This is a genomic window from Cupriavidus sp. GW821-FHT07C08, from assembly GCF_059419025.1.
Genome location: NZ_JBWKQZ010000036.1, coordinates 55,740 through 101,331 on the forward strand (window position 1 = coordinate 55,740; position 45,592 = coordinate 101,331).

At 59.0% G+C, this 45,592-nt stretch carries 35 protein-coding genes and 4 pseudogenes (1 of these 39 running past the window's edge); 28 read left to right on the forward strand and 11 right to left on the reverse strand.

Going from position 1 to position 45,592, the window contains the following annotated elements:
* Together AC07UK_RS33035 and AC07UK_RS33040 are read left to right on the forward strand one after the other, a co-directional pair.
* Positions 1 to 302, forward strand: partial view of an ATP-dependent helicase gene (locus tag AC07UK_RS33035; RefSeq protein WP_494687683.1) — the end only. 1,405 nt of this gene lie to the left of the window's left edge; the window shows 302 of its 1,707 coding nt (coding positions 1,406-1,707); its start codon lies beyond the left edge, outside the window; its stop codon occupies positions 300 to 302.
* Between the two features lie 431 nt (positions 303 to 733).
* Positions 734 to 1,975 (forward strand): helix-turn-helix domain-containing protein, encoded by a 1,242-nt coding sequence (locus AC07UK_RS33040; protein WP_494687684.1) that lies wholly within the window; start codon positions 734 to 736, stop codon positions 1,973 to 1,975.
* A 98-nt stretch (positions 1,976 to 2,073) separates the two neighbouring features.
* Here the strand turns inward: AC07UK_RS33040 and AC07UK_RS33045 are convergent, their stop codons facing one another.
* On the reverse strand, positions 2,074 to 3,441 hold the full coding sequence (locus AC07UK_RS33045) for a replication initiation protein (protein ID WP_494687685.1): 1,368 nt from the start codon (positions 3,439 to 3,441) through the stop codon (positions 2,074 to 2,076).
* 1,351 nt (positions 3,442 to 4,792) lie between these two features.
* Here AC07UK_RS33045 and AC07UK_RS33050 point away from each other — a divergent pair.
* Together AC07UK_RS33050 and AC07UK_RS33055 are read left to right on the forward strand one after the other, a co-directional pair.
* Positions 4,793 to 5,989: a ParA family protein gene (locus AC07UK_RS33050; protein WP_011154286.1), complete on the forward strand. Its 1,197-nt coding sequence runs from the start codon at positions 4,793 to 4,795 to the stop codon at positions 5,987 to 5,989.
* On the forward strand, positions 5,990 to 6,976 hold the full coding sequence (locus tag AC07UK_RS33055) for a ParB/RepB/Spo0J family partition protein (protein WP_494687686.1): 987 nt from the start codon (positions 5,990 to 5,992) through the stop codon (positions 6,974 to 6,976). It begins immediately after the preceding gene.
* A gap of 2,641 nt (positions 6,977 to 9,617) precedes the next feature.
* Here the strand turns inward: AC07UK_RS33055 and AC07UK_RS33060 are convergent.
* The 5 genes from AC07UK_RS33060 to AC07UK_RS33080 all read right to left on the reverse strand — a co-directional run bounded on the left by AC07UK_RS33060 (position 9,618) and on the right by AC07UK_RS33080 (position 17,865).
* The gene (locus AC07UK_RS33060; protein WP_494687687.1) at positions 9,618 to 11,171 is read right to left on the reverse strand and encodes a phage integrase family protein; all 1,554 of its coding nucleotides are present in this window, start codon (positions 11,169 to 11,171) and stop codon (positions 9,618 to 9,620) included.
* Positions 11,172 to 12,037: 866 nt separating this feature from the next.
* Positions 12,038 to 12,514, reverse strand: a complete 477-nt coding sequence (locus AC07UK_RS33065) for an ISL3 family transposase (RefSeq protein WP_494687688.1) — start codon at positions 12,512 to 12,514, stop codon at positions 12,038 to 12,040.
* Positions 12,515 to 13,229: 715 nt separating this feature from the next.
* On the reverse strand, positions 13,230 to 14,408 hold the full coding sequence (locus AC07UK_RS33070) for a hypothetical protein (RefSeq protein WP_494687689.1): 1,179 nt from the start codon (positions 14,406 to 14,408) through the stop codon (positions 13,230 to 13,232).
* A gap of 830 nt (positions 14,409 to 15,238) precedes the next feature.
* Entirely contained in the window at positions 15,239 to 15,892 is a 654-nt protein-coding gene (locus AC07UK_RS33075) for an ATP-binding protein (RefSeq protein WP_494687690.1), read from the reverse strand.
* A 41-nt stretch (positions 15,893 to 15,933) separates the two neighbouring features.
* Positions 15,934 to 17,865, reverse strand: coding sequence for a hypothetical protein (locus tag AC07UK_RS33080; protein ID WP_494687691.1), 1,932 nt, complete (start codon positions 17,863 to 17,865; stop codon positions 15,934 to 15,936).
* 738 nt (positions 17,866 to 18,603) lie between these two features.
* Between AC07UK_RS33080 and AC07UK_RS33085 the strand changes: the two genes are divergently transcribed.
* From AC07UK_RS33085 to AC07UK_RS33100, 4 genes and pseudogenes are all read left to right on the forward strand, one after another.
* Positions 18,604 to 19,764 (forward strand): transposase, encoded by a 1,161-nt coding sequence (locus AC07UK_RS33085; protein WP_494687692.1) that lies wholly within the window; start codon positions 18,604 to 18,606, stop codon positions 19,762 to 19,764.
* 5 nt (positions 19,765 to 19,769) lie between these two features.
* A complete protein-coding gene (locus tag AC07UK_RS33090) occupies positions 19,770 to 20,639 on the forward strand; it encodes a TniB family NTP-binding protein (RefSeq protein WP_494687693.1) in 870 nt (289 codons plus the stop codon).
* A complete protein-coding gene (locus tag AC07UK_RS33095; protein ID WP_494687694.1) occupies positions 20,614 to 21,120 on the forward strand; it encodes a TniQ family protein in 507 nt (168 codons plus the stop codon). Before AC07UK_RS33090 ends, AC07UK_RS33095 begins: the two co-directional genes overlap by 26 nt.
* A gap of 73 nt (positions 21,121 to 21,193) precedes the next feature.
* Positions 21,194 to 22,060, forward strand: a pseudogene (locus tag AC07UK_RS33100) (IS5 family transposase); the annotation flags it as partial.
* 337 nt (positions 22,061 to 22,397) lie between these two features.
* Here AC07UK_RS33100 and AC07UK_RS33105 read toward each other — a convergent pair.
* A complete protein-coding gene (locus AC07UK_RS33105) occupies positions 22,398 to 23,348 on the reverse strand; it encodes a LysR substrate-binding domain-containing protein (RefSeq protein ID WP_494688235.1) in 951 nt (316 codons plus the stop codon).
* Between the two features lie 115 nt (positions 23,349 to 23,463).
* Between AC07UK_RS33105 and AC07UK_RS33110 the strand changes: the two genes are divergently transcribed.
* The 5 genes and pseudogenes from AC07UK_RS33110 to AC07UK_RS33130 all read left to right on the forward strand — a co-directional run.
* Positions 23,464 to 24,639, forward strand: coding sequence for a M20 aminoacylase family protein (locus AC07UK_RS33110; RefSeq protein ID WP_494688236.1), 1,176 nt, complete (start codon positions 23,464 to 23,466; stop codon positions 24,637 to 24,639).
* Positions 24,640 to 24,769: 130 nt separating this feature from the next.
* Positions 24,770 to 26,107 (forward strand): MFS transporter, encoded by a 1,338-nt coding sequence (locus AC07UK_RS33115; RefSeq protein ID WP_494688237.1) that lies wholly within the window; start codon positions 24,770 to 24,772, stop codon positions 26,105 to 26,107.
* Positions 26,104 to 27,171 (forward strand): tripartite tricarboxylate transporter substrate-binding protein, encoded by a 1,068-nt coding sequence (locus AC07UK_RS33120; RefSeq protein WP_494688238.1) that lies wholly within the window; start codon positions 26,104 to 26,106, stop codon positions 27,169 to 27,171. Before AC07UK_RS33115 ends, AC07UK_RS33120 begins: the two co-directional genes overlap by 4 nt.
* Before the next feature lie 163 nt (positions 27,172 to 27,334).
* Entirely contained in the window at positions 27,335 to 27,967 is a 633-nt protein-coding gene (locus AC07UK_RS33125) for a gluconokinase (RefSeq protein WP_494688239.1), read from the forward strand.
* A gap of 27 nt (positions 27,968 to 27,994) precedes the next feature.
* A pseudogene (locus tag AC07UK_RS33130) lies at positions 27,995 to 28,135 on the forward strand (IS630 family transposase); the annotation flags it as partial.
* Between the two features lie 96 nt (positions 28,136 to 28,231).
* Here AC07UK_RS33130 and AC07UK_RS33135 read toward each other — a convergent pair.
* The 3 genes and pseudogenes from AC07UK_RS33135 to AC07UK_RS33145 form a co-directional block, all read right to left on the reverse strand.
* Positions 28,232 to 28,968: pseudogene (locus AC07UK_RS33135) on the reverse strand (Tn3 family transposase); the annotation flags it as partial.
* Between the two features lie 183 nt (positions 28,969 to 29,151).
* On the reverse strand, positions 29,152 to 30,156 hold the full coding sequence (locus tag AC07UK_RS33140) for a porin (protein ID WP_494688240.1): 1,005 nt from the start codon (positions 30,154 to 30,156) through the stop codon (positions 29,152 to 29,154).
* Between the two features lie 258 nt (positions 30,157 to 30,414).
* Positions 30,415 to 30,639 (reverse strand): annotated as a pseudogene (locus AC07UK_RS33145) (transposase); the annotation flags it as partial.
* Between the two features lie 356 nt (positions 30,640 to 30,995).
* Here AC07UK_RS33145 and AC07UK_RS33150 point away from each other — a divergent pair.
* The 8 genes from AC07UK_RS33150 to AC07UK_RS33185 all read left to right on the forward strand — a co-directional run bounded on the left by AC07UK_RS33150 (position 30,996) and on the right by AC07UK_RS33185 (position 37,193).
* A complete protein-coding gene (locus AC07UK_RS33150) occupies positions 30,996 to 32,249 on the forward strand; it encodes an ABC transporter substrate-binding protein (protein ID WP_494688241.1) in 1,254 nt (417 codons plus the stop codon).
* Positions 32,250 to 32,379: 130 nt separating this feature from the next.
* Entirely contained in the window at positions 32,380 to 33,261 is an 882-nt protein-coding gene (locus AC07UK_RS33155; RefSeq protein ID WP_492316778.1) for a branched-chain amino acid ABC transporter permease, read from the forward strand.
* Positions 33,258 to 34,274: a branched-chain amino acid ABC transporter permease gene (locus AC07UK_RS33160; RefSeq protein ID WP_284494967.1), complete on the forward strand. Its 1,017-nt coding sequence runs from the start codon at positions 33,258 to 33,260 to the stop codon at positions 34,272 to 34,274. The genes AC07UK_RS33155 and AC07UK_RS33160 overlap by 4 nt, the downstream gene beginning before the upstream one ends.
* Positions 34,271 to 35,065: an ABC transporter ATP-binding protein gene (locus AC07UK_RS33165; RefSeq protein ID WP_494688242.1), complete on the forward strand. Its 795-nt coding sequence runs from the start codon at positions 34,271 to 34,273 to the stop codon at positions 35,063 to 35,065. The genes AC07UK_RS33160 and AC07UK_RS33165 overlap by 4 nt, the downstream gene beginning before the upstream one ends.
* Entirely contained in the window at positions 35,059 to 35,772 is a 714-nt protein-coding gene (locus AC07UK_RS33170) for an ABC transporter ATP-binding protein (RefSeq protein WP_276286955.1), read from the forward strand. The genes AC07UK_RS33165 and AC07UK_RS33170 overlap by 7 nt, the downstream gene beginning before the upstream one ends.
* A 24-nt stretch (positions 35,773 to 35,796) precedes the next feature.
* On the forward strand, positions 35,797 to 36,093 hold the full coding sequence (locus tag AC07UK_RS33175) for a DUF6166 domain-containing protein (protein ID WP_284494964.1): 297 nt from the start codon (positions 35,797 to 35,799) through the stop codon (positions 36,091 to 36,093).
* Positions 36,094 to 36,166: 73 nt separating this feature from the next.
* Positions 36,167 to 36,967, forward strand: a complete 801-nt coding sequence (locus AC07UK_RS33180) for a sterol desaturase family protein (protein ID WP_492316777.1) — start codon at positions 36,167 to 36,169, stop codon at positions 36,965 to 36,967.
* Positions 36,968 to 36,995: 28 nt separating this feature from the next.
* Entirely contained in the window at positions 36,996 to 37,193 is a 198-nt protein-coding gene (locus AC07UK_RS33185) for a hypothetical protein (protein ID WP_017511339.1), read from the forward strand.
* A 101-nt stretch (positions 37,194 to 37,294) separates the two neighbouring features.
* Here the strand turns inward: AC07UK_RS33185 and AC07UK_RS33190 are convergent, their stop codons facing one another.
* Positions 37,295 to 37,948, reverse strand: a complete 654-nt coding sequence (locus tag AC07UK_RS33190) for a GntR family transcriptional regulator (protein WP_038314971.1) — start codon at positions 37,946 to 37,948, stop codon at positions 37,295 to 37,297.
* 350 nt (positions 37,949 to 38,298) lie between these two features.
* Here AC07UK_RS33190 and AC07UK_RS33195 point away from each other — a divergent pair, with 350 nt between their 5' ends.
* From AC07UK_RS33195 to AC07UK_RS33225, 7 genes are all read left to right on the forward strand, one after another.
* Complete coding sequence (locus tag AC07UK_RS33195; protein ID WP_492316775.1) at positions 38,299 to 39,054, forward strand: SDR family NAD(P)-dependent oxidoreductase; 756 nt, start codon at positions 38,299 to 38,301, stop codon at positions 39,052 to 39,054.
* A gap of 8 nt (positions 39,055 to 39,062) precedes the next feature.
* Positions 39,063 to 39,791: an alpha/beta fold hydrolase gene (locus tag AC07UK_RS33200; RefSeq protein ID WP_494688243.1), complete on the forward strand. Its 729-nt coding sequence runs from the start codon at positions 39,063 to 39,065 to the stop codon at positions 39,789 to 39,791.
* Between the two features lie 108 nt (positions 39,792 to 39,899).
* Positions 39,900 to 41,534 (forward strand): 3-(methylthio)propionyl-CoA ligase, encoded by a 1,635-nt coding sequence (locus AC07UK_RS33205; RefSeq protein ID WP_494688246.1) that lies wholly within the window; start codon positions 39,900 to 39,902, stop codon positions 41,532 to 41,534.
* 447 nt (positions 41,535 to 41,981) lie between these two features.
* Positions 41,982 to 43,553, forward strand: coding sequence for an IS4 family transposase (locus tag AC07UK_RS33210; protein ID WP_494688244.1), 1,572 nt, complete (start codon positions 41,982 to 41,984; stop codon positions 43,551 to 43,553).
* Positions 43,472 to 44,431: an IS5 family transposase gene (locus tag AC07UK_RS33215; RefSeq protein WP_494688245.1), complete on the forward strand. Its 960-nt coding sequence runs from the start codon at positions 43,472 to 43,474 to the stop codon at positions 44,429 to 44,431. Before AC07UK_RS33210 ends, AC07UK_RS33215 begins: the two co-directional genes overlap by 82 nt.
* A 145-nt stretch (positions 44,432 to 44,576) precedes the next feature.
* Positions 44,577 to 44,975 (forward strand): GMC family oxidoreductase, encoded by a 399-nt coding sequence (locus AC07UK_RS33220; protein WP_492316772.1) that lies wholly within the window; start codon positions 44,577 to 44,579, stop codon positions 44,973 to 44,975.
* 198 nt (positions 44,976 to 45,173) lie between these two features.
* Positions 45,174 to 45,581 (forward strand): GMC oxidoreductase, encoded by a 408-nt coding sequence (locus AC07UK_RS33225; RefSeq protein ID WP_494688247.1) that lies wholly within the window; start codon positions 45,174 to 45,176, stop codon positions 45,579 to 45,581.
* Positions 45,582 to 45,592: the final 11 nt, after the last annotated feature.

The window sequence follows — 45,592 nt, forward strand, 5'->3', positions numbered from 1 at the left end:
ACGTGCTGTCGCGGTTGAACGGTCCCTTCTCCGATCGCTTGGAATTCCTGCGGCGAGACAACAACAAGCCGGCGCCTGATGCGCTGGTGCTGACGACGATGCATAGCTCGAAAGGCCTCGAATGGGACCGCGTCTGGATTATCAGGGCGGAGGAGACGGTGGTCCCCGACGAGAAGAGCACCGAGGCTGAGGAGCGCCGCCTCTTCTACGTAGCAGTGACGCGTGCCCGGCAGGATCTACGGGTATCCATGACCAAGAAGAACCCGACTTCCAGGTTCATCCTTGAAGCCGAGCTTGGGTGACTTGGTACGTGTCTTGCGGTTGAGTAGAGACTGCTCGACGAGATGAGCAATTGCAGCCGCCGATGTCGAAAACAAGAAGGTACTGCACGCTACCCCGCATTACGCCGCCGGCGAATGTTGGCGCACGGCGAATGGAGCCCGCCGATCGAGTCGCCGATGCCTGCGGCGCCATGCAGGCGTCCAATATTATTCGCGCGGACCCTTCTGGAGCTAGCGCGACCAATTGCATTCTTAAGGAGTTGTCGTTGAGCCCGTAGGCACGCCCCAACAAAAAAAAGCCTGGAGTTGGCGCTCCAGGCTTTTCATCCGCATAGACCAAAGGGTGGCAGGCTTCTCAACCCACTTGACCCGACCTCTAACACAGTTCGAGTCTACGAAGCCTCGCCCTTCGCTGTCAATGCTCCCTCCACAAATTAGCATGTTGATCGAAGATGAATTTTGGCTTCGAGGGGCTTCCTATTGCCCAAAGAACAACAGCACGCGACGGTGCGTCGCATGCTGCAGCCTCGATTGTTATCGATGGCCGGCAATCCAAGTCAGCCAGGTGCGATGCAGGGCGGCTGCCTGCTCGGATACTCAGAGCGATCGCATTGGTCTACGAGTCCGATGGGCTCCGGGCTTTGCACATCACTAGTCGCCAAGTTCTCGCCACGCTCATCCGCTTCGCACTGAACCAAAAAAATCCTAACGCGCTAGCCTTCATCAAGAAGTCAACGATTGCGCAGCACCTTGCGATTAGCGAGGCCACTGTCTATCGGGCGCTCGGAGCACTCGAAGATGCCGGGCTTATTGAGCGTGAACGGCAGCGCACCAGAGCGCAACTCGAGGTCGTTGGTCGGATCCGGTTCACCGCAAAGTTGCTCCATTGCATTGGAATTACTGGCGTGCAACTTGGGGCCGCTGAACCTCCGACCGGCCACGATGAGCCCCAGTCCGGCGCTGCATCTCTCGCACAGGTGAGTGGCGTAAACAATCACCAGCAGTCTTCTACGAAGAAACATCCCGGGCGGGGAGCTTTCGTGCAAATTAACGATCGGGCAGTCCCCATTGATCTGGCGCCTCTCGTCCGCGATCAAGAGCTGAAGACGTCAGCCCTCTTCATGCTTATGCGTCTTGCGAGAGAAGCTGGCCACCGACTTTCGGACGTCGTCTCGGCGTCCGGCCATGCTCTCGGGGCGCTCCGGGGGCGGGAACTGTTCGCCTACCTCAAGTCGCTCATCGGAAAGCCTATTGATTTTGGCCATGTCGTCCGAACTCAGAAGGTCCAAGAAGATGAGAGACACGCAGCCGACGCTCGTGCCGATCAGGACCGGCAGGAAGTTTTCCAACTCGTTGAGCGGTACCGCGGTAGACGGGTGCCAGCACCCGACGGGCGCATCTATGAGGTGGACTCGGCCTCGATCGTAATAACCGAGGCCAGCGGCCGCCGAAGTTCATTAGGCCATGGCCAGGCGCGCGCCTGGCTTATCGAGATGGACAAAGCAGCGCGTGGGCTCACGCGTGCCCTCGTCGAGCCCCCTTCAGCGGCAAGGTCATCGCCGGCAGTGGCACAAGCAGCTATTGGGCAACTTCGCAGCATCCTCGATGGGAGACCTGCCTCCAACACGGTCGGTGTTGTCTCGGTGGCGGATTATGAGTCCGCTGCCTGCACCCTGCACGGCGTCCTGTCCTGAGTATTGCGCCCCTGCACCACAAGGTGCGGCGATTGTAAGCATGCCGCCGCGCGGGGCGGTAGCAGGCGTTGAGTTGTGGTGAAGTAGCGCTGGTGTGCTCAAATCAGACTTGCTGAGGCCGGTCCACCTACTCGCTTGGCGGCCTTCGCCGCCTTGTGCACACGACTGGCGACGAAGCCTCCAAACATGCTTCGAACATTAGGGTCATTGATGTGCTCATTGACGTTCAGGGTCGCCACGTTAAGTCTTCGCGCGAGAAGCCTGGCAGCCTGAGACTGACAAAATTCGGAGATCATGTCCGATTGCTGCTCAGTGGACAGCTTGTTGTAAGCTTCCCAACCGAAATCAGCTTCTCGTTGGTCGCGCTCCGCGCCAGCGGCCTTCACGCGAGCCTCGCGCTCAGCCATCTCCTGGTCAGCGGCCTTACGTGTTGATTCCGCAATGGCCGACTGATGATGAATCTGCCGGTCGAGTTCCCCAAGCAAGTAGCCCTCGCGAAGGGCCTTCATGAAATAACCACCTGCTCGCACCTTCACCTTGCCAACTTTCACGTTGTGCCGGGTGTACTCCATGGCCTGGTGGATTCGCTCATCGTTGTACAGGTCGCGGTTGGTAATAATCTCGTTGAACTCGGACTGGTTGAGTGCGAACTCTTTGCGCAACGTCTCATAGACGTTGCGAAGCACGATGAACGCGGTCTTTTGCTCGTTGGGCTGCTCGGTAGCGTTCAATCGGAATCGGACTTGGCCGATTTTCTTTGAACCGGGCACATTAAGTGTAAGCATCTCAATGTGGAGTCCGGTCACTTGGCGAATTTCCGAGATGGCTACCTCAAGGACTTTACTTCGGAAGTGCTTGAAGAGGTCGTAGGTTTTCTTCTCACACTCTAACCAAGCTCGTAGGGCTTGAACTTCGAACCAAGGCGTGATTCCCTCAACCATGAATTGTTGTAGTCGGTCGTAGAGGACCTTAGAGTGCACCGACTTGAATACGTAGCGCAGGCTAAGAAAGTGGGAAGATTTTGGGTTCTTGATGGCGCGCTGTAGCCGTTCAGGAAGCTCGAAGATGAACTCCCCTTTTTCGATGAATGCTGAGCCCATTAGGGGCACTGCACCCCAGCGATCTTTGGAAGGGTCTTCGACGTCGATCTCGTTAAGCTCGATGGCTGCTTTCTGGGCTTCGCGAACAAGCTTGCTAAGGTGGCGTCGGTTGTTGCTGGTTGTGGCCAGAAGCCACTTGAACAATCCGACGTCGACCCGGTATTCGCGCTGGACTTCTTGGTCTTCAGCTACAAGAAAGTAGGCAACATCGATGAGACGGCGGCCTGCCAGACTGAGGTCGATGATTTTGACGAAGGCATTGCTGCGACGGAACCCCAAATCCTTGGGTGCTTCCGTGACGCTCTGGCCTCGAGGAGCGAAGTCCTCGAACAATGCCAAGGCTAATTGTTGCGATGCGCTTTCCATACCACTTCCCTCCTTCGAGCAGGAGGTTGCAGGTGAAAGGTCGAAAAGTCAAAACATTTCTTGTGACTTTGCCTTCCTGTCGTCTGGTTTGCGTCATAGCGATGGTGTGGGCGAGTTTGGTCAGCAAGAGGAATTTGTCTGCGTCGCGGTTCGGGACAATTGTGGTGAGGTTTCCTGGGCTCGGTTACTTGGTCCTGCCGTGGGGTTGTTCGACGTGTCGCGCTTTGCGAGGTGTCTATAGGAGCGTGGGGTGGGTAGTTTGTTTTTTTTATTAAACAGAACACCACTTACTAGAGGCAGCAGGCTTCCCCATAAAATCAACGACTTAGTTTGGAAAGGTCACTTTTCTTGTTCCAAAGGTCGACGATTTTGTTTGGCAAGGTTACTAGATGTGGTCGAAAGGACACCGGATTTGGCCGGGCCTCTCAGGTCGATGGACTCTTGGCTCTGACAAGGTCACCGAAATTGTCCTTAAGGTCACAAGAATTGTTCGAGTCGGGCCTAAGCCAAGCCCAACAAGGATGTGCGAGCGGTTTGCACGACGCACGGTCACAGGAATTGTATTTCTGCGGGCAAGGGCTTGATACGGAACCGCTGACGGAGCAAGGTCACCAAGATTGTCCATAATTGCAGCAACAACAGGCCGCGAGACCGCTGGATTGACCCTTGTACGGGCAACAAGGTCATCAGAATTGTCTGTCCGGTTACCGGTGTGGGAGCCAAGGTCACAAGATTTGTACGACCTGAGCCTCTAACTGTCGGGCAAGGTCACCAGAATTGTACGAGTTTCCCACTGGTTACTGGCTGATGGAACATTGCGCCGCAGTCACCTAGGGAGTTGTCAACAGGTGCCGGCCTTTTTTTGCCAGTTGCCGATGATAAGTAGTCCCGTAGTGTCCGATGTCGCCGGTCTTCATCAGTTGTTCTAAGGGAGAGCAACGCCCGGAGGAGCATGGTGACCTTTACCGCACGGCGATGCGTACAATTTTGGTGACTTTGCCGGGTAGGAAAGAACCCCGCTGTCGGCCCGACACCAATCTGCAGAACCACAAAACAGTTAATTCGTACAATTGATGGTGACTTTGCCTATTAGCCATCGATTTACCGGCCGTGGTGCGCCGTTCGATCTCTCCCGCGTGCCGGTCTTTATGGAGGGGACGGCTTAAGGCAATATTTTCGTCCAACGCGAATTACGCTCTGGGTGGGCCAGGCCTCATCAGATACAGCGAACCGCGCACATAGAGCCCCTCCAGGCGTCACTTTTTCGCCAAAAGTGCGTACAAATACGTGAAGTTTCCCCGTTGGTCGAGTATTCTACGTTTCATCCTGAATTTCACATGGAACGTTGAATATGGTGGTGAAGAGCGAATTAACCGAGATTGACCGGACTGTCACGATTGGTTCAATGAGTGACTTTTCGAAGAAGCTTCAAAAACTTACTGAGGAACTTCGCGAACATATCCTGGCACCTCGCCCTCGGAAGAGTCCGCCCACGTTCACCTCCACCCAGGTGGCCGAAATGTGCGGCATCGACCGTGCGCGGCTTCATTATCTGGCAACGAAAGACGGGAGCACACTTCCGGCGGGTGAGCTTCATGGGCGCGTACGCCAATTTACGCTTGGTGAGACTCGGAAGTGGGTTCAACAAGCTTCACAGGTGAAGCCGTCCCCGCTACTAAGAAAAGGCGAAGCGGATGGCCGCGTTCTGATTTCTGCCAATTTCAAGGGTGGTAGCTGCAAGACGACTTCGAGTATGTGCCTGGCGCAGGGATTGAGTTTGCGCGGCCGCAAGGTGCTGCTGGTTGACTTGGACCCTCAGGCATCGCTGACTGAATTGTGCGGCCTGTATGCCGAGAAGATGATTGTCGAGGAAAGCACCGTTCTGCCGTACATCTACAGCCCTGAAGACTTTACACTTGAGAGCGTCATTCAGGAGACGTATTGGGATGGGGTTGATGTCATCCCTGCGCATCCATCTTTGTTCTCCGCCGAGTTTCATATCCCGGCGATGGCAAGCAAGTCGGCGAATTATCGCTTCTGGACGCTTTTACGTAAGGGCTTGGAGCCGCTTCGAAAAAAATACGACTATATCGTGTTGGATTCGGCGCCTTCGCTATCCTACCTGACTATCAACGGCCTGATGGCTGCTGACGCCATGGTGATGCCTTTGGTGCCGGAGAGTCTCGACTTCATTAGCTCGGTATCGTTCTGGAGTCTGTTCTCCGACATGGCGGACAGCTTCAAGAACATCGAAGGAAACAAGACCTACGACTTTGTGAGCATTCTGCTTTCGAAGGTTGACTATGGCGTAGCGTCTTCGGCTCCGATAGTTCGCTCCTGGGTACAACGGGCCTATGGCGATTGGATGAGCCCAATTGAAGTGCCGGCGAGCTCCGTGATGAGTAACGGGGCTCTCGCACTTGCGACGGTCTTCGACATTAGTAAGTTCGAGGGCAGCAACAAGACATTCCAGCGTGTGCGGATTCCGTTCGACGAATATTGCCGTTGGGTGGATGAGTTTTACGCCGGAAAGTGGGAGGACGCTTAAATGAATATGCGCAAGCGCATGCTGGAGCAAACCGCAAATTTGACTCCTGCTAATGAAATCAAAGTGGAGATCGCCCCCCAAGTTGCAGACCGTCCGAAGACTGCACCAGGGATGATGGCGGCCTTGAGTGCGGCACAGCTTCGGATTCAAGAATTGGAGTCCCAAGGGGCTGCAAGCACCGTTCCGGTCGAGAAGATTCGGCCGAATCCCTGGCAGCCGCGGTTAAAGTTTGATGAGAGCAGTCTCACTGAGCTTGCGGAGAGTATTAAGGAACTGGGCCTAATGCAGCCCATTCTCGTTCGACGAGTCACGCCGGAGAACGAAGAATCCTATTTCGAGCTGATTGCCGGCGAACGCCGTTGGCGCGCTCACCAGGTGCTGGGTCTGCAAGAAATCAAGGCGCTCATCACGGATGCGTCAGATGCAGATATGGCCGTCCTCGCTTTGGCCGAGAATGTCAGCCGAGAAGACCTCACCGACTACGAAATTGGCAAGGCGATGCGCCGTGTCGAGAAGGAATTTCCAGACAGGAAGCGGATGGCTGAATCCATGGGGATGAGCCGGAGCACACTCTATCGCTATTTTGCCTTCGACAATCTACCCGAATTCATCCGTGTAGATCTGGAGAAGAACCCTTCGCTTTTCAGCGGTACTGCGGCAAGTGACACCTACGGCGTACTCAAGAAGCATGGCGAGCCAGCTTTAGCGGTGGCTCGCGAGGTGTGGAAGCAACTTGTAGACGGTAGCCTTGAGCAGTCGAAGTTCGCCAAGCTGCTGGAGGCTTCGCTACTCCGTCGCGAAGCGACGCCCGTAACTTCCCAGCGTGACATTCACAAGGTCTATGCCGGTAAGACTCAGGCCGGCAGCATAACCAAGGACTCCGTGAGCTTTACCGTAAAGCTCAAGAGTGCTGTCCTGACTGCCGCTCAAGAGGAGCGGATACGGACGGTTATAAACGAACTTTTTGACGGAGGACCGCAACGCTAGCAGTTGTCGTTTCCAAACTATTCGAACCCCTCATTGAGGGGTTTTTTTGTGTTCCGAGTCGGAACACGAGTCTCGTTCTTATACAGACGCGGTCTGAATTCCGCGTGGCCCTGTCAGAAGCGGAGTTTGTCGGCGCGAACGGTGCAAGTGGATCCATCGACAACCCGTGCCATCGTGTTCCGAGTCGGAACACGACGTCATCAAGCACACGATCCCAAAGGATGCGAACGGCTGCACCGATGCGGTCAACGAAGCCTCTGGGTGCACTGGCAGCCGGCGCACCCCATCGTCGAAGCCAGCTCCGAATTGACGTTAAACCTGCACATACATTGCGTGCCTGGGCGCAAGAGCGACGTCAACGCGCGACGCGGATTGCTGATCTGCCCCCCCATAGCTTGATCCGGTCGAGCTTCGTGCCGCCGGCGGCCATTCAGAAGCTGCGCAATCCGCGTACCCGCAGGCAGCTCATGTGCGACATCTCCCAGTACAGCTGCCGCTTGCCGCTCTGGCCAAAGGCAACCGCCAGAAGGTAGAGCGCCGAATTTCGTGAGGAACTGAGCGGACGCATTACCGATCACGACAACTGCCCGACGCTCACGCAGCATCTGGATGCAATCGGAGCCTCGGAGCAAACGCACGCCAACTAGACGCCATCGTAGGAAAAACGTTGACGCCGATCCGATTGCGCACTCGCCTGACTTTCTGAGGTGAGCAACCTGACCGTTCCGTTCCTGGTGGAGATCGGCTCGGAACGCCGCGATATCAACAAAAGCATTATCGCCTGCCCAAGCGACTCCCGGCTACGAAGGGCCGCCAACAGGAGAACCCCCAGATGTTTAACGCTTCCGACTAAGTCCTCTCGAAGGCTTCGTGTTCCGACTCGGAACACGAACTCAAAGCTCTGACGCAGCATCACCCGACAAAGGCGGGTCGTGGGGGGCCGCGTTCTGACTTGGAACGCAACTGAGCTCGTCCCGTCGATACCTCGGGCGAGCGCATTATGGGCGTCGATGGAGGTCGCTCACAGGGACCCTTGTCGGGCAAGCACTGCAAAACGACAGCAGCAATAGCTTTGCGGCGCAAGATCGCGCTGATGGCCGGGAACACGTCGCCAGAAAGAATGCGACATGATTAAGGCGGACGCCGACCGCCGGCCCTCATAGGGGGATTCGAAGTTGTGGGTGCGGCCTTCCCAACTGGACAGGTTGCCGTCAATTACCTCATTGGCTGCAAGCGGTACGCCACAGCTTTCGCGTGCCCCGCGCCAACAGATACCAGATGGTCTCTCCTGCTCCATGATGGCTTGAGTCCATTGCTCGATGCGCTTGGCGCCTCAATCTCCAAAACCCAGAGCAGGGAGTTTGCCTTGTCCATTGCCATTTCGAATTCCTTTACTGCCAAGTGCTGGTCCGTGGCAGTCGCCCATGAATCTTTCCCAGGTATCACACGTGGACGGCCACTCTAAGACGGAGCACTTGATCGGAATGGCGCCCGTCCAGGACTGGAGAGACAGCGGCCCTTCGAGCTGGGCGCAACCGCCGCGAACTACGCACAAATCTTGACTTGATCCAGCGGGGCAACGGCGCTGCCGGAAGGCTCTTGTAGTCCTAGCAATCTTTTGCGCGTACGCTCGCTAACACGCTCCTATCCGCGCGGGCTGCCACCTCGAGACAGAACGACGGTCGCTATCGATACAAATGGCACCGTGACAACGACGCGTCGGGGCTTAGAGGGACACGATTTGCTGGAGCATTCTCGGGCTACCCTTGCAGGGGTACCCTGCGTAGCCTGATTGGCAGCGAACCACCGATCGAACGCGAGTGCCGCAAGCTGCGGAATCGAACTATGCCATCCGCGGCCACACCTCTAAATGAGTTGCCTCACTTCACACAGAGCGTGCATGCCCCCGGCTTCGTCTCGCCGATTAGACACATACCTTCGTGGGATCCCGCGACGCGATGGCGCAAGGCCAACAGAAAGGACACAAAGATTGTACGAATCCTAGTGGCAAGGCTTCCGTAAGACCTGTGCGCGGCATGTTTAGCGCCGGACTCTGCCGCTAACGGACAATTGACGGTGACTTTGCCTGTTGGGGAGCATCGGAACGGAACAATATTGGTGACCTTACGAGAGGCCGCCTATCGTGCTGCATACAATTTGGTGACCTAACCACAGCGAGAATGGGCAATGAGGGCAGGCTACAAGGCCACCTTTTCGGTGGTCGCAGGCAAAACTGACGTTCGTACAATCTCGGTGACTTTGCCCTTGGCGCAGGCTTGACGTTCGGCCAATATTGGTGACATTGGCCATCTCGACATACTCGGCGAAGCCGCATTCGGATGACGAAGGGCTGCGGAGCTGAATGCGCGAAAGCAGAAAAAACACTTCGGGAGGGGGCTTGGAATTGCAGCCGTCCGTTCACTAGGTAGTGGTCGGAGAGTCTCCGCTACAGCCGAGGATGAAGCAGAATCCGGATTGGCGCCGGGGGCGATTATCAGCGCGATTGGGCGGCTTCTCTGAGGAAACCGTGGTGTCGAACTCAAGGGCCTTCCCTCAAGGTCCCGGCCGAGCGAGAGGGAGGAACGCCCCCGCTTCGCGCAAGGCTAAGGTCGGTTGGCGTTGGCGTCCCGGCGTTAGCAGCTCAGGCCTGGCTGGCGCGGGTGCGAAGCTGTCCGGGGGCAAAGCCGTCCGATGGCCGCCCCCGCTGATCGCAGAAGCGCCGCCACAAGGCACGCAGCAGCTGATCCAGGCCGCTGGCGGAATAGCCGGCCGCCACGCCCGCAAGCTGCTTATTACGCCCGCGCAAGGTGGCAGGCTGTGCCGTCGGGGCTAATAGCGCTGCGTGTGCCGGCGGCATCATGTTTGGCCAACCGCGGTCGGCCCAATGCGCCTGTAAGGCCTGTTGGACGGCGGTATCAAGGGTCACCACCTGCTGGCGCGAACCTTGTCGTTGCAATACCGTGCCGCCGGCGCTGGATTGCAAGCTGGCACAGCGCAGCACCGCCAGCTCGCTCAGTGGCAAGCCTGCGCTGCGCATTAGTTGGGCTGCAACCAGCGCAGCACGATGTCGCGGACCGTGCCGTGCTTCCCCCAACCAGGCAAGGAAGGCCTCCACGTCGGGTTGGCTGGACGGTGCGCGCAGCGCAGACGGCGCAGCGGCGGCGGCTTGCCTTGGGACGAGCGGGGCGCTCGCCAGATGACCGGCCTTGACCAATGCGCGAAGCAGCGCCCGAACAACCCGTAGGGCGGCCGCCACCGAACTGGTCCCCAGCGGGCCTTCGAAAGGCCGCCAGTGCATTCTGTCGCGCGCCCCGCTCGGGCCGCACCAGAACGCCGCCGGCTGAGGATCCGCTAGAAATTCCTCATATGACTCAAGATCGCAGGCCTCCAACGCCTTCAACCCCTTCTTGCGCGCCGCATTCCACAACAGCAGCCGCTCGGCCTCGCGCCGATAGCTGTTGCGGGTATGTGGCGCCCGGTCCTCTAGCCAGGCGCGTACGAACGCCAGATCGGCGGCGAGCGCCGGCCCTGCCGCGGTATCTGAGGCTGGCACCAGCATATGCTCGAGTGGCACCGGATACGGCATCCCAGGGGCCAAGGTCAACGGCACCAGCGCGTCGCGGTGGGCATGGGCGGCAGGCGGCAGCACATAAGCATTGACCGCCGCGGCGCCCATGGCCGGGCGCTGGCGCACCAGCCAGTGCGTGATGACCTCGGCCGACTGCGCGCCGATGCGTGGCACCGCGCGCCACCAACTGCTGCCGCGCCGATTCGCCAAGGACGTCAGGTCCTCAATCCGCCGGATATTGGCGGCTACCAGCCGGCGTGCCAGACTCGGCTTGAACCAAAGCGACACCTCGTGCTGTGGCTGGGGGTAGCTCTGCCCAAGCTGCTCAAGCGCCGACACGGCGTCTACCCGCCGGGTCATGCCAACATCGGAACGCGCGCGTAGCGCTTCGAACATGCTGGCGATCTCGGGCTGGCCATGCTGCAGGGCGAACTGCACCAGGCGGTCGCGCAAGGCCAGGATGCGCTGGATCGCCTGGGCCTCGCTCAGGTGCTCGTCCTCATCCGGGTCCACCAAGTAGCGGTTGGCGATGTCCACCGGCCGCATGCCTTGCGCGTAGGCCCGGACTACGGCAAATTCGGTGCGGGTGAGTTTGGTGACCGCGTGAGTATTGGGATCCTGAGCCATAGGCAGCGCTAAGTGCTTGATCTATAACAATTTTCAGCAAACGCCGTCCCCAGTCGAGGGAAAATGCTGACTAAAGCGCAATGTAAATTATTTTCGTATCGGACGCTATGCCTATTCGGCTGACGTACCGCGGGCCGTCCTAGTTTGGTTCAGGGCAGTCATCGATCCGGTTGTGGCGCTGATGATGGAAGCCGTGCATCACTATGAGGGGTACGTGGCCAAATCCCTCGGCGACGGAATCCTCGCCCTGTTCGGCGCACCAATTGCCCACGAGGACCATGCGCTTCGGGCCGTTCAGTAAATCGCCTAGTGTGTGTAAGACCACTGTCTTGGACACGCCATGCGGATTGCAAGGAAGCGCGAACTGGCGATTGCGAGAGTCTTACGTCCGCTTGGGAGGGCTCCTCTCTCGCGTAAGCAAGCTGAGAACGCGGGCAAATTGCTTGGACTCCATTGGGCTACGGTTTATCACTTGCGCCGGCGCTTCCTCGCGGATCCTGTGGCGAGCGCGTTGATACCTTATGACCGAGGTCCCAAAGTGGGAAAGCCGCGTCTAGCAGAGACTGTCGAGGAAATCGTGAGTGAGGTGCTGACGGATTGGCTGCCGCGACAGGGTCGTCTCGCGCATCCGCTTCTCGAGCTCTGCTCCCGTGAAGTGTAGTAAAACTGGGTCTTCCGCAATCTGTGTGACGACGGCGAATTCGCGTCGAGGCCCCTTGTCGTCGTCTTTCCCGCCCCCACTACCACCATTCTTCTTATTGACTAACGTAAACGAGCCCGCCAGCCTCGTCCTGTCCGCACGAGCTCACGCGCCTGTGATGGCGATCGGGGCTTGCATGTCCCGCAGGACAAGGCAGGCCAGTCGTTCAGTTCGGCTTCAATACCCGCAGCCGCAGAAGCTCGACGTTTGCGCGGCCATACATCTGGCGCTTGAGGAGCTTGAGCCGGTTGACGTGACCCTCGGTCTGGCCATTGCTCCATGGCAGCTTGAAGGCCGCCCGCACAGCCGGTAAGTCGGCGCGCAGGCTTTGCGCGAAACGACGCATTTCCGCGGCGTCGCAACACGACAAACGTTTCAACCATCGATCGAAATGTCGCACACTTCGCCGGTGCATGAGCCCCAGAAACTCCCGCGCGAGACTGCGGACCTCGCCCACCACGGGTTCGATCTTGCACAGCGCCTTCACGAACCGCTCGTGGTCCGCGCTCCTTGGCTCTTCGATGGCGAGGTTCCTCCATCCGACAAGCCATCCGAACACGCGCCGGGCCGACGGAATCGGCATCGTTCGCACGGGCTCCAGGACAAGCGGCGTCTTGCCCAGCGGATAGAGGAGGCGGGTCACGCAACTCTGCACGGAGCCGCGACTTCCCAAGTAACCTCGCTGCTTGAGTTCTTGCCAGATCAGTTCAGGAAAGCGACAGCCCTGGACGATTCGTTTCTCGATGTAGTCGCGATAGGGATCCAAAGGCGTCGGACCCCGCGCCTTGGGTGTGCGCTCGGGGAATAATCCCCCCCAGTGACGAACCTGCGCACGGTTACGTTGCTGATTGAAAGCTCGCGCGCGATTCCTTTCATCGATCCGCCCTGGGCGCGTAGCGCCATCACCTGCTTGTACAACGCCAGCCGCGTGGCGCGTCGCGGATCGCTCAGACGCTCCTCGTCCTTGCGAGACCGTTTGAGTACCGGCTCTAGACGTCCCCGCTTGATCAATTGCGGAAGCGCACGTTTGCGAAGTGTTCGAGTTCTCTCGCGTCGTTGAGATGCTGCCAGTGGGTCGCCCACAGACACTGGGATCGGAGGATGCTGTTGCCGATCGCCAATACCGCCAGTGGTAGCCGCTATATCCGCTAGCATTCACCTCGATCCAACTGGTTGATCCGTAATGGATTTCTCATCCGCTGTGACGTCTACCACTGTTGCTGGTGGGCAACGCGTTTTGGGGCGTCGGGTCCACTAATTCCGCCAGCCTGGGTCAGCCGTTCAGTTAATCGCCTAATGTGACTAAGACCGCTTGCATACCTGAAGTTGTATCTACTTTCACCTAAATTTGTGGCTTGCTAATAGGGAGGGGCAAGGAACCTCAATCGAAGAAGGGCCATTCGCAGCGCCTTGATGGCTGTCCGCGGCGTCTCGCCTATCGCCTGTACGCGTCCGTCGCATAGACGCGCCACCAACGCCCCGCCCGTTTCCCGGTAAATCCAGAACATCGCGCCGGCATCCTGCTGGCCGAGCAGGCGTCGCTTGCGAATATCGGCGTTGGCGGGGGTGAAGGCGGTTGCGACTGTCCAGCCCCTCTCTCGTGAGAACGTCAATCCGGGGCCTTGGCTATGCCATTGCGCAACGATAGCTCGCCTGCGACGGTGGCGACGACGAGCGACGCCGAAAAGGCGCGCCGCTTTGCTGGTCCTCGACATGATCCCCCACGCCTCGCCGCAATCAATAACCGGTTCGACAAAGCGGGTGATGTCACAACGTCGCTTCGCACCCCACCACGGACGAAGCGGGCAACTCGCAATTTCGACATGCCTCAGCGCATTCCCGCGGCCAAGGAGAAACTCCTGGACAGCCTTGTCCGCGTATGCCCACACCTGGAGCAACGCGGTGGCCGCCGCATGGTATGCGATCCACGTGTGGGTCGCGGAGAATTCCCGACTCGGGGGGCTGATGGAGGCATGTAGCATTACCTGCTCGCTCAACTCCCCAAACACGCCAGCCGGTGGTGCACGATAAGGCCAACGGCGAAGGCGCACATAAGGTTCCACGCTTCGTGCCCACAGGCCCTCTGTGATCACCAGCGCTGCCTGGGGATGGTGCGCCAGCGTCTCTGCGGCGACCGCGGCGGTCGGAGCCTCCAACCAAGTGGTGGCCCGCGGGGCCACATGACGCCGAAAGTGCCGCGCCATGGCTCGGTAGACCGAGAAAGCTGGCGCATCGGACCAGTAGGACGACGCTTTTTCTCTTAGATCCAAGTCTGCAAACGCCTGCTGATGGCAAACGTCATTGTGAAAAATTGTGTTCGGCCCATGCACGACGCGCAGTGCGTTTTTCGTAGGATGTGGCTGTAAGCCCGGTGGACAAGGGCTTCCCATTGCTTCACTCAGGGCCAGAAATTCTTCCGGCTCGAGTTCTTGCGTCCAAAAGCACTGGTATGCAACGGCTTCTGAATGGGCGAGACATGTCATGCCGTCGAGCCACGCGACCAATTGATCCATGGCTTGTAGGTTGGCTGAAGTCATTCGCGGGCGGCGACACAACTCTGGGGTAAAGAACCGAAGCCGGTCGCACGGACAGCTACCGGGCGGGCCGTCCGGATCCGACAAGATCATCATGAACGCGCGGCCGCAGCGACAGTGCGACCGCAGTGGGACGGCGTGGACAGGGCAGGTCTGCAGGAAGCGGAGTGCAAACAAATCGGTGTGATAACCCTCCGCCAAACAAAGTGGACAGATCCTGGTGTCGTAGCTGAAAAGCGCAGACCGCAGCCACGCCGGTGCATCGTCAACGGTTGCCCACCGAAACTTTATCGCCGGCTCGCCCAGCAACGTCGCGAGCCGTTCTCGGTCAATCCCCCCGAATGGCCGGGGCGCCTCGTGCCGATCTCGGGGTCGGGCCATGACGGCAAGCTCGCGCGGCAGGAGCCCATTGAGCTCACATGCGCGGAGCAGCGTGTGATACAAGGACGCGTAGGGAAGGACGCTACCGCGATACCAAGTCAGACGCGGTGGCTCAGTCATGTCTGTATCGGACTGCGATCGTTGCGTTGTCGCGCTGCGGTGGCTGATACCACTGCCATTAGCCTTCTATGCCCTGCTGCCTCTACTACCTGGCGCCAAGACGTCGACGAAGTCGCCTTCTCGACGTCCGCGCCACCAGCCAGTCGCAACAAGACGTGGCGGCACGCGTGGGTTACCGTCTTCATCGGAAAGTTGATGGGGCCTGCGTACCGCGCGGGCAGGCAATCGGTCATGGCCTGCATCAGCGTAGCCGCGAAGTCGGCGAGCCGGAATCCCTGAGTCCAGGCATTGGGCACCAGGCCCGCAGTGAATGACAGGTCTGACCCCGGAGGTCATTCACTGCCGCTGTCATAGCCGGCCATGACATAAGCGAGTTCCTGCTCACTACGAATGCCATCGAACGCCTTTGTGGCCAGCATGAAGCGAGCCGCAACATGCGCGCCGCCGGACAGGGCCATGGTGATTGCTTCGTCAAAAAACTGGAGCGAGGCCACCGAGATTACGCATAATCGAATTCGTTGCCGCTCGAGCTGACTGTGCAACTCCACGAGCCACAACCACTCTCGCTGCGACATACCCTGGGCTTCGTCGATAACTAGGACCAGAAAGCGCCCACCGCCTTGGCTGGCCAGTTCGATCCAGCGTTCCAGCAACATATGGTGGCGCGCAAGCGGACCTCTCACCAATCGCGCCAGCGAATGGAAACTGGCTTGTAGCAGTTCTGCATAGAAGCTGCCGACTGAATACGGACCGCCGGGGTCGGTGTGGCTCCAAACCACCATCGGCACATAGCCACCGCAGCGCTCCGACAGCAATCGCTGCAGCCAGTGATTGACGCCGCTGGACTTGCCAAAACGCGAGGGGCCATAAATGGTGGCACCATCGACTTGGTCATCGATCCAGCCGGCCACTGTGTTCACCATCTCCTCAATCGCGACGGTATAAAGGGAGTAATCACCTGTCACAATAGGATGGTCGCGTGGCACATGACTAGGTGCCAGGGGAGGCGGGGGATGGTATGTGGTCGCTACCATAGCTGGGCCTTTCGCATCGGAGGCAGACATAGAGGCGACGCCGGTCCGGCTGGCGTGGGATCGGCGGCAACTTCACTCGGCAGCGCTTGACGTGCCAAGGTGACCATGGATTCTCCCGCAACCAGTTCGGCATACTGCTGAAGGATCCGCCGTGCCTCCAGATAAGCCGGATGAGGAGGGAGCCGCCTGCCGGGCGAGCCTTCTGCATATTGCAGCAAAGCCTCGACCGCGTCGCAGCCGCTGGACAGGAATAGCAATCGCCTGCGTTCGAGGGAGCGAATGGCCTGTCTGACATAGAGGGAGTGCGGGGTGCGGTGCCACGGAGGTGACGCACGAACGACGCCGAGAAAATGTCCTGCTTGCGTTGACACTGCGGCGAAACGGGCATCGTCCTCGTTTTCTATCGTCAGCCATAATTTCTTGCCGAGCAGATCCCCGCGCAGGCAAAGCCACTCCGCGGAGTAACGGGCATTGGCGAAGTGAAAATGGGGTCGTCTACCTGTACGGCTGCCGCCCAGTAGCGCACAGAGTTTGCGCACACCCACCATTTTGCTTACAGCAATCGGATCCGCCGTGGGTAACGGTCGATCTTCCTGATCGGCCAATAATTCAAGCTGGTCAAGCGGACTGCGATACCCAAGGCCGGAATGTGGTGTGGCGTTGTAGTTCGCGATCAGGACGTCGAGCAATTCCTGCGCAAACTCCAATTGGAAGTGAGTGTCCTTCGCCGTCTGCTCCGGGTCGGTGCCACGCTTCTGATCTGGTGAGTTGCCGGTGGTGGTCGCCAGGCGATGAAGGCCACCCGCAGCCAGGCAGCGGAAGAATGCCTCGATGAAGGGTCGGTCGTCTTTGCTGCGCCGGTGGCTAAAGCTGCCGGGATCCTGAGGCTTCACTATTCGCGCACCTACGACGTCTTGCAGGGCGGCTTCAACCCGATTGCAAATGTTCGCCAGCGCCCCATCGACGCTGAATTCTTCCCAGCAAGCTCCCACGAACCGTGGAGCGCGATATGAAGGCAGGCCGGCGCCCTTGGCATAGGCGTTGTTGCTGAACAGAATGTCTCGCGGTGTCCACAGTGTCAATGCGCAGCGTATGGCACGCAAAACATCCTCCGCACTGCACTCGCGCCGCAGGGACAAGCTGTAACCGAGAACTGCGCGTGAAGCCACTTCGATCAGCACGACGACCCAGAGACGGTGAATGACACGCGGCTCGTGACCGCCGTGCGGTGAAGGGACGAGGATTACCATCCGCGCGTCGAGCTTGTGCGCATCGCATTCAACTCGCTCGAACAGCCGCAATGCTGGACGGCGTGTCCCATCGCCCGTGCGTGTCTTGCGCTGGGCCTCCGGGCCTCCAAGTAATGCGCTACGGGTCCGTAGCGGCGCGGCCGCAATGACGTCGGCAATGAAACGGCATATGGCCTTGTAACCTTGCTTCGCAACGTTGAACGGCCATTCACCGCGCTGCTCGAAGCCTCTTTCCCGCAACGCGTTAAGAAACCAGCGGTAGAGCACTGCCCGAGGTTGGCGGGTCGACTCGAGCGTCTTTCGATGACCAAGGATCTGCTGGCGAAACTCAGCTTCCAGGCCTTGACCTGCAGCGCTTCGGAACACGGCTTGAAGCGCTCCGGCTGCACCGCCGCCCCAGGGATTCACTGCAATTGGAGCAGTACGCGTGTAAGGCCGGATGCGTGCGTGCGGCAGCAATCCGCGCCAGCCGTAGATTTGTCCGTCAGGATGCGGTGCAAGGCAACGCTCAGTGATCAGGCGGTACACCTGGCCGCGGCCGATTCCCGCATTGGTCCTTATGTCCCTGCCGCTAGCGCCATCCAAATAAAGCCGCACCGCGCAAACGCGTGCGCGGAAGTTGGCACGCTGAGCCTCGGGCAAGGCTTGGTCGTCGACCGCGGGCCACGTCGCCAAGTTGATCTCGACGTCTGATGCATCGGCAGCAACGGTTCGGGCTCGCAGACGTAATCTGGCGCGCACTCTACGGCCCTCCATCCCGCTCCAACTAGACACAACATTAGGTGAAATCGCTTCCCCGGAACACAACTTTCCGTGGGAATGGCAACACACCTAGCGAGGTAGAGCCTAGCAGCGCCCTGATTTGATGGGACTTCTCGATTCTCGGTGTCGACTGACCAGAGTCACAACTTTAGGTGTGCGAGCGAAGACCACTGTCTTGGACACGCGATGAGGATTGCAACGAAGCGCGAGCTGGCGATTGCGAGGGTCTTACGTCCTCTTGGGAGGGCTCCTCTCTCGCGTAAGCAAGCCGAGAATGCTGGCAAATTGCTTGGAATCCATTGGGCGACGGTTTATCACTTGCGCCGGCGCTTCCTCGCGGATCCTGTAGCGAGCGCGTTGATACCGTATGAACGAGGTCCCAAAGTGGGAGATACGCGTCTAGCGGCGACTGTCGAGGAAATTGTGAGGGAGGTACTTACCGATTGGCTGCCGCGACAGCCTCATCTTGCTCATCCGCTCTTCGAGCTCGTCGTCGAAATCCGGAAGCGATGCGCAGCGGCAAGTATTAGTCCGCCAAGCAGATCTACCATTTCGCGACGCTGGCGCGCACATCGGGAAGAAGAGGCCCTTCGGCTCGCAACGCTGCCGGGTTCTGAGATTCCCCCAGGCCATCTTGTGGCGCGCTGTCCGATGGACATTGTGCAGATTGATCACACGCTGGCCGATTTGATGCTGGTGGATGATGCGAGCCGACGCCCCATTGGCCGGCCATGGCTAAGCATCGCTCTCGACGTTTCGACAAGATGCGTCGTCGGCGTATACGTCGGGATGGACCGCCCCAACGCGGCAACTGTTGCGTTGCTATTGACCCGTGTTGTCTTGCCAAAGGATGGCTGGCTCGCCAGCCTCGATGTTAGCGTTGATTGGCCTATGCACGGCATTCCACAGCTACTTCATCTCGATAATGCGGCGGAATTCAAGAGCAGGGCATTGCGAGCGGGGTGTCGGGAGTACGGTGTCGAACTCATGTACCGACCTGCGGGGAGACCGTACTTCGGGGGCCATATCGAACGTTTGATGAGGACCATCATGGAACGTGTCCACAGTCTGCCAGGGTCGACTGGCTCGTCACCCAAGGGCCGCAAGGCCAGACCGCCGGAGAAAGAAGCTTCCTTGACGATCCGGGAGTTTGAGCGGTGGCTAGTCCTCGAGATTGCCGAACGCTATCACCACAACGCTCACCGCGGGCTGCAGGGCGCCACTCCGTTTTCGGAGTGGGCGACGGCGGGTAAGAAGACGCCTCCACGCTTACTTCCCAATGCGGCGCCTGAACCCCTGCGCTTTCTAATCCAGTTCTTGCCGATGACTTATCGGACCGTGCAATCGGATGGGCTGACGCTGTTCTACCTTCGATACTGGCATCCAATATTTGCAGCCTGGCGGGCGACAAAGCAGAAAATTATTGCAAGGTACCACCCTGAGGATCTCTCCAGAATCTTTGTCAGTGTCGACGGGAAGCACTACGTTGAAGCAACATTTGCGGACTTGCGTCGTGGCCGAGTGTCATTGTGGGAACAGCGCAGTGCGTTACGGCGCTTACGATCCCAAGGCAAAGAATATGTCACAGAAGCGAAGGTATTTGACGCGATTGATGAGCAACGTCGGATTGTTTCCCGCGCTAGATCGCAAACGTTGGGGGCAAATCGTCAAGGCGAAGCTCTGAAGGAACTGGCGCCACAGATCCTTGGCGAGGCGCCAAACTCGGTACGTGCAAACGCGTTGGACAAGCAATCTGAGCCGCCAGTGGATTACAACAAGCCGCCCCCAGTGTTCAATGTCGAGCCGCTGTAATTGCAATGCGCCCGCTGCTAACACATCTGCTCCCGGCCGCGAGAGAACTGGCTATGTGCGACGATGGTGTCAGAATTAAAGGCTTGGCACGTAGCCATTGGATAGACTACCCGCGCGCAACCCAGGCGCTGGAGATTCTCGAGCGTCTCCTGCAAACACCTCAGCGGGAGCGTATGCCATGTCTACTGCTGCACGGAGATTCCAACATCGGTAAGACGCAGATTGTCTCCAAATTCCAGCGTCGTCATCCACCCGAGTATGACGAAGGGAAGGGCGTCGAGTTGCGAAGTATTGTTGCCATGCAGATGCCACCGACACCTGAGCAGCCCCGGTTCTATTCCTCATTGCTTTTCGAACTGGGCGCTCCCTTCAACGCGGCGGCAAGGCTATCTGCGCTTGAGAACCTGAGTCGCGCACTGCTTCGAAAAGTTTCGGCGCGCATGCTGATCGTTGACGAGGTTCATCACTTGCTGGCCGGCAACTACCGAGAGCAACGTGCATCCTTGAATCTGCTGAAGTTCCTAGCCAATGATTTGAAAATCGCTGTTGTCCTCGTTGGCACTCAAGACGCCGTCATGGCGCTCCAAACGGATCCCCAGATGGTCAGTCGATTCGCCCGTCTCGAGGTGCCGAGATGGCAGGAGACGGAGGCATTTCGTTCTCTTCTTGCAGCCTTCGAAATGATTTTACCGCTTCGACGTCCGTCGAATCTCGCACGCCGAGAAATGGTACATGCCATTCTGACTGCAAGTGGAGGGTTAACCGGGGAAGTGTCGCGCCTCTTGACTGTTTCCGCAGAACTCGCGATCCGCGATGGGCAGGAGGCCATCGACCTTGGTCACATAGAGAATGCAGCACAAACCTTGCTCTCCTGAGGGTGTCAGGCCTTGGCCTGTTGCTCCGCGCCCATTCGATGATGAAGCGTTTGGCGGTTGGCTCGGTCGACTGGCCGCAAGGTATCAGATCAGTGTTGACCAGTTGTGGCAGATTGGCGACCTTGGTGCGTTTCCAGCGTTGACCAATAGTGGCTGGCTTCTATTCCCCCCGATGGACGAGCAGGCGCTGTGCCGCCTTGCGCTGCTGACTCATATTGATATCCCAAGGCTTGCGGCACTTCAAACACCTATGGCGTGGGTGTCAGACCGAGATCAGCTCCCATACTGCTTCGACTGCCTTGTTCTGAATCCCGTCGACGTTTCCTCGCCTCGCTGGAAGCGGGATTGGCTGGATCCGCACACGGTTGTCTGCCAAGTCCCTGGCCATAGACTGAATACGCTCCCGCCATTCACGCTACGCATCTGCCGCAACCTCACTGCGGTGCTCCGTGCGATCAGCAAGCGTCAGCGCAAGAGGTAGGTAAAAGCGGTCAGATTTCGATATTGGCGGAAATTGTGACCGCTATTGGCGGAAATAACGATCTGCAACAGCGGTCGAGCCGTACTACCCCAAGGGCAAACGTGGCCGGCCGCCGATCGGCCTTGAGCGGATGCTGCGCATTTACTTCCTCCAGCAGTGGTACGGGCTGTCGGACGAGGCACTGGAAGACGCGCTGTACGACAGCATGGCGATGCGGGCGTTTGCCGGGATCGACCTGGCAGTCGAGGCGGTGCCAGACGCGACCACGCTGCTGAAGTTTCGCCGCCTGCTCGTCGAGCATGAACTGACGCGAAAGCTGTTCGACGAGATCGGCATCATGCTGTGCGAGCGGGGACTGATGATGAAGGAAGGCACGATTGTGGATGCCACCATCATCGAGGCGCCACCGTCGACCAAGAACAAAAAGAAGAGCCGCGACCCGGAGATGCACCAGGCCAAGAAAGGCAATGCTTGGCACTTTGGGATGAAAGCCCATATCGGCGTGGATGCGGCCTCTGGGCTGGTGCATAGCGTGGTGGGCACAGCGGCCAACGAGTCGGACGTGTCGCAGGCGCATGCCTTGCTGCATGGCCACGAGGAGCACGCGTTTGGCGACGCGGGCTACACGGGCGTAAACAAGCGCGAGAAGATGCAAGGCAAGACCGTGAAGTGGCAGGTGGCCGTCAAGCGCGGCAAGATCAAGGCGATGCGTGACGGAGCGGTCAAGGACTTGCTGATCGCCGTCGAGCGGGCCAAGGCCGAGATTCGGGCGCGGGTCGAGCATCCGTTCCACGTCATCAAGAATCTGTTTGGTCATCGCAAGGTTCGCTACAAGGGCCTGTTCAAGAACACGGCGCAGTTGTTCAGCCTGTTTGGTTTGGCGAATCTGGTGTTCGCCAGGAGGCTGTTGTTGTCCTCAGAGGGGAGCAATCCGTCCTGAGCGCGCAAAGCGCGGCCAGGAAGGGTGCGAAACGCGAGAAAGACGGCTTGAATCGGCCCATCTCTCCCGCATTGCGAAAGCTGAAGTCCTTGGCTTGTGCAACATCAAGCGCAAATCTCATTGATCGATTCCCTAACATTACTACGCAAACGTACCGCGATTACTACAGTTCACGGCATTTGACAGGTCAATACATATCAGTGTCCTGAGCCAGAAATTCGTAGACAAAATCCAAAAGAGGCAGCGCTACACATCGGGTCTTGGGAAGCCGCAGGAGGGCTTCCCCGACCATGTGACAAGAGTGCATGCTGCTGTACTTCACAGCGATGTCGGCGCTCTAAAGAAGCACCTCTAGCGAATGAAACAGCCGTCGCTTGTTCGGCTCGCTCGAGCGCTCCATTTCATGAATCACCTCGCGAAAGCACTCGAAAAAGCAATTAGCGGCGGGGCTCATTCCCACATCCTTGCGCGACATGATGCAAACCGTCGACTGATCAACGACTTCCCGCAGTGGTAAAGCGGTCAATCCGTCTCGCATCAAGCCTATTTCAACGAGTGGCCATGGATAGACGCCCAGCATATCTGTTTGCGTGAGCAGCCCCAGCCCGACCGAGACGGAATGGGCGAGATGGATGGTTTTAGGCACCTGCACTCCGTGTTTCCTGAATAGCGCCTCCAGCATCGGCGCCTCCCCGGCGGGATCCCAGGTCAGCAGCCATTCTGCCTCTGTCAACTCGTGCAGCGTTCGGCTGTTTCGCTTTGGATGATCCTTGCGCCCGACTATTGCCGCCTGACTGGAGAATATGGGAACGGTTCGGAACTCGGAACGCACCGGCTCGTCTGGTGCGCGTCCTATCGAGAAATCCAGCGTGCCGTCGCGCAACAATGGCTGAACAATTGCCAACAGTCCCTCGTAGAACTCGAGCTTCACCTCGGGCATCAAAGCGCGGAATTTGATGACCGTCGGCGGCAGAAAGGTCAGCGCGACCCACGGCGTCACGCCGATCGTCAGCTTGCTGGCGTTCGCGCCATGCATCATCCGGATCTCGGAATCCGCCCGCTCGAGTTGCTTCAGCACTGATTTGGCGTGGACGTGCAGTGCACGCCCGTAGTCGGTCAACGAAACACCTCCCGAGTGGCGATGGAGCAACTGTACGCCTAGATCGGCTTCAAGTTCGTGTAGCGCCTTGGTTACAGCAGTAGACGATACGCCGAGCGCACGGGCCGCCGCCCGAACCCCGCCGGTGTTGACAACGGCATTCAGCGTTTTGAGTTGGTGAAGTTTCATGGAATAGTGTTCGGTAGGTGATAACCAGTGGTTTGCACTTTAACTGCTGCTTGGCTATCGGTCAAAGCCGACTCTGAATATGCTCAGTCACCAAATGAATCAACCGGAAGGGGACATGGAGAACAGCGTAATTCCGCCGGGGCTCGGCGCAAGTGAGGAAGAAATGATTGACTTGCGGCGGCAACTACATGCGCGGCCCGAACTCGGGTTCGAGGAGTTCGCGACCAGTGATCTCGTCGCAAAACGGCTGCAGGAGTGGGGCTACGAGGTACATCGGGGTCTGGGCAAGACCGGTGTTGTCGGACAACTGAAGCGCGGCGATGGAAAGCGCCGCATCGGTATCCGGGCCGACATGGACGCGCTGCCCATCCACGAACTGACGAACCTGCCCTATGCGAGCCAGACACCAGGCAAGATGCATGCATGCGGCCACGACGGCCACACCACGATACTGCTGGCGGCCGCCAAGTACCTCGCACATGAAGGCTCCTTTAACGGCACGCTGAATCTCATCTTTCAGCCGGCAGAAGAAGGCCTCGGAGGCGCGAAGAAGATGCTGGAGGATGGTCTGTTTGATCTCTTTCCGTGCGATGCGGTTTTCGGGATGCACAATCTTCCGGGACTCGACACGGGCAAGTTTGGCTTCAGGCCAGGGCCGATCCAGGCTTCATCCGATACGGTGATCATCACGGTCAAGGGGCGAGGTGGACACGGCGCGGTGCCACAAAAGGCCATCGATCCGATCGTTGCCGCCTCACATATTGTGGTGGCCCTGCAGACCATCGTGTCGCGCACCGTCGCGCCTCTCGAGATGGCGATCATTACGGTGGGATCGTTCCATGCCGGCGACGCACCGAACGTCATTCCCGAAACGGTCGAACTGCGACTCTCGGTGCGTGCATTGAAGGCCGAAGTGCGCGCGCTTCTGCGTGAGCGCATTATCGAAGTAGTGCACGCACAGGCCGCGGTTCATCGGGCATCCGCAACCATCGATTACCGAACCGGCAACCCAATGGTGGTCAACGACGTTGAGATGACCAGGTTCGCGCAGCAGGTGGCGCTCGACTGGCTTGGCGCCGATCGAGTCGTCGTCGACATGGATCCTGTCACCGGCAGTGAGGACTTTGCATATTTCCTTGAGCAATGCCGCGGTAGTTATCTGTTTATCGGAAACGGCGACGGCGAAGGTGGATGCATGTCACACCATAACCCTCACTACGATTTCAATGACGAGTGCCTGACAACGGGTGCTGGGTTCTGGGTGAAGCTCGCCGAGAAGTTTCTTGTGTAGGAATCTGGTTGCACTGACCTTTTGGACGGCGTGCCGGCATCAGTGTGGCCGGCTGCCGCTCAAAGCTAAAAGCAGACCAATTAGCAAAACGATCAATTGGTCATGGAACACCATTGGAGACAACAACATCATGGACGATATAGGTTTGCGAAACACGCGAGGCGCGGACGGAGGAGCCGCGCCCACCAGAGCAAGTGCAGGTGAGCGCGCCCGCAAGACGAAGTCGATCGCGGCGATCACTATTGGTAATGGTATCGAATTTTTCGATTTCACGACGTACAGCTTTTTCGCCCCCATCATTGGTAAGCTGTTCTTCCCTACCGGGGATCATCTGACGCAGTTGCTGCTGGCTGCAGCATCGTTCGGCATCGGTTTCATCACGCGACCGCTCGGTGGTCTGGTCATCGGCGCATATGCAGACCGTGCGGGCCGTAAAGCAGCGATGAATCTCACGCTGACACTGATGGCCATAGGTTCAGCGCTCATCGCCTTTGCGCCGACCTACGCAACTGCGGGCCTAGCTGCGCCGGTGCTGATACTCGGTGCGCGATTGCTGCAAGGCTTCGCACTCGGCGGTGAGGTCGGTTCCGCGACCACGCTGCTGATGGAGTTTGGCGGTGACCGAAAGCGGGGGCTGTACGGCAGTTTCCAGATCCTGAGCCAAGGCATCAACACGGTGTGCGGTGCGCTGCTGGCGGTTACGTTGAGCACCTTGCTGTCGCAGGATGCGCTTGAGAGCTGGGGATGGCGGGTGCCGTTCGTGATCGGCGTGGCTGCTGGGCTTGTCGCGATCTACATCCGCCGAAATCTTCGGGAAACGTTGCCTGAGGCCGTTGATTCGGAAGCGATCGAACTCTCCAAGCCCATCAAGGATGTCTTCAAAAATCACTCCAAGGGCCTGACGATCGGCATCCTCACCACGATCGGCGGCACGGCGGCCAACTACATCGTGGTCTATTACATCGCGTCGTACGCGGTGCAAGTGCTGAACTTTCCCATGTCGCTGTCACTATGGGCGCCTGTTGCTGCAGCAGCGATTATGGTGGTCTGCGCACCGATCGCTGGGATATTGTCTGACCGCATCGGCCGGAAGCCAGTCCTGGCGGTTTCGCGGCTGCTGCTCATCGCCGCGATCTATCCTGCCTTCATGCTGATCCACGCAATTCCGACGTTATTCGTCCTGGTCAGCGTGTGTACTGTTCTTGCGATCCTGTCGACGTTCACCATCGTCCCTGGTCTTGTGCTTCAGCCTGAACTGTTTCCTCGAACCGTGCGCGTCACAGGGATGTCGATTGTCTACTGTACTGGTGCCTCAATTTTTGGCGGATTTGCCCAGTTTTTCGCGACCCTGCTGATTCAGTTGAGCGGCAACGTGTTCTCGCCCGCGTGGTATCTGATCGGCTGCGGTCTCCTTTCCCTCACACCGCTGCCGTTCATGAAAGAGACAGCAGGCCGGCCTATCGATTGACGCAGCTTGCTAGTGCTATCGCAAATATTGCTGCGCTGACCCACCGCTATCCCTTTCTTTTTTCCTGGGAGCCTTCTATGTCTATTGTCATTTCTCGCCGCGCTGCTTGCCTCTATGCAGTGTCCGCGCTGGGCCTGGCGTCCTTGCCAGTGCGCTCGCAACCCGCTTTCCCTGCCAGACCGATCCGGCTGATCGTGCCGTTTGCGGTGGGGGGCTCCACTGACCTGATCGCACGTGTGATCGCCGAAGCCCTGCGCAAGGAGTTCGGGCAGGCCGTGATCGTCGAAAACCGAACTGGTGCCGCCGGTATGATAGGCACCGAGGCGATTGCCACGGCCGCCCCGGACGGCTACAGCATTGGCATCGGTACTGACAGCACCTGGATGGTGAACCCGCTCTTCTCGGGCAAGGCGGCGAAAGCCAACGAGCGGCTGCGCCCTTTCAATCTGGTCAGCTTGTGGTCCATGCTGGCCGTGCATCCCAGTTTCCCCGCCAAGGACTTTGCGGGCTTTGTCGCCGAGATCAAGCGTAAGCCCGGCGTCTATAGTTGCGGTGTGCCCGGCGTGGGCAGCTCCGGCCATCTGTTTGTCGAAGCCTTCAACGAAGCACTGGGCGTGAAGATCGTTGCCGTTCCCTACCGCGGCAACGGGCCAGCAATGACCGACAGCGTTGCTGGCGTGGTCCAAGTGGTGATGGACTCACTGCCGTCTGCAATGCCACATGTGCGCACAGGTAAGCTGGTGCCGCTGGCAGTGAGCGGCGCGGCGCGCCAGCCCGAATTGTCGCGCGTGCCCACCTATACAGAACTTGGCCACGCCGACTTGAATGAGCGAGCGGTTACCCGGCTCAGCCTGGTCATACCGAACCAGGTGCCCGCGCCCATTGCCGATGCCTTGCGCGCCGCCGCTGCCCGTGCTGTGCAACAGCCCGACGTTCAGCGCCGCCTGCAAGAGATAGGAGCGCAGTCCTCCATTGGCGACGAGCAGGCCTCGCGGCAGCTGATCGCCTCCGTGCTGGAGAAAAACCGCGCCCTGGTCAAGCGCGCCAACATCACCGCGCCGTAACAGCCTTCGCTGTACCAGTGCATCTCAGTCTAAGCAAACTCAGCAAATCGTCGCGTTGCGCTTGGTGTGCCCACTCATCCGAGCGGAAGCTGTTGAGCAATCGTTTCAATGAGTTCGCTCAAAGATACGCTTGATCGCAGTAAGTTAGTTCACTTTTTCAGCCATGCCGAATAGCCCCATCTCAAATCGCAAATCTCCTTCTATCGTGGTGATGGGAGTTTCCGGCTGCGGCAAATCCACTGTTGCCGAGGCATTCGCACAGGCACTCAATTGGCCACTCTTTGAGGGTGACGTTTTTCACCCGGCACTGAGCATAAGGAAGATGTCGGTAGGCATTGCGCTGACCGACGACGACAGGGCTGGGTGGCTGGATCATCTGGCGGGTCTGCTTGCCCCCCGCAACGACGTCAATGGCATAGTGCTGACCTGCTCGGCGTTGCGACGCAAGTACCGTGACCGTCTACGTGCAGGAAATTCACAGTTGGGATTTGTATTTCTCGAACTGCCCTATGAAGCCGCGCTGCAGCGTGTGCAGTCCCGCTCCGGACATTTTTTTACTTCGGCATTGGTCGCCGATCAATTTGCAACGTTGGAAAGTCCGGTAAGCGAGCCGGACGTTCTCATGGTTAATGCCATGGATCCGATTGACGTGCTGACGCAGCAGGTCGTTGCCTGGGCACAGCGCAGTGGCTGGGCCCCCTGCGACAGTACAATGACTGTGGGCTCTTTGCTCATGGATTCTCGCAACCAAACCGAGCCTCATAAGTCAGAAATTTGGCGGACAAATTGTCTATGATTGAGCGATAGTCATTGAGGGGCGCTCATGCGGGACGGGCGCAGCTTGGCTCACAACACGCTTGAAGAAATGCGCATCCTTGTGGTGCAATGCATGGCCGAGGGGGAGCATCCGGATGATGTCGCGGCGTCGTTCGGGATGAATCGTTCGTGGGCCCAACGACCTCGCGAAATTCGGGCCGCAACGCCGCCACGCGACCCTGGTGGCAATTGTAATGGAGGCCTGTGCGACGGTCACCGACGAGATCGTCGACCTGCATGACCGTATCTTCGTTGATCGATTTCCCGGACAGGTGAAACTGCTGTTGGTGCTTTTTCTTCGCGATGTTGAACAGTCGCCCACAAGAATCGTCGTTAGGAGCAATGTCTTGTCAACGGCTGGCTCGCCTGTCTTCTGATGGGTGAAATGGCGAGTGAAACCGGTCCACCCGTCGACCTCCATCAGCAGTTCGGTAATCTTGACGCGCGGCAACATCAGGGCGGTCTGGTCGATCGGATGGGCAGCGGCAACAGACGACTCTGTCTGAGCGCGACGAACTTCTCCGCTGGCAGCAGCTACTCGTCGAAGTCCTTGAATTGCCGCGAGCCCTGGACCCAGATGTCGCCGGAACGCAGGCGATTGCGCAGTTCGGACAGTGTGCACAATTCATAGTACCGGCGATCGATGCCGTTCTTGGCCAGCGCCGATGGCTCCCAGCGTTTCTTGACGAAGGACGTCGGCGCATCGGCCGGGACCTTTCGCGCATCGTTGAAGTTCATCGTCCGGATCGTGTCGACGGCCGCCAGCACGTCCTTGGCGGCTGGCGCGGCACGCAGCTTCAGGATGTCGAGAAACTCCGGCACATAGCGACGCAACGTCGAAAAATGGTCGCCCACCAGATGCAGGAAATCGAACGATTCCGGCTGGGCGATTTGCTCAGCTTCGGTGACACTCTTGGTGAACGCATGCTATGGCATCACCGTTTCGATCGCCTCGAACGCGTCGCCGCCGTCCGGCCTTGCCACGGCTGGGGCGGCCTGAGCGTGGTGGCCCGTTCTCGCGACAGCGCGAACGGGCCGGCGGGAAAGCGCCTTCAGAACAAGTGCTTTACACCCCGGTACGCCATGCGCGAGCGCGCACCGGCATCCTGCGCCGAGAGTTGCGCCGAGCCGTTGAGGCCGCTGAGCCGGAAATTCTAGCGCCCGTTAGCTAGCCTGGTTGCGCAACTCCACCAGGGTCAGGTCGAGCGTGGTCCGGCGGCTCATCTTGTACTGGTAGCTGAGCGACAGCATGCGCGCGCCGGTGCCATTGACGGTGTTGCCGTTCAGGTGCATGGAGAACGCCTGGCCGTAGGTCATGGAGAACACGTGGGGGCCCGTTTCATAGTTGACGGGAATGGCGAAGGCGTAACGGTCCTGCGTGGTGTTGGCAGTCCTGTCGTGCACGCGGTTGCGGTCGACCACCGCGCCAAAACGCAGGCCTTGCCAGGTGTAGCCAATGGCCAGGCGGTCGGCGGTCTGGTCCAGCGCGCCTACCGCTTGGGCCGGCAAGGTGCCCTGGCTGTTGCGCTCCATGTGGAAGTAGCCGATCTTGAGGCCCCTGTTGGTGTAGGTCGGCCCGAGATACCACGTGTGATTGCGGCCGTTGCCGGGTTGTTCGGCTTCGAACGAGTACGAGGCGATGCCCGAGAAGCCAAGGTAGGTGGGCGCTTCCCAGCGCACGGTGTTGTTGAGGAAGTTGCCGGCAAAATACGCGCCGTTGATGGTCCCCAGCACGTTGAGCGAGTTGGCCGCGTTTGGCGCGGCATCGAACGCGCCATGCGTATCGTTGATGAACCAGTGATGGCTGAAGTAGACCGACTGGCGGCCCAGCTGCAGCCGACCCCAGTCGGCGTGGTCGAAGCCGACGTAAAAGGCGCGCGCGGCCCCTTGGGCTCCGGTGTCCGCGGAGAAGTCCCATTCCAGGTGGTAGAGCGCCTTGAGCTGGCTGTTGAGCTCTTCCTTGCTGTCAGGGAAGAAAAAGCTCGTGTTGTTGGTTTCGCGGTAGGCGCGCCCTGTTGAACTGCCGGCGCGTCCTGCGCCGGTGGTGGTGGCATCCAGGCCCAGCTTGATTTGCCCGCCGAGCAGCACGCTCTGCGCGTGTGCCGGCACCGGCAGCAGGGTTGCCGCGCAAAGCAGGGCGGCGGCGCTGCCGGGTACGATCTTCTTCATAAATCTCCTCCAGGTTTGATTTCTCTTTGCTTTCTTTGGGACGCGGCCGGCCGCCCCGTCAGCGGCCGGCGCGCCAGGCTCTGGCGCTAACCCGCATATTTCGTGCTGAAGCTTAAACACCCGAGCTAGTGAGAAAGCACGAGTGAAATGGCGTTGGGGGCGTCTTCTCTGCCTGTTTTGCGAGCAACGTGCGTCGCTGCGGCCAAAGATCCCCCGACCCCATGTGTTCAGCATGGAGTGGAAGGCACCGTGTTTGCATCAGCCGGAGGCGAAGCGCTGTGCGGCGAGCAGGAAAGATTCTTGATGAGGAAACGCGCTGGCAAGAAAGAAGCGAATCCGGCGGCTGTTGCGCACGATGACGGCACCAACTTTGAGTAAGCGGCAGCGCAAGGTCCAGACCTGGGCGCGGGCCAGGTCGGTGCCCGCCAGGCCGATCGTACGCAGGCGCTCCATCAGCACATAAGCCAGCGAAGCCAGTAGGAGAGCCCGGGCCCGATGTTAGCTTTAGCGAGGATCTCCTCAAAGGCCTGTCGCCATCCACCCGTGTCGACGAACTCATAGCCATTCGCTTTTTCGTTGGCTGCGATCGCGGCATGTCTTGCAGTGTCGGCCTCGGTTGGTCACATGAACCACGACTGATGGGCGATGCAAGTACTGAGCTACGGCAGCGGGGCGAGGTTATTGAGCGACATCCTGCAAGAAGTGGATCGTCGAGACGGGCGGCGACAAAGCAAGGGAAAACACCAATCCCGGGCATCTTCTTAAAGGTGATATATTCTACTAACATATTAGCGACATATATCAACTCGAGAGATATGCCAGAAGGCACAGGAGACCTCATGATCAATCGACGGATCTTTTTGCGCGGGGCACTGGGCGGTGCAGCATTGGCCCTTGGGGCTCCGGCCATCGCGCAAGACCGGCCACTGCGCCTTGGATTGCTCGCACCACGATCAGGAGTCGGGGCGTTTCTGGGTGAGGACAGCATCCGGGCCGTCAGATGGGGGGCGGATCGCATCAATCGGTCCGGCGGCATCGCGGGCAGAAGAGTGGAGCTCGTCGTCCAGGAAGAGACGACACCAAAGGACACCATCGAGCGCTTCCGGCACCTCGTGCTCCAGGAAAAAGTCGATGCCGTGCATGGCCTCATCTCCACGGGTGTCACCCTGGCCGTCGCGCCTGTTGCCGAGGATGAGCGCGTTCTCCTGCAGTGCTGGGATGGCACGACCCAGAACGGTGTTCAGGAGTCGATGCCGAAATCGCGCTTCGTGTTTCGTTCCACCGACAACGAGTGCGAAGCGGTGATGGCCGCACTCATGGTCATAAAGCACTACAAGGGCAAGTTTGTCACCGTGGCGGGCATCAACCCGGACTATTCCTATGGCCGCAACTGCTGGGATACGTTCAAGGCGCTGCTCGAAAGGTTCGGGATCAAGGCCAAGGTCGTATCTGAGCAGTGGGTCAAGGTCGGCGCCACGGACCACACGACCAACGTGGCTGCGCTGAATGCGTCCAAGCCCGATCTGATCTTCACCTCGCTCTTTCTCTCGGACTTGCCGATCTTCCTGCGCCAGGCGTCCGCTTCCGGATTGCGATCCATCATTGCCTCGACCGTGGCAGGAGGGCAGATCAATGACCTGAGAAGCAGTTTCGTCCCGGAAGGTACCGTGCTGGGGCACAACACCTTCTTCTTTGCCTTGCCGGGGGCATCCGAGCTGCAGAAGACCTTTGTTTCGGAGTACCAGGCGCGCTACAAGGCTGTGCCGACCTCATCGGCGGACCGTGCGTACTTCAACCTGATGGCCTACAAGGCTGGCGTCGAGAAGGCCGCCAAAGCCACTGGCCGGTGGCCAAAGACGGATGAGATCGCGGAATCGATTGTGGGCGCCGAAGTCGAAAGTTTTGGCGGACGTGGACGATACCGGGCTGACAAGATCGCCGAGCAGATGTTCTACCAGGGCTTGGCCAAACACCAGAGTGACTATCCGTACCCGCTGCTGTCGGATATCACGGTGGTGTTCTCCGACAGACTGCAAAAGCCCGCAGGCGCGGACTACTGGCAGTGGATCAAGAGCGCTGATTTCCGCATCTGATCTTCCGCCACCCGAGCAGCGCCGCTGCGGGTTTCTCGCAGCGCACGGCGAGAACATCGTGGTCTTGGCGCGGCACCTTCTACAGGGGCATCCCTATCGGTCCGCCCCTCCATCCCGGAGCAAAGCCGTTGTGCAATATTTGAATCTCATTCTGGCAGGCCTGTTCCAGGCGGCCGTACTGTTTCTCGTGGCCTGCGGGTTGCAGTTGATATTTGGTGTTCAGAAGATCGTCAATCTTGCTTGCGGCTCTTTCTATGCCCTTGGCGCCTTCTTCGCGATCACTGTTGTTAGCATCGTGCAGCAATGGCAACTGCCAGCGCTGCTGCTGATCCCTGTGTTGGTCCTTGCGGGCTTGGCGATCGGGTTGGTCGGCGCACCCTTGGAACTGATGCTGCGCCCGGTCTATCGGCGCGACCCCAGCTATCAGTTGCTGCTGACGTTCGGCCTAGTGCTGATGTTCCAGGATGTGTTCCGGTTCTTCTGGGGAGCAGCGCCGCGCTCGATGGATACGGCATTGTACGGTGCGTATGGAACGCTTGAGGCTCAAGCCGTCAGCATTCCCATCTACAACCTGCTCGTGATTCTGGCCAGCATTGCCATTGCGCTGATACTGGGCCTGACACTCAAGCGCAGTCGGGTCGGCCGGATCGTGCGCGCTACCGCCGAGAACAGGGACATGACAGAAGCATTGGGAGTGAACGCCTCGCGAGTCTTCACACTTGTGTTCACCGTAGGCTGCATCCTGGGAACGGTCGGCGGCGCGCTAATCGTCCCGACTTCGGCGGCCTCACTGACGATGGCGGCCGAACTCGTCGTTGACGCCTTTGCCGTCGTGGTGATTGGCGGCCTGGGGAGCATGGCCGGAGCCGTAGCAGGCGCGGTCATCGTCGGCCTGATGCGGACGGTCGCTGTGACGTTCGCCTCTGAAGTCGAGATTCTCTCCATCTATCTCGTTGTCGTGGCCGTTCTGCTGTTCCGCCCCAAGGGCCTGTTCGGAAAGGAGGCTGTATGAGCGCGTTGCCCGAGACGCTTCCGGCCTCGACGCCGGCGGCACGACCACTCTTGCTTGGCGGTGTTGGTCCATTGGTGATTCTCCTGGTGGGCTTGGCTGTGTCGCCGGTCTTGCTGAGTGCCTATGCCACCGTCACGCTCATGCCGGTGATTGCCTACGGCATTGCAGTACTGGGAATGAACATTCTGTTCGGATACACAGGAATGCTGTCCTTCGGACACGCCATGTTCCTCGCGATCGGTGCCTACTGCGCGGCCGTGGCGACTCAACACGGAATCTTGTCGTTCGAGTGGATTCTCCTGGTTGCCTCGGGAGTGGGCGCATCCATCGCCCTTATCGTTGGCGCCCTGTGCGTGAGGTTTACCCACATCTTTTTTGGCGTACTGACATTGGCCATCGGGATGCTCCTGCACTCCTTCCTGTTCAAGTTCTATGACCTCACCGGCGGCGACCAAGGCATGCGCGTGCTGCGGCCGACGCTGCTCGGGCAGACATGGGACATGAGCGCCACGCAGTTTCTCAGCGGGCCGTTCTACTACTACTGTCTGGTCGTGTATGTGGTGTTCGTCCTGGTGACCTATCGCATGATCAAGTCTCCCGTCGGACTGCATCTGCAAGCCATCCGGGACAACGAGAACAAGGCGCGATATCTCGGGGTGCATGTGTATCGCCTGCGACTCGGCGCCTTTGTCCTGTCAGGCATGCTGGGTTCCATTGGTGGGGCTATGCTCGGAGTCTCGACCGGCCTTGCCGACCCGGAGCTGGCGTACTGGACCCAATCGGGAAATCTCATCTTCATGCTGGTCCTTGGTGGGGCCGGCACATTCTCAGGCCCGGGCGTCGGCGCGCTCATCTTCGTCCTGCTCCAGGACATCGCGGCCTCCGAAACCCAGTATTGGCGATTCCTGCTGGGCGCCACGCTGACGGTTCTCGTTCTCGCACTTCCGGATGGGTTGCTCGGAACCCTCTCGAAGTACCGCGGACCCGGCAAGAACCCAGGAGCACAGCCATGAATATGATACTTAGTGCTCAAAATGTTTCCAAGGCCTACGGCTCGTACCAGGCGTTAAGGGACGTCTCGTTGAACATTGGCGATACTGAGTTCGTCTCGATTGTCGGTCCCAACGGCGCAGGCAAGACGACGCTAGTCAATGTCCTGACTGGACTGTCCAGGCCCACGAGCGGATCCGTGCATTTCAGCGGCCGGAGCATCGCCGGAATTGGCCCTGTCAGGCTGGCAGCCATGGGCATGGCCCGCTCATTCCAGCTCGTGAATGTCTTTCCCAGCCTTTCCGTCTGGGAATCGATCGCCGTGGCAGTTTCATCCAGGCAGGGCAAGGCGCGCAATCCGTTCGCCACGCTCTTCAAGAGCCGTCAAATAGATGACGAAGTCCAGCGGGTCGCGGCCACTTTCGGGTTGTCTCAGAAGTTGACGACAACGACCGGCGAACTTTCCCAGGGAGAGAAGAAGCTGCTCGATATCGCAAGCGCCTTCGCGTTGCGTCCCAGGGCCATCCTGATGGACGAACCAACCTCCGGCGTGGCCAGCGCCGACAAATACGACATCATGGAATTGCTCGTCAAGGCGGCGCGCCTGCAAGGGGTCGGTACGATCATCCAAGTCGAGCATGATATGACCCTTGTCGCAAGGTACTCCCACCGCATCGTGGCGCTTCAGGAAGGGCGAGTGATCGGAGACATGACGCCAGATGCCTTCTTCAAAGACCCGCTCATGCTGGAGGCCGTCATCGGACCGGCGCACAGCAAGCAGGCTCAATCCGCCGGGGAGACGCTGCTATGCTGAACGTCGTTGATCTGTGCGTAGAAATCCAGGGCAGCCGGATTCTGCGGGGTGTCAATCTTGACGTGAAGCCTGGTGAGCTGGTGTGCCTTCTGGGGCGCAATGGCGCCGGCAAGACCACCACGTTCCGGACGCTGATGGGCTACCTCCGCCCGGTCTCGGGCCACCTGCGGTGGCATGATCAAGATCTGGCGAAGCTGGCCACTTGGCAGGTCGCGCAGCAGGGCATCGGCTTCTCGCCCGAGGAATCCGAGGTCTATGCCGACCTGACGGTTGAGGAAAACATCGAACTCCCGACCTGGACCCGCACGCGCGGGCGTTCCGCCGCCGAGCGCATCGCAGAGGCCTACCGGATCTTCCCCAAGCTCGAGCGATATCGAAAACGCGGCGGCGCCGAACTCTCTGGCGGTGAGCGAAAAATGGTGTCGATTGCACGCGCGCTCGCTCTCGATGCGGAGTTGTTGCTGCTCGACGAGCCATTCGAAGGGCTGTCGCCAGCCATCATTCCGCAGGTAGCAGAAGGGGTCGCGGCGATCCGCCAATCCGGAAAGGCCATCGTGATGGCGGAATCCAACTTGCATCACGTGCCTGAATACATTGACAAACTCTTCGTCATTGAACGAGGGGAAATCATCTATTCAGGCTCACTCGAGAATGCGCTTGCGAGCCCGGATGTGATGAGCGTGATCGCCGGAGCAGTGGAACTGTAATGCACATCACAACAAGGAGTAGCTATGAAAACCTACACAGGTGATCGAACCATCGATGGCGTCAAGGTGCATGTTGATGGCAGGCCGCTGCCCGACAAGGCAGATATTCAACGCTATACGGACATGGGATTCGAATGGGGCTACGAAGGGCAGGAACCCAGGCAGCTGGCCTTCGCGCTGCTTTTCGACCATACGGACAACGCCGGGCTGGCCCGCTCATCCTCGGAAGCCTTCATGCGAGCCATGGTGGCGAACCTTTCGAACGAATGGCATCTGACTTCGGAAAGCATCGAGGAGTTCCTGCGCATCGCCTGTAGTTGAGTCGGCACTGGCGATTCGCGATCAATTTGCCCCTGAATTTCAGTCTTTCAACCCGACTTCCACGAAGGTAATCATGGAACTTCAACACAGCTGTATGAGCGACAGACAACGTCGCTATCGCAAGGAATACAGGTATCGCGTGGCAGGGTGGTACCACGGATGGCTGCATCTGATGATCATCGCGATGAGTGGTATCGCGGCCATCTACATCTACACGTCCAATCTCGTGAGTGTGCAATGGCGGGATTGGCTGGCTCTGCCGTTGGGGTTCCTTTCCTATCAGCTCGCTGAATATCTTCTGCACACCCAAACAATGCACAGGCCGCGCAAGAGTCCCATGCTGAGGGCACTGTATATCCGGCACACCCTCATGCATCACCAGTTCTTCACGGAGCAGGAGATGCGATTTGCGGATCACCGCGACTGGCGCGTGACATTCTTTCCCCCGTTCACCATGATCGTGTTGACGCTGCTGTCGCTCGCGCCCTCACTGACCGCCGGCCTCATCATTTCTCCCAACTTTGGATGGCTTCTGATGACTGCCCTGACGGGCAGCTATATGTTCTACGAGGTCGTTCACTTCTGCTGCCACGTCGATGACAACTGGCTGGTCCGCAATCTGCCCATCATCAATACCGCGCGAAGGCATCACCAGGCGCACCATGACCAAGCATTGATGATGGAAGTCAACATGGGAATCGGTACGCCCATTTTCGATTGGCTGCTCGGAACCTCCGACCTGGATCGCGGCTTCTTCGGTCATCTGTTCAATGGGTACAGCAGCAAGTACCTGAAGAAGAATCTGCGCCGGACGTCTCGCACGCCCAAGCCGGGCAACGTCAAGATTCCCGAGTCGCGCACGGACGCCCATTGAAACCGAATCGTCACCCCAGGAGTCCACGATGCCGTTCAAGTTCAAATTCATTCTCTCGATTCTGATTTTCGGCGTGTTCGCGCTGACCGGCCAGTACGAACTCTCGCACGATCTGTCCCGGCCGGCTTATGTCGCCTTCTTCCTTGCGGTGTTCATGGTGCTGTCGATCTGGATTTTCCCGGATGTCAGCCGGGATGCTCCCGAAAGGGAGGGCGGAACGCAGTAGGAAACCGCGATGTTCCGGGCAAAGTTATGTTGTGCCGGCGGTCTTGGCTCCGTGCGCGCAGAGCACGGAGCCGAGCGCTTCCGTACGCGCGCGTGCCGCCGTCACTTTTCGATCGTCTCGCGAGAAAAGCTCTCGATGTAGTCGATCAGGCGATCCGACGCGGCCGCAGCATCCGCCGGCTTGCCCTGGCTTATGGCTTTCGCGATCTTTGCATGAAGCTTGGCGGCCAATGGAAGGTCGCCCGTGCGGCGATAGTGTTCAAACCAGAAACGCCGGGACAGGCCACGCATCAATGACATCGTCTTGACAATGAATTCGTTTCGCGCTGCGTCCCACATCCGCTCGTCCAGTTCACGGTCAAGCTGGGAAAACAGCTTCTCATCATGCTCTGCGGCGGCTTGGGTCAATCCAGCTTCAATGTTGGCGAACTTGGCCCTCTCCTCCACGGTGGCTCTCTCGGCAGCAAGCCGAGCCAGCAAACGCTGAACTTCACGCCGCAGTTCCAGCAAGCGCAGTTGGGTCAGGATGTTTGTTTCGGAAACGAACACCCCGCGCTTGGGAACGATGGATACCAGTCCCTCCATGGCGAGACGTTGCAATGCCTCGCGAATGGGGGTTCGGCCGATCTCCAGGGATTCAGACAGGCTGCTTTCAGACAAAGCCATGCCGGGCGGTAATTGGAGCGTGATGATCAGTTCCTCGATGGCTTTGTAGGCTTGCTCGGCGAGCGATGGCGCTGGCATGCGCTTTGCCATCTTGGTGGTCCGCTGCCTGCTGAGTTCGCCAGGTCCGGCGTCGGTCGTAAGTCCGCGCGTGTTGGCTGCCTTGTTGGATGTCCGTCGCATAGCCCTCTGATTGTTCGCGATGGCGAGGCATCGATGCTCGCCCAGGTTGAGTGTTGAAGCTGTGTAGGGTTGATATGTTAGCTGAATGGCTTTCGCCCGTGGCCCTGCCGTGGACATATCCGACGGCAAAATCGTTTCCATTCGCCAATAAGAAGAGGCTCATCGCGGGTATAGTTTTGCATGCGGCTAATATATATGTACAATATTAGGCATGCACAAATAGCTGCCCTGACGGGGTGGCATCAACATTGGAGACAAGCATGCGGTTCAAGGACAAGACTGTTTTTGTGACTGGCGCTGCCAGTGGCATTGGTGACGTGACGGCGAGGATGTTCGCCGCCGAGGGTGCTCGCGTCGTGCTCGCGGACTTGTTGGAGGATGAGGGCGTCGCAGTGACGCAGGCCATCAATGAAACGGGCGGGGACGCGTCTTTCGTCAAGCTCGATGTGTCGAGCGAGACGGACTGGAGGCACGCGATAGCGTCCGCGGAAAAGGTCTTTGGGGCCGTGCATGTCGTTGTCAGCAATGCCGGCATTAGCGGAATGGTGCCGGACCATGAAAATGTTGAATACATGGACCGGCTGACGTCGGTGCATATTCGTGGGACCTTCCTGGCGATTCGGCATGGGGCGAAAGCGATTGTTCGGGCCGGTGGCGGATCGATCGTGACGGTGTCGTCGGTTGCGGCCTACTGCGGTTTGCCGGGCCTTCACATGGGCTATGCCGCGGTCAAGGCGGGCGTGCTGGGAATGACCCGGTGCGCAGCCGGTGAATACGCAAGATCGGGTGTGCGCGTCAATGCGATTGTGCCGGGGCTGCTGCCGCCGATGAGAACGTCCGTGGTCTCCGCGGATCCGGCCATGCGGAAGAAGTTCTTCGAGACCGTGCCGCTCGGTGGCACTGGAGGCAGAGAGGATGCCGCCAATGCCATTCTGTTTCTCGCATCGGATGCGGCCGCCTACGTCACCGGTGCCGAAGTCCTTCTGGATGGCGGTTTCCTCGCCTACCGATGCTGAGGCCGGCCATGCCTGTCTTTGTGGGAGTGCATGGTGCCTGGTCCGGCGGGTGGGCGTGGTGGCGGATGCATTCGCTTTTCCTCGGCAAGGGCATCCGCTTCGTAATGCCGACCTGTACCGGCTTGGGGGAGAGGGCGCACTTGCTGAATCCTGGCATTGACCTGAACACGCACATCGAAGACATCGTTCAGGTCATCGAACACGAAGATCTATCCGATGTCGTGCTCGTTGGACACAGCTATGGCGGGATGGTTGCGACTGGCGTTGCTGCGCGGGTGGCCAATCGGATCCGGCGGCTGATTTACGTCGATGCGCTGCTTCCGGAGCCCGGCGAGTGTGCGCTCGACCTCTTGCCACGGGTACAGAGTCGGGGCGTGCTGGAAGCCGCGCAGCAGAAGGGATTCGGGTGGCTGATTCCACCCACGCCCATGCCCGAGGACACGCCCACGCGTGATCTCGACCTCGCAGCGACGCGACGAGGGCCTCAGCCCTTGCACACGTTCACATCCGCACTGCCGGCGAGGGATCATGCGAGCCGTCTCCCGGCCACGTATGTCTACTGCACACGGATCGGTCTGTACGACAGCTTCGGCAGTTCTGCCGCACGCGCCCGCGGCCATTCCGGCTGGACGTTTCACGAGCTGAATGCAACGCACAACCCGCACATCACGATGCCTGAGCGCCTCGTCGAACTTCTGACGCAGGACATCGAACGCAGCAGTAGTCCCTCGAGCTGAGGACGCTGGCGACAAGAAGTTTCTCTGGCGCCGCACCACATCCCTGGCGGGATGCGGTGATGAGTGCTCGTGCTTACCGACATTCTTTTCACACAAGGAGCGTGTTCCATGCTCGGTTTGATGCAAGTTCGTCCGCTTTTGATTTCCAACCTGATCGACTTTGCTGAGCGCCACCATGGTGAAGCCGAAATCGTCTCTCGCCGCGTTGAGGGCGATATCCACCGCTGCACCTGGGTCGACGTCGCACGGCGCGCGCGCTGCGTGGCCAACGCGCTCGACGCCGATAAGCTGGCATTCTCCGAGCGGGTGGCCACGCTGGCCTGGAATGGCTACCGCCACCTGGAGCTCTTCTACGGCGTCTCGGGCTCGGGCCGCGTGCTGCACACCATCAACCCGCGCCTGCACCCCGACCAGATCGCCTGGATCATCAACCACGCCGAGGACCAGGTGCTGGCCTTCGACACCAACTTCCTGCCGCTAGTGCAGGCCGTGCATACCAAGTGCCCCACGGTGAAGAAGTGGGTGGCGCTGGCCGACGCAGACAAGCTGCCGCAGGACACCGGCATCCCGAACCTCGTGAGCTACGAAGCCTGGATCGCGGGGCAAGCTGACACCTACGACTGGCCCGAGTTCGACGAGAATTCCGCCTCCAGCATGTGCTACACCAGCGGTACCACCGGCAATCCGAAAGGGGTGCTGTACAGCCACCGCTCGACCACGCTGCACGCTCTCGCAGCAACGCTGCCGGACGCGATGAATCTGTCGGCCCGCGAATCGGTGCTGCCAGTGGTACCGATGTTCCACGTCAACGCCTGGGGGCTTCCATATTCCGCGGCCCTGGCGGGCTGCAAGCTTGTGTTCCCAGGCCCGGCACTGGATGGCAAGTCCATCCATGGGTTGATCGAGGCCGAGAAGGTTACATTCGCCGCTGGCGTGCCGACCGTCTGGCAGATGCTGCTGGCGCATACGCAGGGCAATGGCCTGAAGTTCAGCACTCTCAAGCGGACGATGATCGGCGGCTCGGCCTGCCCGCCAGCCATGATCAATGCCTTCCGCGATCAATATGGCGTGGACGTACAGCATGCGTGGGGCATGACGGAGACAAGTCCCCTGGGCACTCTGTGCATGCTGAAGGAAAGGCATCTGAGTCTGGAAGCTGAAGCGCAACTGGCGATCCGGCTCAAGCACTGGCGCGCATTGTCAGGGTTGGACATGAAGATTGTGGACACCGACGGCAAGGAATTGCCCTGGGACGGTGAGACCTATGGGGATCTCCTGGTCAAGGGGCCGTGGGTGATCAAAGCGTACTTCAAGAGCGAAGGCGGCGATCCGTTGGTGGACGGATGGTTTCCTACTGGCGACGTAGCCACGATCGATGCGGACGGTTTCATGCAGATCACTGACCGCAGCAAGGACTTGATCAAATCTGGCGGCGAGTGGATCAGTTCCATCGACATCGAGAACATCGCTATGGCGCACCCGGCCGTGGCCATTGCCGCGTGTATCAGCGCTCACCACCCGAAGTGGGAAGAGCGGCCGATTATCGCTGTGGTCAAGAAGCCTGGCGCAGAGGTCACGCGCGAGGAACTGCTCGCGTTCTACGAGGGCAAGACGGCCAAGTGGCAGATCCCGGACGATGTGGTGTTTATGGAAAGCATCCCGATCGGTGCGACTGGCAAGATCCTGAAGATGCGCCTGCGTGAACAACTCGCCGACTACCGACTGACAACTACTGAGGCCTGATAGCTAGACCAGACTTGGTATGCCGCAGCCGTGTTCGCTCAGGTGCTACGGCTGCAGGCAGAAGACACCCATGCGCGTCGCCTCGGGAGCGCGAATTGACCACACTGCAGAAACCGGAGGAGCCGCGACGCTTAACCCTGAACGGGACTCGGTGGTGGTCATGGCGTCACAGACAAAAGAAATACAGCCCTTGGCTGCATGACTGAGGCGACAACTACCTTGACGCGCGCCGACCTCGGCAAGGCACGTGAGCACATTCGTCGAGCGCGAATGCCGCCGAAGGCTCCAGCACGCATTAATCTGTAATCGCCTTGTCATCCTTGCGATTACCCACAAATATTTGGTCGATTACCTCTGTTAACGAGAGAGCCATTCTGTTAACGTTGTTGCGTGTACATTCGACAACAACGAGAGATGGCGAACGGAGGCGGCAAAGGCAATGGGGCCATGGAGTTGAAGGCCAATGCGTGGCTGGATGAAGAGACTAGACGAAGTCAGTTCCGCGACGAGCGGTTGGGGAAGAGATTCCGGTTGGTTCTTGAACGTTTGTGGTCTTGTATGGGGCAAAGCATCCCGATGGCCTTTCAGGACTGGTGCAACACGAAGGCAGCCTATAGGTTCTTCTCCAATCCCAAGGTCAGTGAACAGGATATTCTGAGCGGACACTTCGAAGCAACCCGAAGCCGCCTCACCGCATCGCAGGGTCATGTTCTGATATTGCAGGATACGACCGAATTCTCATACAAACGAGAGCGGCCAGAGCTCATTGGCTTGACGCACAAAGTCGCAAGTCGCAAGGACGAATCGGGCCGGAGTTCGATGCATACGGTCTGTGGGATTCTGATGCATTCTAGTCTAGCGGTCACCACCCAAGGAGTCCCATTGGGTCTTGCCGCTGTCAAATTCTGGACGCGGAAGAAATTCAAAGGATGCAGCGCGCTCAAGCGCAAGATCAATCCGACACGCGTGCCGATCGAAGAAAAGGAGAGCTACCGGTGGCTCGAGAATCTACGGCAATCAACGGCACTGCTTGAACAACCGCAACGGTGCGTTCACGTTGGCGATCGTGAGAGCGATATTTACGAACTCTTCTGCCTTTCCCAAGAGCTTCAAACAAATTTCTTGGTTCGTACCTGCGTTGACCGGCTTGCTGGGGATGGGAGCCACACGATCGCCAACGAGATGGATGAGGTTCAGGTTAAAGGCGTACATCGGATTACAGTCCGGGACCAAACTGGCAAGGCTCATCGAGCGGTACTGGAGCTACGATATCGGCGCATAACAGTGTTGCCTCCGATTGGCAAACAACGACGTTACCCTGCTTTGCGCCTAACGGTGATCCATGCTATTGAACGAGGCGCACCTGCAGGAAGGAAGCGCATAGAGTGGAAGCTGATCACAAATTTGCCGGTGACCACCCGCAGGCAAGCTGTCGAGAAGCTGGACTGGTACGCGCTACGATGGAAAATTGAAGTGTTCCACAAGATCCTGAAGTCCGGCTGCAAGGCAGAGGACTCCATGTTGCGTACCGCCGACCGGCTGGCCAATCTGATCGCCGTATTCTGTGTTGTGAGTTGGCGTATCTTCTGGCTGACGATGGTGCATCGAGCCACCCCACGTCTACCGGCAGAAATCGGATTAACGCCGCCAGAAATGGAGCGGCTTGATCAGTTGGTCAAAGATACCGCGAAGACATCAACTGCCGAGCCTCTTACCCGGTACACCATCAAACTCGCCCAACTGGGCGGCTATCTGGCACGCGCTAACGATCCGCCACCAGGCAATACCGTGATCTGGCGAGGCTTACGAAGGGCGTTGTTGCATAAATCTTGGTGCCGCGCGGCGAGCCGAATGACGTTTACGCACAACAGTCATGGAGGCGCCCCTGTTAACTTTGCGTGGACCTGCGTAGATTCTCGACTTTTTCGTGCGAGAAGATGCGCAAGGACGAGCACAAGACGCGTGAGCCCAAGGGGGTCTATCGCGTCAGGAATTGGTCGGCATACAACGCCGGGCTGATCGCCAGAGGTGACGTGACGATGTGGATCGACAGGAGCGTGCTGAAGCAGGAGCCCGAGGCTGGATCGCTCAATCGTGGCCGGCCACGCGTCTACTCGGACGCCGTGATTCAGATGCTGCTCGGACTCAAGCAGGTGTTTCGTCTGCCGCTGCGCGCCCTTCAGGGCTTTGCTCACAGCGTTCGCAGGCTCGCCTTCGCTGACTTGCCTGTGCCGAATTACACGACACTGAGTCGCCGCGCGCAAGAGCTGGAGGTGGTGCTGCCGGTGCAGCGCGCTGATGAGTCGCTGCATCTCGTCGTCGACAGCACGGGTCTGAAGGTATTTGGCGAGGGCGAGTGGAAGGTACGCAAGCACGGCTGCTCGAAGCGGCGTACCTGGCGCAAGGTGCATTTGGCGATGGATGCGAAGACCGGCCAGATATGCGCGGCTCTGATGACGCATCAGGACGTTGGCGATGCCGACGTGTTGCCCGAACTGCTCGATCAGATCCCCACCGACACGCCGATCGACACCATCGGCGGCGACGGCGCGTACGACACGAAGCAATGCCACGCGGCGATTGCCGCGCGAGATGCGCAACCGTCGATTCCACCGCGTGAGGGGGCGATGCCCTGGCCGGAGAGCACGTCCGGCGCGGCTTGGCGCAACGAGGCCATTGACGCTATTGCACAACGTAGTCGGCGCGAATGGAAGACGTCCAGCGGCTACCACCGGCGCTCGCTCGTCGAGACCTTGATGTACCGCCTCAAGACGCTCACAGGCAATTGCCTGTGGGCACGCAAGGTTGGCTCCCAGGCGACCGAGGTGGCGATTCGCGTGGGCGTGCTCAATCGCATGACGGCGCTTGCCCGCCCTCATTCCGTCCGTATCGCATGAATTCAAGATCACAGCGGGACCTTTGTCTTCAAGCTCGATTTATGCAACAAGGCCCTTACGAAGACTCATCGATATTCAGCTCGGGTTCGAGCTCGCCAAAAATTGTGGGTAATTGCAAGCTTGTCATCGCCGATAAAGGAACGACATGAAATTCCCTGCGTATGACTACATCGTGATCGGCGCCGGCTCTGCCGGATGTGTACTTGCCTCGCGGCTGAGTGAGGATCCTGGGTTCAAGGTCCTGCTCCTGGAGGCGGGGTCGTCAGCATCATCGGTCTTTGTCCGCATGCCAGCGGGCATTCGCGTGCTCTATACGAGCCCGAAATACAACTGGCGCTTTTGGACGGAGCCTCAAACGTACTTGGATAACCGTAGCATCTATATTCCCAGAGGCCGGGTCGTTGGTGGTTCATCTTCGATCAACTCCATGATCGCGATCCGTGGAAATCCTTCAGACTACGACGGTTGGGCGTCGCAGGGCCTGCCGAATTGGAGCTATGAACAACTTCGTCCGTACTTCCGGAAAACGAAGACGCGTCACTGATCACGCCTAATAGGGACGGAAATCGCGGGTACTCAGGTCCTATCCGACTGTCGTACGGCACTCAGCGGAACGCCATCTCAAACGCGTTCATTGAGAGAGGTTGACGCCGCGGGGGTAGGCGAGAACTTGCAGGATCATCTTGATTGCGCGATTCGCTTGGAGGCGTCCCAACCTCTCACGCTCACACCTTATCTCGGCGTGGTCAGGGGTGGCCTGGCAGGTGCTCGCTATCTTCTTTCTGGCAGCGGCCCAGCGACCTCGCAGGGCGTTGAGGCAGGAGCATTCTTCAATGGAAATGGAGATCCCTACCTTCCGGACTGGCAGGCGCACCTTATCATCGCCCTTCGAAATCCTCCACCCGATGAATCTATTGCTCATGGCTTCGCCATCCGAGTATGTCAGCTTCGCCCCAGGAGCAGAGGAGTACTAAGACTGCGATCGGCTGATCCGGCCGACTTCCCGCGGATCGACCCCCGATTTCTCTCAGAGGAGTCAGACTTCAGAAGCATGCTGGATGGGGTGGAGCGCATGTGCGAGATCATTACTGACCAGTCCCTAAATAAAGCGACAAAAGTTGAACGCAAGGGATCGACGGTAGTCTCATGAGGCATGAAACG

Bases quoted from the DNA above. Each gene is read 5' to 3' on its own strand.
- AC07UK_RS33040 (WP_494687684.1), top strand. From the start codon at position 734: ATGAATTTTGGCTTCGAGGGGCTTCCTATTGCCCAAAGAACAACAGCA.
- AC07UK_RS33045 (WP_494687685.1), bottom strand. From the start codon at position 3,441: ATGGAAAGCGCATCGCAACAATTAGCCTTGGCATTGTTCGAGGACTTC.
- AC07UK_RS33050 (WP_011154286.1), top strand. From the start codon at position 4,793: ATGGTGGTGAAGAGCGAATTAACCGAGATTGACCGGACTGTCACGATT.
- AC07UK_RS33055 (WP_494687686.1), top strand. From the start codon at position 5,990: ATGAATATGCGCAAGCGCATGCTGGAGCAAACCGCAAATTTGACTCCT.
- AC07UK_RS33060 (WP_494687687.1), bottom strand. From the start codon at position 11,171: ATGGCTCAGGATCCCAATACTCACGCGGTCACCAAACTCACCCGCACC.
- AC07UK_RS33070 (WP_494687689.1), bottom strand. From the start codon at position 14,408: ATGACTTCAGCCAACCTACAAGCCATGGATCAATTGGTCGCGTGGCTC.
- AC07UK_RS33085 (WP_494687692.1), top strand. From the start codon at position 18,604: ATGGACATTGTGCAGATTGATCACACGCTGGCCGATTTGATGCTGGTG.
- AC07UK_RS33090 (WP_494687693.1), top strand. From the start codon at position 19,770: ATGCGCCCGCTGCTAACACATCTGCTCCCGGCCGCGAGAGAACTGGCT.
- AC07UK_RS33095 (WP_494687694.1), top strand. From the start codon at position 20,614: ATGCAGCACAAACCTTGCTCTCCTGAGGGTGTCAGGCCTTGGCCTGTT.
- AC07UK_RS33105 (WP_494688235.1), bottom strand. From the start codon at position 23,348: ATGAAACTTCACCAACTCAAAACGCTGAATGCCGTTGTCAACACCGGC.
- AC07UK_RS33110 (WP_494688236.1), top strand. From the start codon at position 23,464: ATGGAGAACAGCGTAATTCCGCCGGGGCTCGGCGCAAGTGAGGAAGAA.
- AC07UK_RS33115 (WP_494688237.1), top strand. From the start codon at position 24,770: ATGGACGATATAGGTTTGCGAAACACGCGAGGCGCGGACGGAGGAGCC.
- AC07UK_RS33125 (WP_494688239.1), top strand. From the start codon at position 27,335: ATGCCGAATAGCCCCATCTCAAATCGCAAATCTCCTTCTATCGTGGTG.
- AC07UK_RS33140 (WP_494688240.1), bottom strand. From the start codon at position 30,156: ATGAAGAAGATCGTACCCGGCAGCGCCGCCGCCCTGCTTTGCGCGGCA.
- AC07UK_RS33150 (WP_494688241.1), top strand. From the start codon at position 30,996: ATGATCAATCGACGGATCTTTTTGCGCGGGGCACTGGGCGGTGCAGCA.
- AC07UK_RS33160 (WP_284494967.1), top strand. From the start codon at position 33,258: ATGAGCGCGTTGCCCGAGACGCTTCCGGCCTCGACGCCGGCGGCACGA.
- AC07UK_RS33165 (WP_494688242.1), top strand. From the start codon at position 34,271: ATGAATATGATACTTAGTGCTCAAAATGTTTCCAAGGCCTACGGCTCG.
- AC07UK_RS33170 (WP_276286955.1), top strand. From the start codon at position 35,059: ATGCTGAACGTCGTTGATCTGTGCGTAGAAATCCAGGGCAGCCGGATT.
- AC07UK_RS33175 (WP_284494964.1), top strand. From the start codon at position 35,797: ATGAAAACCTACACAGGTGATCGAACCATCGATGGCGTCAAGGTGCAT.
- AC07UK_RS33180 (WP_492316777.1), top strand. From the start codon at position 36,167: ATGGAACTTCAACACAGCTGTATGAGCGACAGACAACGTCGCTATCGC.
- AC07UK_RS33185 (WP_017511339.1), top strand. From the start codon at position 36,996: ATGCCGTTCAAGTTCAAATTCATTCTCTCGATTCTGATTTTCGGCGTG.
- AC07UK_RS33190 (WP_038314971.1), bottom strand. From the start codon at position 37,948: ATGGCAAAGCGCATGCCAGCGCCATCGCTCGCCGAGCAAGCCTACAAA.
- AC07UK_RS33195 (WP_492316775.1), top strand. From the start codon at position 38,299: ATGCGGTTCAAGGACAAGACTGTTTTTGTGACTGGCGCTGCCAGTGGC.
- AC07UK_RS33200 (WP_494688243.1), top strand. From the start codon at position 39,063: ATGCCTGTCTTTGTGGGAGTGCATGGTGCCTGGTCCGGCGGGTGGGCG.
- AC07UK_RS33205 (WP_494688246.1), top strand. From the start codon at position 39,900: ATGCTCGGTTTGATGCAAGTTCGTCCGCTTTTGATTTCCAACCTGATC.
- AC07UK_RS33210 (WP_494688244.1), top strand. From the start codon at position 41,982: ATGGAGTTGAAGGCCAATGCGTGGCTGGATGAAGAGACTAGACGAAGT.
- AC07UK_RS33215 (WP_494688245.1), top strand. From the start codon at position 43,472: ATGCGCAAGGACGAGCACAAGACGCGTGAGCCCAAGGGGGTCTATCGC.
- AC07UK_RS33220 (WP_492316772.1), top strand. From the start codon at position 44,577: ATGAAATTCCCTGCGTATGACTACATCGTGATCGGCGCCGGCTCTGCC.